This window comes from Janthinobacterium kumbetense (assembly GCF_023703445.1).
Classification (GTDB): domain Bacteria; phylum Pseudomonadota; class Gammaproteobacteria; order Burkholderiales; family Burkholderiaceae_D; genus Janthinobacterium; species Janthinobacterium kumbetense.
Map to the genome: position 1 here is coordinate 1 of NZ_JAMQGR010000014.1, position 57671 is coordinate 57671.

The window sequence follows — 57671 nt, forward strand, 5'->3', positions numbered from 1 at the left end:
ATTTTAAGTATTACAGCAATCCGAAGATCGCTGCTGCACTTACATCAAATGTCCACACTTATCGACTGTTAATTGTTAAAGAACTGTATTCGGTACTACTTTCGCGCTATCGACAAAGCGTTGTGTTTGTCAGCTGCTAAGAAGGAAGAGTATGAAGCGTTTCGGCTAATTCGTCAACCTTCTTTTTTCACCCTGCTTTACTCGGCATTTGCATGCGTCGTTCAGCGAGGGGCCGAATTATAGCCAAGCAACAGCGTGTCCGCAAGAGCCATTTATGGCAAGACGAACGATTTCACCAAGGTCAGCTCGCCGGCGGCCCGCATCGGCACCTGGAAGCTCTGCAGCTTTTCACGTGGCGTGCCTTCGTTGGTGATGACCGATATGCGGGCGACGGTCAGCATGGCAGTGTTCTCGCCGCTGCCGTAATAATTCACATAGACGTGATAGTTGCCCTTCACGGGCGCCGAACTGGAGAAAATCTCCGGGCCATAGCCGGTGGTCACGTCCACGTCCAGCGCGCCGCCATCTTTCAAGACGCGATTGCCGTACCAGGCATGGCCACCATTCGGCGTGACCACGTGCATATCGAGGTCGGTGCCGGCGCTGTCCCACGACAACACGATGCGCAAGCGCGCCTGGGTCTTGCCCTGGTAGCTGTCGACAAACTGGGTGCGCGCGCGGCTCCTGCCATCCGGCGAGCGCACTTCCACGCTGTTCGAGCCGCTGCCAAAACCATACGGACGGCCATAGCTGCCATCCTCTCCCACTTCCATCGGCATCGCCACGCCATTGACCACCAAAGTAGCGGGCTTGCCCTTGACGGCGCCTGCGATGCGTCCCCGTATCTGCGCCGTCTCAGCCTGGCCCGGCTGCAGGTTGACCGACGCGGCGGGGTAGTTGACCGCTTGCGTGTATTGCTCGCTGGCGCCGGCCGAATTGCGCCAGCCGCTCTTGGGGGCGTCGATGGTGACCTGGGCCTGCACGCAGATTGGCAATAGCATTAGCGAAATCGAGCAGCGGATATAAAAACTCACAGGGCCTCCAGGTTAAGGTCGACGAGCCGGCGGGCCAGCCGCTCGACATATTCTTCGTCCTGGCCGCGCGGATGACGGCGCAAGCCAAGGTGTAAATACTCATGGGCCAAGGTGATGCGGTCTTCGCGCGTGGCCAGCGGCCGCATGAAGATGCGGTTGCGCGACTGCTCCGAATACGGCGCGCCGCTCTGCAAGGCACAGACCAGCGGCGCTTGCGGCGGCGCCTCGTAGCCGGCCTCGCGCAGCAGCACGCGCTGCCAGCGCGGCACGGACCGCGCCAGCCAGTCCTCGTTCTGCGCCAGGCGCCGGCAACGCGCGCCGGTATTGCCAAAGGTACTCAGCGCGCCGCCAGGATACGCCGCCGCCAGCAATTCATCATAGTGCTTGCCTTGTCTGGCCTGCCGCACCGCCTCGCTCCACGCCATCGTGCCCTCGGATGACACGTTGCTGTGATAGCGCACCGTGACGCCATCGACGATCAACTGGTCGGTCCAGCGCGCAATCGCCAGCGCCGCCGGCGTGGCGGGGCTGGGACTGACGCGCTGGGTCGCGCTGCTGTCGGCGATCTGCTGACAGCCCGCCACCGTCACTGCATTCTGCTGCAGATACGTGCGCGCGGCGATTGCCAGCGCCTTGGCCGCTTCCGGCTCGCCGGCGTTCGCTTCGCGGTCGAGCACGCGCGCCACATATTCGTTGACGCCGAAGCGACCGCGCAATTGCGGGCGACCGCCCTTTTCCTGCAACAGCATCAGTTCACCCGTGCTGCGCAAGGCGAGGTTCTGGCCATTCTCGAATTGCACATGGTAGCGGCCATTCAGCGGGCCAGCTGCTGCCACACCACGCTCGCCGCGCACGGCGCGGATCGGATAGCGCTTGAAGTAATCGACGACCACGCAGCCGCCATCGTCGGCCGCGCCGACTTTCGGCAAGCTGGCGGCCAGCCTGGGCGCCCACTGTGCAAAGACATTGCTGCTGCCGCCCGCGCCGCCAAACCAGATCGGCGTGCCGTCGGCCAGCCAGCCGGCCGCGCCGCCGATACGCTCTTCTGCCTGACCCTTTTTCTGCTCGTGCCAGGAATACGTCTTTACGCGCAGCTGGCTGCCGAACCAGCGCGCCGTACCGGCGCCGCGTCCGTCCAGCACCACGCGCAGCAGCGCAGCCTCGGCATCCATGCGGCTGGCAGCCGGGATGCTGTCCAGCGCGCGCAGCAGGCTATCCAGGCGCACCATGCGCGCCGGCGCCATCTGCGCGGGATCCGCCAGCCAGGCAAAGTCGCCGGCCGGCGCGCTCCCCAGACGGCCGGTCCAGTATTTGCGCCACGGCGCTGCCGTGATCATCAAGCGCCTGGGCGAGAAAAATGGGCCGCAGGACTGCGCCAGCGCCGCATCGTGACCGATGCTCTGGCCCGCATCACAGCAATACACCTCTTCCGGATCGCGGCCACCGCAGCGGTAATCCGGCATCGCCACCTTGTTATCCGTCGCGTATATATATACGAACAGCTTCCACAGGCTGGCCAGCGGTATTTGCCGCGCGCCGTCAAACGGCGGCGAGAGGGGCTGCGCGGCGCCGCCCTGACGCAGCTGCCGCACTTCCGTCTTGCCATCGCGCCACCAGGCCACGTCCAGCGATGCAGACCACGCAGGTACGGCCAGCAGCAGGGTTGCCGTCAATGCAGGAAGTGCCACGCGCATCACTCGACCTTCAGCGCGCGCGTGGTCTTGCCGCCGCCTTCGAAGGCTTTCGGCTCCGGCTGATACATGCGGTAAAAGCGTGCTGGCGGCAGCACATAACTGCCCTTCTGCGCAAAGCGCAGCAAATGGCGCACGGTCACGTCGCCGGCCAAAGGCTCGATGGGCACGGCATAGCCGTCGCGGCGTTCGGTGTGGCGCGCGCGTTCCAGCGCAGCCGGCTTGTCACCCGCCATGACCATGCCCCATGTAGTCGATTCGACCATGGCGCCAGGTGGCAGCGCCACTTCCAGCAAACCAAAGCGGTGCTTCGCTCCCGGTGCGGCCTTCAAGGTGATTTCATCGAGATACAGCGCGTCCGTGCTCAGCGCCTCGCCCGGCTTGACCAGCTCCGTCGTGTAGCCGCCCTTGCCCGCCTTCATGCGCAGGATGCGGCGCTCGACGGCAACCGGCAAGGTTTGCGCTTCAACGGCGTGGCTGTCGTACTGCAGCACGGCCACCGTGCCTGCGGGCGCCGGTGCCGCGAGACGCAGTTTGTCGGGCTGGCCCTTGGCGTCGCTCCAGCGCCAGACCGGCTGGCCGCTGCGACTGTCGCGTTTTTGCCAGGCGCCGTCCAGCGTGACGGCCGGCCCCTTGCCGAACGATGCGCCGCCCAGCTTCTTTTGCACCCACATCAACGTCATCGCGCGGTCCAGGGTCGGCATCTCGGCGCGCACGCCAGCCAGCACCGCGTCGGCCTGCGATGGCGGTACTTCGCCGGCCAGCATCAGCAAGGCTTGCGCCACCGGCGCTTTCGATTCGCGCAAGACTTGCCAGGCGCTGGCCACTTGCAGTTGCAGCCCATGCGGCAAGGCGATGCCATTCTGACCGGCCACCAGCGCCGCCAGGCCCAGCGACATCGCTTGCGCTTCGCGGTCAAGGGCTCCGCCCAACAGCAGGCTGCCGCTGTCGCCCGCCTGGCGCGGCTTGCCGCCCAGGACGGCGATGGCGCTGTCGTCCACCAGGCCGGCTGCCAGCGTCTGCGTCGGCAAGCCCATCTCGCGAGCCATCCACAGCACCAGCGCGCGGTCGCCCATCGCATCCTTCAAGCCATGTTCGCCGTAGACGGCCAGCAGCTTGTTCCAGTGCTCGGGCGGCAGCTCGATGCGCAGCGCGCGCGCAGCGTACCAGTCCGCATAATAGGCGTAGGCCGTCATCAAGGCATTGCCGGCCGTGGCGTTGCCCCACCAGCCGAAGACGGCGTTGGGGCCGGCCATGGATACCAGGCGCAGGCGCTGCGCCGTCAGCAGCGTTTGCAGACGCTCACCCGCCGCGCCGGCGTCCGGCCCCAGGCTTTGCGTGGCCAGCGCCAGCGGAATCAAGCGGCTCGCCGTCTGCTCAACGCAGCCATACGGATAGTCGATCAGGTCGTCGGCAATGCGCGCGAACTGGCTGGCCGCTCCTTGCGCGAACGAGACGCGGATATTGCGCGCGTCCGCCGGCAGCTTGAGCGGAATATCAGCAGTGGCGCCATCAAGCGGCAGCACCAGGGTGCGCGGGCTGCTCCAGGCCGCGGGCAAGGTTTGCATGGCCGCCTCTAACGCGTCGACCAGTTTGCCATTCTGTTTCAGTTCCAGGCGCAACGGCCCGCTACCCGCCGCCAGGGGAAACTCGACGTAGTTGACGCCCGGTTTGGCGGACAGCTTTTCCGTCTTCGGCTGCGCCCCGCCGGAAAGAACGACATCGAGCGCCTGCTCCTTGCCCGTCTGGTTGAACACGGCCACCGAGGCACGCGGCGCATCGCCGGCGCGCATCCAGTCGGGCGCCGTCCACTTGGCATAGAAGTTCTTGTCCGACCGCAGATAGGCGGTGCGCTGGCCCACGTGCCCCTGCTCGTCCATCGCGCGGCCCGTGATACGCCAGCGGGTCAGCGCGTCAGGCATGGTAAAACTCACGCGCGCATTGCCATTCGCGTCGGTCTTCAGCGACGGCGCCCAGTAGGCCGTATCGATATTGTCGCGGCGCGGGCGTTCGAGCACCTTGACGCCGCGCTCGTTGTAATTGTGGCGCGCGGGCGCGCCGGCGGTGCGGCCTTGCGCCATGTCGTAGCTGATGAAAGACAGGCTGGCCGTGGTGCGCACGTTGTTGCGGCGCGGATGGTAGAAGAAGTCGCCGATGTCGGGCGCGATTTCCGGCTGCAGCACATAAATCATTTCATCGACCACGCTCAGCGCCACCATGGTGCTCAGCGGCTTGCCGTCGAGGGTGGCCTTGACGTCCAGAGTCACCTTCTCGCCGGGCTGGTAGACCTCCTTGTCGCTTTTGAACTGCAGCGCGATGCGCGGCTCGATCACTTGCAGGCCCGCATTCTCGAAGACGAAATCGCCATTGCGCGTGTACGCCACCGAAAATGTCATGTTCGGGCCATGCTCTTCTTTTACCGGAATGCGCACTCTCCACTGCCGCGGCGCTACGCGCTTCGCCTGGTACCAATCCGCGGCACCTGCCATCAAGCCATGGTGCTCCACCTTGTCGCGTTCGAGCGTCAACAGCGCCTGGTCGACCTTGTCCGAGAAAGTGATCAAGGCCTCGGCGGTGTCGCCCGGACGATAGCGGGCGCGGTCCAACACGATCTCGATGCTGCCCGGCGTCGTCTGCACGCCATCGCCGGCGACCCAGTGGCTGGCGGCGGCCAGCAGGTTGCCGCGTTCGTCGCGCAGCGCCAGCTGATACGAACCCGATGCAGGGAATGTCACGTCCCAGCCCTTGGCGTTTGGATCGAATGCGCCCTCGGTCTTGCTTTGTTTTTCCAGCTGCACCATCTCCCAGCGCACGGGCTTGGCCGCGCCCTGGCCATCGGCCAGCAAGTCGAAGTGCACGGACTGGCCCGGATCGGAAAACTGGCGCGCGGCCCTCAACTGGTAGCTGCTGCTCGAGCGTTCTATCATCAGCTCGCGCGTCGCCTTGACGCGGTAGGCCGCACCATCGGTCGCCAGCACGGTCAAGATGTAGCGCGAGGGATCGGCGGCAGGCGGCAAGGTGAAGTCCACATTGCCGCTGCCGTCGCTCGTCACTTCCTCGGTCTTCAGGGACACCGGGAACAGGCCGCTGTAACGCAGCTCGCCCTCGACCATGGTGTTTTGCTGGCCGCGCAGCGACAACGTCATCTTCGCGTTTTTCACCGGCTTGCCATCGGGGTAGCGCAGCGCGATGCTGCCCTTGACCGCTTCGCCCGTCTTGAATTCCGGCTTCGCTGGCTGAACGTTGATTTCAAAGTGCGGCTTGATGTATTCGGCCACGCGGAAGGCCGCGCCATATGCGCCATCCTTGTAATTGAAGCGCAGTTCATAGCCGCCGGCGGTGGCTTCCGTCGGCAGGCGGAAGCGCGTGTCGGCGCCCGTGTCGCCGGACAGCTGCAGCGTTTGCGTCAAGAGCGGCGTGCCGTTCGGATTGAGCACGGTCAAGCTTAGCGGCGCGCTGGCCGCCGCCTGCGAGTTGCGCGCCGACGTGAATTCGCGGCCCACAAACTTGACGTTGACCTCGTCGCCTGGCCGGTACAGGGGCCGGTCCGTCACCGCATAAATCTTGGTGTTATAGATTTCGCTGTCATAGTAAAAATTCTCGGACACGAACACACCGCCGGCGCGGTCCTGGCCCAGCACATATGTGTGTTCGGGGCTGCCGCGCTCGAGCGATGCGACACCGTCGGCGCCCGTGGTGGCCGACTGCAGCACGCCGGTGCCGTCGGTCCACGCCACGCTGGCGCCGGCCACGGCGGCGCTGTTGTCGCGCCGCGCCGTCCACACCAGCATCTGGCCGGACGATACCTTGGTGACGGCCACCGTGTCCGACACGAACACCAGGGTAGTGGCGCGGTGTTCGCCGATGATCGCTTCGATCAGATACAAGCCAGGCTGGCGTTTGCCCAGCGGGATCATCACGTTGCCGGCGCCGGCGACGATGAAATCGCTGCTCGATCCATCGAGCTTGACGCCTTTCGGCGGCGTGATGGCCTTGGCCTGCCAGATCGGATAGCGGAAGCTGTCTACCAGCTCCATGCCCTTGATCGGCTTGTATTGCGGATGGTTGGCGAACACAGTGCGCCGGCGGATCGCGTCATTCGTCGCCAGTTGCGGCTGTTCCTTGGTTACCGCGAGGCGCGCCTCGCCGGAAAACAGCTTGCGCCAGGCCAGGCGCGACTGCTTCCACCAGCTATCCCACAGAAAGCTCAAGGTGTTGGCCAGGCCCTCGCCCTGGTAATTGCCCTCCACTTGGATGCGGTGCAGATTGCGCTGCTTTTTCAGGAATTCCATCGGTTCGGGCACGCGGTAGACGACGATGTCGGCGCCCGAATACGCTTCCAGGTTCATGCGCCCCATGTCGCGCCCCGGCACTTCCAGGCGCACGCGCGCTTCATCACGACTGCCGTAACTGGCATCCGACAGCAGGAAGAAGGGTTCGCCCTTGAAGGTGGCGTAGTTGCTCGGTTCGCGTTCCTGCGCCGAGGCGCCGCCAATGAGGACCAACGCCAGCAGGCTGGCAAATAACAGCTTCATGACAAAAATCGGCCTCATGATAAAAACGCCAGCCGGAACACGCCGGCGAAATTCGGATTGTTGACCACAGGTTGCCACCGCGTGTCCTTCCAGCTCGTAAGTTCTTTGATATCGACGGTCCGCAGACCATTGTCGTCGGGGGTGACGGTGCCGGTGTGGTAGGCGATGCGCGCCCCCATCCAGACCATCAGGTGCTGTTCGTCGCCCTGGTCGAAAAACAGCAGGTCGCCGGGCAGCGCCTGGCTGATCTCGCGGGCGATGAAACGGCTGTTGTGCTGCACCAGCGCCAGCGCCGTGACAAAGTGGCCAACCTTGCCATCCGCCTGCACCCAGCGGTTGCGCAGGGCCGCCTGGGCCGCGCTCAATTCCAGTTCGGGCGGCAGGCGGCGGTCGCTGGCGATGCCATTCGCGCGCAGCCATTTCGCATCATGCACGGTGAGCGCCTCATTGACGGCAAAGCGCACGAGGCCCGCGCAATCGCGGTGCGTCCAGCGTGGCGACGGCCCCCGTTCGATCTGCACATTGACAATGCGCAACATCCAGGCCTGAAAGGCGCGGCTCTGGGTCTGCGACAGCTGCACTTGCGGTTCGGCGGCCGCGCGCAGGGCCCAGGCATGGGGGACGGCGACAGCGGCAGCCCCTCCCGCGAGCCAGCGCAAGGCCGCGCGGCGCGCGTGCCGCACCGTCATCGCGCAGTCTCCTGCCATTCCAGCGCTTCCCATGCGGTGCCGCTGGCTGGCTGCCGCTTGAGCACCATGCGCAGCGGCGGATATTGTTTCAAGGCGTTCAGACGCGGCACCAGGTGTTCGTTGGCGGCCGCGCGCAGGACCGGTTCGTTATTCGCCGGCAGGGTATCGAAGGCTTCCAGCTGGATCAGCCGGGCCAGCGATGCCGGGGCGATCAGGCCGATCGTGTGTGCGCCATCGGGCAGCAGGTCGCTGGCCGCCGGCGCTTGCTTGCGGCGCACGGCCAGCACCTGGTCCACCAGCTTGCCGTCGACCGAGAAGACAACCGTATTGCCGGCCACGGCCAGCGCCGGCGTGGACTGGCCCAGGGCCGTGGCGACGCTGCGCTCCCAGCGTACGAACTCACCCTTAGCATCCTTGCCTGTAGTCTTGCGCACGGGGTCCTTGCCGCCGATGGCCGCCTCGAACAGGCTGCCATAGACAGCGTCATCCCCGGCCTGCGCACTGCGCGTGGCGACAAACACCGGCGTATGCAGGCGCGAAGTGCCGTACCAGCAGGCCGCAGCCGGCCCTTGCAAGTGCCCGGCCAGCGGCACCACCGGCTCGGAGGTCTTGCTCCCCAGGCGCTTGAGCACGGGCTGCAGCGCGGTCCAGTCCACCGGCACGCTGAAGCAGGCGCTCGGGTTATGCGGCAGCACGGGCCACAGGGCGCTGCTGTCATAAGCACCGTTTTTCAGTTTATCGGCATTGAGCAGCACCTTCGATTGCCAGGCGCCCTGTTGAAAATCGAAGCGCAGCGCTTCGAGCGCGCCAAAGAAGGGCTGGTAGCCGAACGACAGGAAGTCCGCCTTGACGGCGATGCTGTGGCCCTCGGACGGGGCGCCATCGAGATGGAATTGCGCATGAAAGACGTTCTGTTTCGCCGGCTCCGGCGCCAGCAGGCTGGCCACGGTTTTCTCGGCCGTGCCATCGCCGCTCTTGCCGTCGGCGCCGCCGTACAGCATGCCGGGATGGGACAGGATGACCAGGCGCTGGCCGTGCGCGGCAAACAGCAAGGTGCGCTGATAGGCGTAATTGAGTGCATACACGGGCACCTGGCTGCCATCGACGCGCAAGCTGCCGGCCACGCGCATTTGCGTATCCTTCAAGGCGATCTTGCCCGCTTCCTCGAGCAGGCGCGTCAGCTGGCTGCGCGACACGGCGATGGCGAAATGCTTGAGCGAGCCGTCGGCGTCGCGCCACAAGGCCACTTCCGCGGGCTGGTCCAGCACCATGCGCAGCAGCTGGTCGCCCCAGCCCAGTTCATGTTCGTAGGCGATGCGGCGCAAGCTGCCCTTGAGCCCCAGCCGGTCTTCGCTCTGCTCGTAATAGAACAGGAAATCCTCGCGCAGCACGTCGCGCGCCAGCGGCACCGTCAGCAGGTCGCGCGGCAAGGCCGACAGGCTTTTCGTCCGGACCAGCGCGTCGGGCCGGGATAAATCCAGCTTCAGGCCGTTGACCGGCCCCATCGCGCCCCAGCCGAAGACGCGGTAGCCGACCAGCGCGGCCGCCACCAGCGCCACCCCGGCCAGCGCCCCGAGCAGGACTTTCTTATTGAGTACTTTTTTCGCCAGCACCGTATATCCCTTTTTACCCGCCGTAGCATTGACAAGTTAGTAATTATTGACAAATGGTAACATGGCATTTGTGGCCGCAGCGCACAGCTGACGCGACAGCGTAAAATAGCGGTTTCGCCGATTCAAACGCCTCCCATGACCATCCTGCTCTCCACCCTGAACGCCCGCTATACCCACGCCTCGCTGGGATTGCGCTATCTGCTGGCCAATATGGGGCCGCTGCAAGCGCAAACGCGGCTGCAGGAATTCGTCATCGGCACGAAAACCACGGAACTGGTCGAACGCATCCTGCTGAACAAGCCGCGCATCATCGGTTTTGGCGTGTATATATGGAACGTCGAGGAGACAACGAAACTGGTGGCCATGCTCAAGCGCGTGGCGCCTGAAGTCATCATCGTGCTGGGCGGGCCGGAAGTGTCGCATGAGGCGGGCGAGCAGGAAATCGTCAAGCTGGCCGACTACCTGATCACGGGCTGGGGCGACGTCACCTTCCCCAAGCTGTGCGGCGAGATCCTCAACGGGCCGAAGCCGCTGATGAAGATCCACGCGGGCGTGCAAGCCCCGCTGGCGGAACTGCAACTGCCCTACTCCTTGTATACAGACGACGATATCCGCCACCGCACGATTTACGTGGAAGCATCGCGCGGCTGCCCGTTCAAGTGCGAATTCTGCCTGTCGGCGCTGGACAAGACGGCCTGGCCCTTCGCCCTGGAAAATTTCCTGGCCGAGATGGAATCCCTGCATGCGCGCGGCGCCCGCCTGTTCAAGTTCGTCGACCGCACCTTCAACCTGAACATCAAGACCAGCTTGAAGATCATGCAGTTCTTTCTGGACAAGATCGAGGCGAACCCGGACGATCCCATCTATGCCCACTTCGAACTGGTGCCCGACCACTTGCCCGATGCCTTGAAAGAAGGCATCAGCAAGTTCCCGCCCGGCGCGCTGCAGTTCGAGATCGGCATCCAGAGCTTCAATCCGGACGTGCAATCGCTGGTCAGCCGCAAGCAGGACAATCAAAAGGCGGCCGACAACATCCGCTGGCTGTGCGAAGAATCGAACGCCCACTTGCACGTGGACTTGATCGCCGGCTTGCCGGGCGAGGATGAAGCGAGCTTTGCGGCCGGCTTCAACAAGCTGGTGGCCTTGAAACCGCATGAAATCCAGTTCGGCATATTAAAGCGGCTGCGCGGCACGCCCATCATCCGCCATACGGAAAACTATGGCATGGTGTTCGATCCGCACCCGCCCTACACCATCCTGGCGAATAAACAGCTCGATTTCATGAGCATGCAGCGCCTGGTGCGCTTCGCCCGCTACTGGGACCTGGTGGCCAACTCGGGCCGCTTTGCCAATACCGTGCAATGGATGCTCGGCGATGCGCCGTTTGAAAACTTCATGGACTTTTCGAACTGGCTGTACGCCCACACGGACGCCACCCACCGCATCGCGATGGAGCGCCTGGCCAAGCTGGTGGCGCAATGGCTGCAGACGCGCGGCATGAGCGCGGTAGAGGCCAATGCCCTCGTGGCTAGCGACTATGCGGGCGGCGCGCAGGCGGCCGCGCACTCCAAGCCAGCCGAAGTGAGTACTGGCAATGCCAAGGTGCGCCCGGACGTCGCCCTGCCGCAGCGGCAGGCGCGCCACCTGGCGTCCTGAGGGGCCGGCGATTGAACAGCGGTGGCGGTCTGCGCCATTCTCCCTTAAACTGGCGCGATGCCGACTGTACAATCGCCGAAACTGACCCTCTCCCAGACCAGCTCCCAACAGGGAGCCGTCGTCACTGCCAGCGGCACCTGGCAGGTGCACGCGCTGGCGCATGACAATGCCATCAAGGCCATCGAGGCCCAGCTCCAGCCCTTGCAGGGCGATACCAAGGTGCAATGGGACTTGTCGGCCATCGACAGCATGGACCATATCGGCGCCCAGCTGTTCTGGAATGCCTGGGGCAAGCGGCGCCCCGCGCAGCTGACCCTGGCGCCATCGCTGGAAGAGTTTTTCCGGCGCATCGAGGAAACGGGGCCGCTGGCAACGCCGCCCTCGCGCGCCAACCGTCTCACGCCCGTGATGAAGCTGGGCATGGCTATTTTGCTGTTTTTCGAACATTTGAAGGGTTTTATCGCCCTGGTAGGCCAGGTGACGCAGGATATCGGCCGCTTCGCGCGCCATCCGATGCGCGGGCCGTGGCGTGAAATTTCCGCCAATATCTTCCATGCGGGCTTCCAGGCGCTGGGCATCACGGCCCTGGTCGGCTTTCTGATCGGCGTCGTGCTGTCTTATCTTTCCGCACAGCAACTGCGCGCCTTTGGCGGCGACATTTACCTGGTCAACCTGCTTGGCATGAGCGTCATCCGCGAACTGGGGCCGCTGTTGGCGGCCATCCTCGTGGCCGGCCGCTCCGGCTCCTCCATCACGGCCCAGCTGGGCGTCATGCGCGTCACGGAAGAGCTCGACGCCATGCTGGTGATGGGCATTTCGCACGGTTTCCGCCTGATCATGCCGAAAGTGCTGGCCCTGGCCATTTCCATGCCCCTGCTCGTCATCTGGACGGATACGGCCGCGCTGATCGGCGGCATGGTGGCGGCCAAGGTGGAATTGAATCTGTCGGCGCGCTACTTCATCCAGAAACTGCCCGATGCCGTACCGCTGGCCAACTACATGATCGGCCTGGGCAAGGGCGTGATTTTCGGCATGCTGATCGCCCTCGTCTCGTGCCACTTCGGCCTGCGCATCAAGGCGAATACGGAAAGCCTGGGGCGCGGCACCACCACCGCCGTCGTCACGGCCATCACCGTGGTGATCCTGGCCGACGCCGTGTTCGCCATCGTCTTCAATGGAGTGGGCTACTGATGGCGGACGACACCGATATCGCTTGCGGCACCGGCAAGGAAGGCCAGTTCAACCTGCATGGCAGCGCGCCCGTGGTGGACATCACCAATCTGTGGACCAAGTTCGGCCGCACCGTCGTGCACCAGGACTTGAACCTGGAAATCGAACGGGGCGAGATCCTTTCCATCGTGGGCGGCTCCGGCACGGGCAAGACGGTGCTGCTGCGCCAGATGCTGGGCCTGGAACATCCGGCGCGCGGATGTGTCAAAGTCTTCGGTGAAGATATCAACAAGGCAAGTTCCGACCAGCTGCAGCAGTTGCGCAACCATTGGGGCATGCTGTTCCAGCAAGGCGCCCTGTATTCAGCCCTGACCGTGTTCGACAATGTGGCCCAGCCCATGCGCGAATTGCGCGTGCTGCCCGAAGCGCTGGTGCACGACGCGGTATTATTAAAAATGAACATGGTGGGTCTGGGGCCGGAACATGCGCTGAAAATGCCGTCGGACTTGTCGGGCGGCATGATCAAGCGCGTGGCCTTGGCGCGCGCCCTGGCGCTGGAACCGAAGCTGCTGTTCCTCGACGAACCGACGGCGGGCCTGGACCCTGACTTGTCGGAAAGTTTTGTCGCGCTGATCCAGTCGCTGCACCGCGAACTGGGCTTGACGGTGGTGATGGTCACGCATGACCTCGACACTTTGTTCGCCCTGTCCACGCGCATCGCCGTGCTGGCGGAAAAACACGTGATCGCCATCGGCCCCACGCGCGAGGTGATCGAAGTCGACCACCCGTTCATCAAGCAATTTTTCCTCGGCGACCGCGGCAAGCGCGCGCTGGCCGTCCTCGACGAGAAACAGGCGGCCGGCAAGGCGGCGCAGCCGGGCGGCGACGCCGGCACAGACAAGAAAGCGGAGAAGTAATGGAAAACAGATCACATGCCCTGATGACGGGATTTTTTACACTCACCCTGCTGGTGGCCGCCATTCTGTTCGGCGTCTGGTTCAACCGCGACCGTGTGGAGCGCGTCCCCTACCTGCTCGCCACCACCCTGTCCGTGCCGGGCCTGAACCCGCAGGCGACCGTGCGCTACCGGGGCCTGGAAGTGGGCAAGGTCGACGCCATCGATTTCGATACGCAAAAGGCGGGGCAAATCCTCGTACACATCAGCGTGGCGCCCGACACCCCCGTCACCAACACCACCTTTGCCACCCTGGGCTACCAGGGCGTGACGGGTATCGCCTACATCCAGCTCGACGACGAGCACGTGGGCTCGACACTGCTGGGCACCAGCAAGGACAAGCCCTCGCTGATCCCCCTGCGCGCGGGCTTGCTCGACCAGCTGGAAAAGCGCGGCAAGCGCATCCTCGACCAGGCCGAACAGATCACCAACAAGGTGAATAACCTGCTCAGCCCCGACAACCAGGCGGCCATGCTGGGCGCCTTCAATGAAGTGGGCAAGGCGGCCAAGGCCTTTGGCGCCATTCCGCAGCAGCTGGAACCGACCCTGACGCAATTGCCGCAGCTGACGGAACAAACGCGGCAAACCTTGACGGCCGTCAGTACGGCCAGCAAAAACGTGTCGGACTTGACGGCCACGTGGAAAAAGCTCGGCAACGACATCCAGGCGCCCGGCGGCGTGCTCGACAAGGTCAATGGCACGGTCGACCGGGTCGGCCATTCCGTGGAAACGGTGGCCAATGGCGTGTCCTTGGAAGTACTGCCGCAGGTAATCGAACTGAGCGGCGAGGCGCGTTCCTCGATGCGCGCCCTGAAAACCACCATGAGCACGCTCAATGAACAGCCGCAGAGCATCTTGTTCGGCGCCCCAGACATTCCGCCCGGCCCGGGCGAGCCCGGTTTTTCGGCACCGGGCAAATAAGGAGATTGCACGATGAACTTCCCCCGCTTTTCCCCTGTCAGCGTGCTGGCCCTGGCCACGGCATTGTTGTTCGGCGGCTGCGCCAGCCGCGGCCCCGTGCCCACATTCTATGACTTCGGCCCGGCCGCGCCGCCGGCAGCCGCGCAACCGGCCGCGCCAGCCGTGCCCGTGCTGGTGATCGCCGACGCCAACGGCCCGTCCTGGCTGGACAGCCAGCGCATGTATTACCGGCTGCTGTACGCCGACGCACAGCAATCGCGGCCGTACGCCTACAACCGCTGGAACACGCCGCCGCTGCAATTGCTGAGCCAGCGCCTGAAGACGCGCGTGGCGCAAAGCGGCGTGAAAGTGCTGTCGACCACGGACGCGGCCGCCGGCATGCCCCTGCTGCGCATCGATGTCGATGATTTTTCGCAAGCTTTTGACACGCAGACGCAGAGCAGCGGCCACGTGTCGCTGCGCGCCTCGCTGTTCCGCGGCCACCGCCTGATCGACCAGAAAACCTTCAGCCGCAGCGGCCCGGCAAGCAGCGCCGACGCGCAGGGCGGCGCGCAGGCGCTGGCGGCGGCCTCGGACGCCATCGCCGCCGACCTGCTGACCTGGCTGGGCACGCTGACCATCCCGAAAGAATGACGGCGCCAGCTTCCCCCGCCAGTCCGGCGGCACCGCTGCCGCCCGTCCGCTCCTCGCCCGTGTCGCGCGCGACCCTGCTCGCCTACGTCTTCCTGATCGTGTACGCCAGCTGGTTTCCGTTCACGGGCTGGCACAGCAATGGCTTGTCGCCGCTGACGTTCCTGGAAAACACGCGCATGCCCCGTTACTGGACGGGCTTTGACGTGGGCATCAACGTCGTCGGCTACATTCCGCTGGGCGCGCTGATCGTGTATTCGCTGTTTCCAAGGATCACTGGTTTCTTTGCCGTCATCGTCGCCAGCCTGTGCGGCATGTTGATTTCTGGCAGCATGGAAGCCGTGCAAACCTATCTGCCCAGCCGCGTCTCGTCGAACCTGGACTTTTACACGAACTCGGCCGGCTGCTGCATCGGTTCCCTCATCGGCGCCTTGACGGCGCGCAAGCTGCTCGACCATAGCCATTTGTACCGCCTGCGCCAGCGCTGGTTTGCCCAGCACGCGAGCCAGGGCCTGGTGCTGGTGGCCCTGTGGCCGCTGGCGCAAATCTATCCGCAAGGCTATCTGTTCGGCCTGGGCCAGCTGCTGCCCATCCTGTCGGACTGGCTGTCGCGCCTGGCGGGCATGGAGATCGACCTGGCCACCTACCTGCGGCCCGACGTGATCTTAACTGTCGAGCAATATTGGCTTTCAGAAACTATCATCACGGCCTGCGGCATGACGGGCGCCGTGCTCACCTTGCTGTGCCTGCTGCGCCGCGCCGCGCCCCGCGCCGTGCTGATGCTGACCCTCATCGCCGCCGCCCTGACCGTGCGCTCGATGGCCAGCGCGCTGCTGTTTTCGCCGGAGAACGCCTTCGTCTGGATCACGCCGGGCGCCCAGGGCGGCTTCCTGATCGGCCTGATCATGCTGGGCGGCCTGGCATTCGCGCCGCACGTGGCGCAACGCCGCATCGCGGCCGCCACCTTGCTGCTGAGCCTGGTAATGGTGAATACGACGCCGATCAACCCGTACTTCATGTCGACCTTGCAAGGTTGGGTGCAAGGCAAGTTCCTCAACTTCAATGGCGCGGCGCAATTCCTCGCCTTGCTGTGGCCATTCATGGCCCTGTGGTTCCTGTGCCTGCCCTCGCACCGCCTGAACCGGCAGGAAGACGTGCAGCGCCAGCGCCGCGAAGACCACCCATAAGCGTTATCATGGCGCATTGATGAATCAGCAGGAGAATAGTATGAGCGACGCACCGTATTTTGAACGCCACGTTTTTTTCTGCATGAATAAACGTGAAGACGGCCGCAACAGCTGCGGCGACCATGGCGCGGAAGCGGCGCAAAAGCATTGCAAGCGCCGCATCAAGGAACTCGACATGAATGGCGCGGGCAAGATCCGCATCAACCAGGCCGGCTGCATGGACCGCTGCGAAGAAGGCCCGCTGCTGGTGATCTACCCGGAAGCGACCTGGTACACCTATGTCGACACCAGCGATATCGATGAAATCATCGATACGCACCTGGTGGGCGGCAAAATTGTCGAACGCCTCAAGATTTAATGCCAATTTAAGAGATACCCACCAGTATGAGCATCATGAACAGAAACTCGGAAAAATTTACCCTCGCCGGCCATGCAGGCAGCATGGAAGGCTTGCTCGATTTCCCGGCAGACACTCCGCGCGGCATCGCCCTCGTTGCCCACCCGCATCCGCTGTACGGCGGCACGATGGACAACAAGGTCACGCAAACCCTGGCGCGCGCGTTTGTCGCCCTCGGTTACGTGGTGGCGCGCATCAACTTCCGCGGCGTCGGTGCTTCCGAAGGCGTGCACGACCATGGCGTGGGCGAGACGGACGACATGCAATTGCTGTATGAACACATGCGCAGCCTGTATCCGGGCTTGCCCGTGGCCTTGTCCGGTTTCTCGTTCGGCACCTTCGTGCAATCGAAACTGCAGGAGCGCCTGGCCGCCGCCGGCACGCCCGCCGAGCGCCTGGCGCTGATCGGCAGCGCGGCCGGCAAGTGGGCCATGGCCAATATTCCCGCCGACACCATCCTGATCCACGGCGAACTGGACGACACGATCCCCCTGTCCGCCGTCTTCGACTGGGCCCGTCCACAAGACATTCCCGTGATCGTGATCCCCGGCGCCGACCATTTTTTCCACCGCAAGCTCAATCACATCAAGAACCTCGTGATTGCCCTGTGGCATGGTGACAAACCCGCAATAGCAGCAGATGATCATTGAAGTGTGGGCTTACTAGCGCCTCCACGGCTATAATTGATCCGTTTTTTCCACGCGGCCATGCAGGTAGCAACAGCATGGCCCTCAGCCTTCATCTTTTTCTCGCAGACCAGCCCCATGAAAAAACTTTTAGCGGCACTGGCCTCCAGTGTATTTTTCTTTTCCGCCGCCTACGCCCAGAGCGTTCCAGCCCCGACCATCGCCGCCAAGTCCTGGCTGTTGCTTGACGCCACCAGTGGCCAGATCATTGCTTCGCAAGATCCGGACGCGCGCATCGAGCCGGCTTCGTTGACCAAGATCATGACGGCTTACCTGACGTTTGCCGCCATCCGCGAAAAGAAACTGGCGCTGGACCAAAAAGTGAATGTCTCCGTGCGTGCCTGGAAAGTCGATTCGAGCAGCTCGAAGATGTTCATCGACCCGGCCACCCCCGTGTCGATCGACGACTTGCTGCATGGCCTGATGATTCAATCGGGCAACGATGCCGCCGTGGCCCTGGCTGAAGCCGTTGCCGGCGATGAAGGCACCTTCGTCGTGTTGATGAACCGCGAAGCGCAACGCATGGGTCTGAAAAACACGCGTTTTGCCAATCCGCATGGCTTGCCTAGCCCCGATAACTATTCCACAGCGCAAGACCTGTCCGTGCTGGCCAAGCGCGTGATCGCCGACTACCCGGAATTCTACAAAATCGATTCCGTGAAAAGCTTTACGTACAACAAGATCACCCAGCCTAACCGCAACCGCCTGCTGTGGCTGGACCCAACCGTGGACGGCATGAAGACGGGCCACACGGAAGCGGCCGGCTATTGCATGATCGCCTCGGCCCGCCGTCCGGGCGGCACGGGCGAGCGCCGCCTGATCTCCGTGGTGCTGGGCACCACGTCGGACCAGGCCCGCACGCAGGAAAGCCAGAAGCTGCTGAACTGGGGCTTCCAGAACTTCGATACGGTCAAGCTGTACTCGAAGGGCCAGGCCGTGGCCACGCCGGAAGTGTGGAAGGGCTCGAAAGGCACCGTGAAAATCGGTTTCGCCCGCGATGTGCTCGTCACCGTACCAAAAGGCACGGCTGCCAAGATGAAACCTGTGCTGGAACGCAAGGACCCGCTGGTCGCGCCACTGGCTGAAAACGCGCCTGTCGGCAAACTGAAAATGATGGTCGACGACAAGGTCCTGCTGGAACTGCCGGTCGTTGCACTGGAAACCATCAACCAGGCCACGATCTTCGGCCGCGCCTGGGATTCGATGCGCCTGTGGTTGAAATAAGCAGTTAGCGTCCCCCATAAAAAATGCCCGCAGATGCTGCGGGCATTTTTTTCGTCTTGCGTTACGTCAATTACTTCGCCGGCGCATCCTTCAGGTGCGGCTGGCGCGCCACGGGCGGGAAGGTGCCGTGGCGGCCTGCCGCAAACGTCGCTTCCGTCTGCGATGGCTCCACCGGCACGGACACCTTGCGCACCTTGGCCACCTGCGCCGCCGTCACGGGCGTGCCGCGGTTGCCCCAGCTGGTCTGGATGAAGGTCACCACCTGGGCAGTCTGCTCATCGTTGAAAATGTCGGCATACGGCGCCATCGTCAGCGCCGACGGCGCCGTGCGCGTGGCCGGCACGGCGCCGCCCGACAGCACGATGTTGATGGCAGACGTGGGATCGTTCGTCTGCAGCACGGCGTTGCCGGCCAGCGCAGGGAAAGCCTTGTCGTAGCCCTTGCCGTCGGAACGGTGGCAGCCGGCGCAACGGTCCAGGTACAACTGCGCGCCCGTGGAATTGACGATGCCGCTGAACAACTGCTTGCCCAGCTTGTCGTCCGCCACGAAGGCGGGCGTGCTTGGCTTCGATGGCGGCAGGGATTTCAGGTATTTCGCCATCGCCGCCAGGTCGCCATCCGTCATGTGCTGCATGGAGTGGGCCACCACGTCATTCATGGCGCCGAACGAGGCCGTATGGCTGTTGCGGCCCGTTTTCAGGAATTCGGCGATCTCCGCCGCGCTCCAGCGCGCCAGGCCGCCGCCATGTTCATTGCGCAGCGAGGGCACGGACCAGCCGTCGATCACGCCGCCGCCCGCCAGGAACGTCGTGTTGCCCGCGTCCGTCAGCGATTTTTCCTGCATGCCCACGCCGCGTGCCGTGTGGCAGGCGCCGCAGTGGCCCAGGCCCTGCACCAGGTAGGCGCCGCGCAGCAATTGCGCATCGCCCGTGGCCGGCGTTTTATACGGCTGCGGCGTGGGAGCAAAAGCCCAGCGCCAGATGGTCAGCGGGAAGCGCATCGACAATGGCCACGGGATGTCGGCCGCCTTGTTCGGCGTCGGGTCCGCCTTCACGCCATGCATGAAGTAGGCGTACAGCGCCTGCATGTCCGCCTCGCTCAGGCGCGAGTACGACGGGTACGGCATGGCTGGATACACGGTATAGCCGTGCTTGGTCACGCCCGTGCGCATCAGCTTGTCGAAATCGGCAAAGCTCCAGTCGCCGATGCCGGCCTTCTTGTCCGGCGTGATGTTGGTGGAATACACCTTGCCGATCGGCGTTTCCATGCCCAGGCCGCCCGCGAACGGTTTACCCTTCGTGCCGGCCGTGTGGCAGGCGATGCAGTCGCCGGCGCGGGCCAGGTATTCGCCCTGGCGGATCAGCTGGGCGTTCGGGGTGGCGTTCGGGGTGGCGGCGGTGCTAACCGCGCTGGCGGACCAGGCGGTGCTGGGGGTACTGGAGGCGAGCGCCAGCAGCAGCGCGCCCACTGTATGGGTGAATGGTTTGTTCATCTTCTTGTTCTTTATCAAGCGACCAGGGGACGGGGATCTTTCAGGTATTGCTCGCGGATGGCCTTGGCCGACCAGTAGGTCAGCGCGCAAGCGAGGCCCGTCGGGTTGTAGCCGATGCCGACCGGGAACACGCTGGAACCGACGGCAAACACGTTGTGCACGTCCCAGCTCTGCAGGTAGCGGTTGACGACACTGGTCTTGCGGTCCGCACCCATGGCCGTGCCGCCCGCCCAGTGCGTGGTCTGGTAGTTGCGCAAGTCGAGGTGGTCGCCCACGTTCTTGACGGACACCTTGATCGATTCCGGATTCATGGCCTCGGCCACCTTCATCATCTTGTCCGTGACGAAACGACTCATCTTGATGTCGTTTTCCTTCCAGTCGAAGGTAAAGCGCAGCAATTGCTGGCCATACTTGTCCGTGTAGGTGGGGTCGAGGTCGACATAGCAGTCGCGATACGTCATGTTGGCGCCGTGGCAGTCGAACGAGACCGTGTTCAGGTAGCTCTTCTTGACGGCCTTTTTCCAGGCCGAACCCCAGGCGGGCGTGCCGTCCGGCGTGGCGATGCCGGAAATGGGCTTGGAGCCGGCCGGGTTGCACCAGGCGGGCGAACCGCCGACGAAGCCCAGCGGGCCATGGTCGAAATTGTCGCCATTCCAGTCATCGAGCGCGACGCCGGTGCCGCCGGCGCCGATGAACGGGTTCGTGTTCGTGTCTTCCTTGAAGAAAGTCTGGATGGTCGACATCATCTGGTAGGCGATATTGCGCCCCACCACGCCTTCATTGCTGACGGGGTCATACGGCTTGCCGATGCGCGACAGCAGGAACAGGTGCGCATTGTTGTAGGCAAAGGCACTGGCGATGACCAGGTCGGCCGGCTGCTCGACGGCTTTGCCGTCCGCATTGATGTAGGTCACGCCCGTCGCGCGTTTTTTGCTGCCGTCGAGGTTGATGCGCACGACGTTGCAGTTGGCGCGCAATTCAAAGTTCGCCACCATGCGCAGGGCCGGCATGATGTTGACGTTGGGCGAAGCCTTGGAATAGTTGTAGCAGGCGTAGCCGGAGCAGAAACCGCAGAAGTTGCACGGTCCCATCTGGCAGCCGTACGGGTTCGTGTACGGGCCGGACGCGTTCGACGAAGCGTTGACGAAGGGGTGGTAGCCGACGGCCTTGGCCGCGCGGCGGAACAGTTCGGCCGTGTACGGCACTTTTTGCGGCGCCAGCGCGTAATTGTCGGAGCGGTCGCCCTCGAACACATTGCCGTCGCCGACGACGATGCCGTTGACCTTATACGCCTGGCCCGAGGTGCCGAAGACTTTTTCCACAAAATCGAAGTGCGGCTCCAGCTCGGCGTAGGTCACGCCGAAATCCTGGATCGTCATGCCTTCGGGAATGAATTTCTTGCCGTAGCGGCGTTCGTAATGGCTGCGGATCTGCAGCTCTTCCGGCAAGACGCGCCAGTGCATGCCCGACCAGTGCAGACCTGCGCCGCCCACGCCCGTGCCGGGCTTGAAGGCGCCGATCTGGCGATACGGCACGGCCACGCCCGTGATGCTGTGGCGGAAGGTGAACGTGCTTTTCGACATGTCCTGGAACAGCTTGCTGCGCTGGATATACGTCAGCTCGTCGAGGGTCTTCGGATAGGCGCCGTCGGGATAGGTGTCGCGGTACTCGCCGCGTTCCAGCGCGACCACGTTCAGGCCCGCTTCCGTCAATTCCTTGGCCATGATGGCGCCGGTCCAGCCGAAGCCGACAATCACGGCATCGACAGGCTTCATTTTTACATCTGGTTTGATATCACTCATGATGGTTTTTCTTTTTCTTTGATCTGCTACAAAAAGTCTTATGCGATAGAAACAGGGGGCAGCGGGTATTTCTTCCCATACTGTTCCACCCAATCCATGTAATCGGCGCGCGCGCCGGGGAAACCGACCATCTTCCAGGCCAGCATGTCCTTATTGCCGCCGTGCACGGGATCGCAAAAGTAACCTTCGCGCGTGTTTTGCAGCAATTGGTTGAAGAAGACCTTGGCCGGCACTGCGCCGATGTCCAACGTCCCCTTTTGCAATTGCGTGATGACGGCGTCGCGCTCGGCTGCGTTCAGCTGCACGAAAGGCTTGCCCGACTGTTTATGGACGGCTGCGTTGACGCCGGCCAGGGCGCTCTTGTACAGCTCGCGCGGCGCCATGTGGAACTGGTAGCCGAACTGTTCAATCGACGGCACGAACGGCCCTTGCATGTACCATAGCGCGCCATACGCGTAGGGCGTGTTCATCTGCGCATCGATGAATTCATGCGCGCCCGATTCCAGCGCGCCCGGCCCTTCGCCGTCGGCGGGGATCAGGCGGTCGACCAGCGCCGTCAGGGTGGCCCATTCGGTGGCGTCGAAAAAGCGCGGTTTGTAGGCAGGCTGGTCCTTGGAGACGGCCATGGCCAGGCCGCCGCCGGCGCCGGCCAGCAAGGCCACGGCAGGCGCGGCGCCGACGGCCTTGCGCAGGAAGTTACGCCGATGGGGCGAAATCCCGATGATTTTCATAGGTTTTCCTCAGGCGGCACGAGCCGCCACAGTGATGGATGTGGAAGTCAGAAAGAAAATGCGGACACGCGCCGCGGAGAGTGCAGATTTCACGTAGAGATGACTGGAGTATCGCGGCGCGGCGTACCTGCCTGTCGGTTAATTGATCAGGATGATTGACAAGCAGTTGCTTTGCATTTACGGTGCGCATCGTACCATAATTAAAAGAAACATTCAGAGACAGGTTAGACGTGATCAAAAAAGAGGCAGTGGCGCGTGGCCGCCCGCGCAAGGCGGGCGTGGAAGATGCGGTATTGGAAGCGATCGTCATGCTGGTGCGCCTGCATGGGCTCGACGCGGTGACGATACAGATGGTGGCCGACGCTGCCGGCGTGGGGCGCCAGACGATCTACCGGCGCTGGCCGCGCCGCGAAGACATGCTGCTCGATGCGCTCGTCAAGCGCACGGCGGAAAAGCTGCAGCGCGCGCTCGACATGCCGGACGGCCAGGAAATCGAGGCGATCTGCGCGCGCATCTTCGACAACCTGAACGCCGACGGCCGCTTCACCTGCGATTTACTTGTGCTGATCCACAACGATGCGGCGGCGCAACTGCGCTTTCGCGAGCAGATCGTCGCGCCGTGGATCAGCCTGGTGGTGCAGCGCCTCGTCAACATCGGCGTGCGCGCCGACCTCGACCTGCGCCTGTTCGCCTTCATGCTGCAATCGGCGCTCGTGTACCAGATGCAGCTGGGCGGCCAGCTCGATGCGGCCTTGCAGGAGCGGTGTTGCCGCTTTATCCGCAGCATGCTCTAGATTAGCTGGCTATAATCGTGGCGAGTCCCCTTACGCCACCATCAGAAAGCCAGCCCATGAGCCATGTATTTCCCGCCAGCCTGCAAGCGCCGCGCAGCCGTTTGAGCAGCAACGGTCCCGAACTGTCGCGCATCGTCGCCGGCATGTGGCGCATCGGCGAGTGGAATATGTCTGCGCAGCAACGCCTGGCCTTCATCGAGCAATGCCTGGCGCTGGGCGTATCGAGCTTCGACCATGCCGACATCTATGGCGATTACAGCGCCGAAGGCCTGTTCGGCGAAGCGCTGGCCCTGCAGCCGGGCTTGCGCGACAAGATGGAGCTGGTCAGCAAATGCGGCATCAAGCTGCTGTCGCCGCACCGTCCCGGCCATGCCATCCAGCATTACGACACGAGCGCGGCGCACATCACCAGTTCCGTGGAACACACCTTGCGCCAGTTGCAGACGGACCGCCTGGACTTGCTGCTGATCCACCGCCCCGACCCGCTGATGGATTTCGACGAGATCGCCGGCGCCTTCACGCAATTGAAAGCGGCGGGCAAGGTCTTGCATTTTGGCGTGTCGAATTTCAGCCGCCACCAGTTCGAGTGCCTGCACCGGCGCTTCCCGCTGGTGACGAACCAGGTGGAATTTTCGCCGCTGCACGTGACGCCGCTGTTCGATGAAACCTTCGACGGCTTGCAGGACGTGGGCGTGGCGCCGATGATCTGGTCGCCGCTGGCGGGCGGACGACTGTTCCAGGGCGGCGATGCGAATGTGGAGAACTTGCGCAATGTCATCAAGCAGATCGCGGATGAACTGCAGCGTCCGTTTGCCAGCGTGGTGTTCGCCTGGATCATGCAACTGCCATGCCGCCCCCTGCCGCTGACGGGCACGGGCCGCATCGAAGCCGTCGGCGTGGCCGTGGAAGGCACGCAATTTGCGCTCAGCCGCAGCGACTGGTTCGCCATCCTGCGCGCCGCGCGCGGGCACGAGGTGGCTTAGTCTATCTCGTCCGGGTCGTTGAAGACTTGCGGCAACGCAATACCCCGCCAGCCCAGGTGCCACGCCAGGTTGAGCAGCAGGGTGGCGGCGATGTAGACGGCGAAGAACAGCGCGAAGAAGCTGGTCTTCAGCCACACCAGCAGGGCGACGGCGACGATCAGCACCAGCAGCGCGGCCAGGCTTTTCTTTTGCTTGGAGCTGGGGAAGCGCAAGGTCGACACCATCAGGCTGCCCACGCCCACCAGCAATAGCATCAGCAGATAGCTGTGCAGCATGGAATCGATGGGTGCCGGCCAGGCCACCACGACGGCCGCCACGCAGGCGGCCCCGGCCGTGATCGGCATGCCGACGAAATACAGGGGATCCGTCCGTCCCACGTTCACATTGAAGCGCGCCAGGCGCATGGCGCCGCACGCGACAAAGAAGAAGCTGGCCATGCCGCCAAAGCGCAGCAGCAGCGGATCGTGCACGCCCATCTGCACGAAGCCATAGCAGTACAGCAATACGGCCGGGGCGCAGCCGAAATTCATCACGTCGGCGATGGAATCGAGCTGCACGCCGAACTGCGAGCTGGTGTTCGTCAGGCGCGCCACGTAGCCGTCGAGCGCGTCGAACACGCCGGCCAGCACCAGCAGCGCCGCCGCCAGCCGGTAGGCATCTGCGTCGCCGACAGTCGCGTTATCGACGGAAATGACGATGCTGGCAAAACCGCAGGCTATCGAAAGCAAAGTCACCATGCTGGGCAAGGCGTATTTGGCGCGCTGCAGGCGCGACTTGGGCAATGTGTTCAAATTTGTGGGCAATCAAAGTAGCGGAAATGAGGCAACGCAGCGGCAAACGCTGCACTATGCTCATTCTACCCTGTGCAGCTGCGGCACCGTCTGCGCACGAGCACGCGACATATCTTGTCATTGATGCTCTACGGCACATAAAAATGCCTTAGAATCGTTTCACAGGGCAGCACGCCGGCCCCCACCGCTGCCCGCCTACCTATACAGGAGTCAACTTGATTGTCTCGTCACTGCGTTGGAAGTACTGGATACCCGCCCTGCTGAGTGCAGCCCTGCTGAGCGCCTGCGGCGGCGGCGATAACGGCGGCAAGACGTCGCTGAACACCTCGACCCAGGCCGGGCAGCTGACACAGGAGCCGGGCGCTCCCGTCCTCAGCAACAATATCGCCACCGATGGTTTCAACTGGATCAATTACCGGCGCAGCCAGATCGGCCTGGCGCCGTTGGTGCGCAATAGCCAGATCGACAACGCGGCACTCGGCCACTCCAATTATCTGAACAGCAATAATGTGGTGGTGCACAATCAAGTCAAAGGCAAGCCCGGCTTTACCGGCGAAACACTGTATGACCGTCTGAGCGCGTCCGGCTATGGCGTCACTTCCGTCTGGGGCGAAGTCATCGCGGGCATGGCGACCAATTCCGGTTTCTACATGGCGGAAAACCTGATCACGGCCGTGTATCACCGCTTCCTCATCTTTGAACCGGTCTTCAAGGAAGGCGGCGCCGGTGCGGCCGTCAACAACAGCGGCTACGCGTATTTCACCACCGACCTGGCGGGCAACAGCCGCTACGGTCCCGGCTTGCCGGCCGGACAGATCGTCAGCTACCCGTTCGACGGACAGACCAAGGTCGCCACCAGTTTCGCCAGCAATGAAGAGGAACCCGATCCCGTGCCCAACCAGGACGTGGTCGGCTACCCCATCAGCGTCCATGCGAATTTCGACGCCACCCTCAGCGTGACGGCGTTCACCGTGCGCCAGCGTGGCGCCGGCGCGGACCTGGCGGTACGCCTGCTCAGCAAGGAAACTGATGCCGTCAATACATCGCGCTCGGTGGCCGCCATCATCCCGCTGGCCCCCCTGCTGGCGGCCACCACCTATGACGTGAGTTTCATCGGCAAAGTCAATGGCGCGAGCGTCACGCGCAGCTGGTCATTCACGACGCGTTAGTCTGGCAGCGTCTGCCAAGCGGACGCAGTAGCGAGGGCAACTGGATGTAAAATGATAGATATTGCGTGAATGCAATTGACAAGTTTTGGGGCCCTCTGCACACCAGGCATGATGAAACCACACGCCACTTGCGATGATGATGCCGCCCTCGCGGCATCCGACATGGTCCGGATTCTCGATGTCGAGAACGGACTGGGCCGCATCATGGGCGACCGCATCCTGTACCTGAAAATCCTGCGCCGCTTCCTGCATGACCACGGCACCACGCCGTGCCAGATCCGCGCCGAATTCGACACGGGCAACTATGCCTCTGCGCGCCTGAAGGCGCATACCTTGAAGGGCGCCGCCGGCATGATCGGTGCGCACCACGTGCACGGCCTGGCGGAGACGCTGGAATCGGCACTGCGCGCGCAGGCGCCCGACCTGGCCCGGCAGATGCTGCAGCTGGAACTGGCGCAGGATCAATTGCTGGGCGCGGTCAGCAGCATGCTGGGCACGCCGGAGGCGACCCACACGGCGGCGCAGGACGTGGCGCCCGATCCGGCCGCACCTGCCATCCAGCTGCTGCTGGCGCGCCTGGCCAGCCACCTGCGCGAAGGCGACGGCGCGGCCATCGACATCCTGGAAAACTCGGCCAGCCTGCTGGCGGCCAGCCTGGGCGTGCACGTCTACCAGGAAGTGGCGGCTGCCGCGCATGAGTTCGACTACGACGGCGCGCTGGCGGCGCTGCTGCGGCGCCGCTAATTACCGAACTCAAGGGTGGTATTGCGCCTCTTCCGCGTAAGCCATGCCACAGCTCTTGCCGCAAAAGCGGCGCACGGCGTCGAGCGGCTTGTCGCAGTACCAGCACGCGCCTTTCGGCGGCAAGGTGGCGATCAATTCCGGCATGGCGGGCAATCGTCGCGCCACGACCTCATCCCCGCATTCCACGACATCCGGCTGTTTGCTGTCCATGGCGCTTCCTTTCCTAGCGGCACTTCAAGGCCGCTCAGCAAGATTACGTCAGCGCAGTTTGAAGCCCATGACATTTCTCAACGGCGGCCACGCTTGCCCCATCGGCGCCTTGAAATTTCCAAACGACAACGTTGTCACTTCACACTACAATCGGTGTTCCGTTCACTTGCGCGCCTGCCATGAAACACATCCCCCTGCTGCTCTCCTGCTTGCTGCTCAGCGCCTGCGCCACGCGCACGCCCACCGCCTACACCCTCAATTCGGGCGCCGAACGCACGCCGGAACAATTGGCGGTGGTGTTCGAACACGCCGACCTGACCTTGCGCATCGACCCGGCCAGCCGCAGCATCGCCGGCGACGCGCGCCTGACCTTCCTGGCGACGCAGCCGATCTCGCGCTTCGCGCTGGACCTGGACCGCAACCTGCCCGTCGATGCCATCGAAATCGACGGCAAGGCGCTGCGGCCGCAAGACTACGCCAACCCGGACGGGCGCCTGAGCATGACCTTGCCGGCCACTCTCGCGGCCGGCGCGCGCACCACCATCCGCGTCGTCTACCACGGCGTGCCGCACGTTGCCGTGAAGGCGCCGTGGGATGGCGGCATGGTGTGGTCGAGCACGGCCGATGGCGCGCCGTGGATCGCCAGCGCCGTGCAAGGCGAAGGCTGCGACCTGTTCTGGCCCTGCATCGACCACCCGATGGGCAAGGCCCAACTGATCGACCAGCACATCCAGGTGCCGGCGCCGCTGGTCGCGGCCGGCAACGGCATCGCGCTTGGCATGGATGAGGCCGATGGCTGGCGCACCTGGCACTGGCGCGCCAAGCACCCGAGCACGTATGGCATCGCCCTCAACGTGGCGCCCTACCGCAGCCTGCAGGGCGAGTACGCCAGCCGCTACGGCAACCGCATCCCCCTGCAATTCTGGTATCTGCCGGAAAGCGAAGCCAAGGCGGGCGCCCTGTTCGCGGAATTGCCGCCCATGCTAGATTTTTTTGAAAGCGTCATCGGCCCCTACCCGTTTGGCGATGAAAAGGTCGGCATCGCCGAAACGCCGCACAAAGGCATGGAACACCAGACCATCAATGCCTATGGCAACAAATTCGCCAAGACCAGCTATGGCTACGACGAGCTGCTGCAGCATGAATTTGCGCACGAATGGTTCGGCAACCAGCTCACCAACAGCAACTGGGACGACATGTGGCTGCACGAAGGTTTCGGCACCTACATGCAACCGCTGTACATGCAATATCTGCGGGGGGAGCAGGAATATTTTGCTGCGTTGCAGCAAATGCGCGCCGGCATCGTCAACAAGGCGCCCATGGTCTCGGGCAAGCCGAAAAGCGAGGAAGAGGTCTACGACCTGAAAAAGGGCGGACCGGGCGGCGACATTTATGTGAAAGGGGCGCTGGTGCTGCACACCTTGCGCGGCCTGATCGGCGACGACGCCTTCTTCCGCGCCGTGCGCCTGCTCGTCTACGGCACGGAACAGCCGCAGCCGGGCCAGTTCCAGCCCCGCTATGGCAGCACGCAGGAATTCATGGCCATCGTCAACAAAGTCACGGGCAGCAATTACGACTGGTTCTTCCAGACCTATCTGTACCAGGCCGCGCTGCCGGAGTTGTCCGCCGTGCGGGACGGCGACACCCTGCGCCTGCTGTGGAAGACGCCTGCCGACCTCGCCTTCCTGATGCCGGTGGAAGTGCGTATCGGCAAGGAAATCCATACCGTTTCCATGGCGCTGGGCTTTGGCGAACTGCCCCTGCCGGCTGGCGCCACGTACACGCTCGACCCGCGCTCGCGCGTGCTGCGGCGGGCCGAGCATATCGAAGCCTTCCAGACATTCAAGGAAGAGCAAGCCAAGCGCAAGAAGAGCTGAGCTGCCGCAAGCCAGGGCGGCCGTTATTTCCGGAAACTGCGCACCGCGTCATTGGCATTGTCGGCAATGACTTTTTCCAGCTTCGGCTGTCCCGCATACTTGGCGGACAGCCGTTTCCACTGCCGCTGCGCCTGGCCGCAAAAAGCGGCCACGGCTTGCGTGATCTCGCGCTGGCGCGCCTTGTCGTTATCATCCCACTCGCCGGCAAAGTGCTCGCACATTTGCGCATGATCAATGAACTGCACCACGTCGCGCGGCAGCTTTTCCTCTGCCTGAGTCAGCAAGGGCAGGCAGCACAGCGCGGCAGCGATCAACATTTTCATCGTGTGCCCTTACTTGCCGATGCAGAAGCGGCTGAAAATCACGCCCAGCAGATCGTCAGGCGAAAACTCGCCCGTGATGCTCGACAGCTGCACCTGCGCCAGGCGCAGTTCTTCCGCAAACAGGTCCAGCGACTGGTCGTCCTGCGCCGCGTGTTCTGCCGCGATGTCCAGGTGCTTGCCGGCCGATTTGAGCGCGATCAAATGGCGTTCGCGCGCCAGGTACAGCGATTCGCCCGTCTGCTGCCAGCCGGCGATGCGCAACAGTTCGGCACGCAGCAAGTCGATGCCGATGTGCTCGTGCGCGGACAGATACACGTGGGTGGCGTCGGGCAGGCTGTCGACGCTGGGCTTGTGGCCCGACAGGTCGATCTTGTTCCACACGCGCACCACCGGCACGCCCTCGGGGAAGGCGGCGACGATGGTTTCATCGGCCAAGGTGGGGCCATGATCTGCGTCAAGCAGGTGCAGGATGACGTCAGCCTTGCCGATCTCGCCCCAGGTGCGTTCGATGCCGATGCGCTCGACGGCGTCGATGGTGTCGCCCGCGCTGCGGATGCCGGCCGTGTCGATGATGTTGAGCGGAATGCCTTCGATCTGGATGGTTTCGCTGACCTTGTCGCGCGTGGTGCCGGCGATCGGCGTGACGATCGCCACGTCGGCGCCCGCCAGCGCGTTCAGCAGCGATGATTTGCCCACGTTCGGCTGGCCCGCCAGCACGACATTGAGACCTTCGCGCAGCAGCGCGCCCTGCGCCGCCTGCGCAAACACTTTATGCAAGGCTGCGATGACGGCCATCAACTGGCCGCGCGCATTCGATTTTTCCAGGAAGTCGATTTCTTCTTCCGGGAAATCCAGGGTCGCCTCGACCAGCATGCGCAAGCCCGTCACCTGTTCGACCAGCGCGTGGATGGTGTTCGAAAACGCGCCCGACAGCGATTGCGAAGCGGACTTGGCGGCCGCCTCCGTGGAGGCGTCGATCAGGTCGGCCACGGCTTCGGCTTGCGCCAGATCAAGCTTGTCATTCAAAAACGCGCGACGCGTGAATTCGCCCGGTTCGGCCAGGCGCAAGCCGCTGTCCTTACCCGCTTCCAGCACGCGCGCCAGCAGCAACTGCAGTACCACGGGGCCGCCGTGGCCCTGCAATTCCAGCACGTCTTCGCCCGTGTACGAATGCGGGCCCTTGAAGTGGATGGCGATGCCCTGGTCGATGATGGCGCCGTCGCTTTCCGTGAATGGCAAATAGGTGGCGTGGCGCGGTTTCAGTTGCTGCGCGCCGAACAGGGCGGCCATCAAAGGGGCGAGATTTTTGCCGGAGGCGCGTACCACGCCGATGCCGCCGCGCCCGGGAGCGGTGGCGATGGCGGCGATAGGGGAAGAGTCGAGTTTCATGGGGATATTGTAGATTATTCGGGGAAGGCTGCGGGAGCCGCGCTATGTTCAGCGACAAACCGGGTGCACATGAAGGGGGTCAGTGGAAAACCGGCAAAACCCACTTTTTTTTTGACATCGTACCCACTGGGTAGGATGTCAAAAAAAAGCCCGCGCGAGGCGGGCTTTCTGTTCGCTGGCCGGACTTACTTGACGGCAGGCGCGTATTTCTTGGTGATCACCCATTGCTGGCCGATCGACAGGACGTTGTTGACGACCCAGTAGAGTACCAAGCCCGACGGGAAGAAGAAGAACATCACCGAGAATGCCAGTGGCATGAACAGCATCATCTTCGCTTGCATCGGATCGGCCGGGGCCGGGTTCAGCTTGGTCGTGATGAACATCGAGATCGCGTACAGCACGGGCAGGATGCACCATGGGTCATGCTGGGCCAGGTCGGTGATCCAGCCGATCCATGGCGCGCCGCGGATTTCCACGGACGCGTTCAAGACCCAGTACAGGGCGATAAAGACGGGCATCTGGATCAGGATCGGCAGGCAGCCGCCCAGCGGATTGATCTTTTCCGTCTTGTACAGCTCCATCGTGGCCTGGTTCATCTTTTGCGGATCGCCCTTGAAGCGTTCGCGGATCGCTTGCATCTTCGGCGTGACCAGTTTCATCTTGGCCATGCTGCGGTAGCCGGCGGCCGACAGCGGGAAGAACAGCAGCTTGATCAGGATCGTGAAGGCGATGATGGTCCAGCCCCAGTTGCCCAGCACGCTGTGGATCTGTTCCATGACCCAGAACATCGGCTTGGCGATGATGGTCAGCCAGCCATAATCCTTGACCAGTTCCAGGCCAGGCGAGACGTTTTCCAGCAGGTGCGCGATTTGCGGACCCGAGTACAGCTTGCTGTCCATGCTGGCCGAGGCGCCTGGCGCCAGGGTAGGCAGGGGCAGCACGTTGCCGATGGCGTACAGGTTGGGGCCGACCTTCTTCGTGAAGATGTCGCGCTTGGCGTTCTCAGGCGGAACGAAAGCGGACACGAAGAAGTGTTGCGAAATCGCAAACCAGCCGCCATTCGCCGTCGCCGGATGCAGGCCCTTCATGGCGTTGTCGTTGCCCTTCTTCTCGTCTTCCAAGGCCGCTTTTTCGATTTTCTCGAACGTCAGCTTCTGGTACTTGTCTTGCGGCGTGTACAGGGTCGGGCCCGTGAAGCTGCTGTTGAAGAAGGAGTCGCCGACCGGCTTGTTGCCGTCATGCGTCAGTTGCAGATACAACTGCGGCGTGACAGGGGCCGCGCCCACGTTGGACACGTCATGGCGCACGTCGATGACGTAATCGCCGCGCTTGAAGGTAAACGTCTTGGTCAGCTTGACGCCGCCTTCGACCGCTTCCATCACCAGTTGAATTTGCTTGCCATCGGCCAAGGTACGCACGCCAGGCTGCACGGTGAAACCGCTCGCATGGGTAGGGAAGGGACCGCCGACCAGGCCCGATTGCGCCAGGTAGGTGTGGTTCGCGCCTTCGTCGAACAGCACTTCGTTTTGCTTGCCGTCGTCCGGCTGGCATACCTTGAACAGGCCGAAGCAGCCGCCAAACCAGCCCGGATTACCCGCGCCCTTGAATTTCAGCAATTCCAGACGCTTGACCTGGCCGCCCAGGGTGTCGATATCGACCTTGATGACGTCGGTGGTGATGGTAATCACTTCGCGCTTGAACGCGGCGGGATCGACAGCGTCACCCGGCAGGGCAGGCACGCCTGCCGCGGCTGGCAAGGCAGCCGTCTTGGCAGGGGTCGCAGGCGCCTTGGCGGTTTGTTCCGTGTTCGCGGAGAACATCGACGGCTTGCCGTTCGAGATCATCCATTCGTTCCAGAGAATTACCAGCGAGACGGAAAACACGATCCACAGGATGGTACGTTTATTGATATCCATTAGGGTATTTGTCAGGAGTGGTTGCAACCGCAAGCGGTCGTTGAAGATTGTTTGCAATCGGCCGGCGGCACCGGGTCGACGCCCCCTTCATTCCAGGGGTGGCAACGGCACAGGCGCTTGGCAGCCAGCAGGCTGCCCTTGGCAGTACCGTGCACGCGCAGCGCTTCCATCGCGTAATGCGAACAGCTCGGATAGAAACGGCAATTCTGTCCCAGCATGGGGCTGATCAGCAACTGATAAGCGCGCAGCAGGAACAGCAGCAGGGTTTTCATGGCGCGGATGGTGGTGGCGCAGCAACAGAACGGGCCTGGGCGGCGATTTGCGCCGCGAACAGGCGGCTCAATTCCTCGCGCAGCTCGGCTTTGAGCTGCGTCGTGGTGGCCGGGCCATCCTTGCTGTTGACGGCGCGCGACAAACGCACCACGCAGTCGACCGGCGGCATCGCGCTGTTGCGAAACAGCTCGCGCGTGACGCGCTTGATCGTGTTGCGGGTCGCCGCGCGCGGCGCGAAACGCTTGGCCACAACGACGCCCAGCCGCGCATGCGGCAATTGATTGTGTCGGGTGTACAGCACAAAATGCGCTGTTTTTTGCGAAGGGCGCAAACGAAAAACGGATGAAAATTCATCCGTTTTAACGATACGCCGAAAGCGCGCGAAGTCGTGTGAACCTTCGCGTTGATTGCCGACTGGAGTACAGCTAGCCACGCGATCAGCTGTCAACGACAAGCCTAGACGGCCAGACGTTTGCGGCCCTTTGCGCGACGTGCGTTGAGCACATCACGGCCACCACGGGTAGCCATACGAGCGCGGAAGCCGTGCGTACGCTTGCGGCGAACGACGGAAGGTTGGTAAGTACGTTTCATGTTGGTCTCGCTAAAAACAAAAAAAATGCAAAATCGGGTCTGACGTCCCGTCAGTTTTTGGTGCCAATGACAATCGCGCACTTATGCCAAGGCACAAGCTGGCCAATCTCATCGCCCGCTTAATCCACGCTTAGTCCATATTGTCGTTCCAAATGAATAAACACGGAATACGGGCGGGGAACCCTGAATTATTCAGCATATGCCCCCCTCTTGTCAAGGATTGCCGTGATCACCTGGAAATTTGCGCGCCGCCCCCCATCTGCCGGCAAGGCCCCGCCACAGGCCGCGCCAGCACTGCCTGTGACGGGATAACCGGGGGATAAGTCGCCTCTTATGCACACGGCGCCCCACCCCGCCACACAAAAATAACAGCCGTGCCTGTGGATAACTTTCGCAGTCGGGAGTAGAATAGCGCGTTACGTGTGGCGAGCCCTCGCGCGACGCCGGCCTTGCAACACGGTGAACGCAGGGCAGAATCGATACGCCCTCCCACACCTTTTCACATAGACATACATGGATAATTTCTGGCAGGCCTGTTCCGCGCAGTTGGAACTGGAGCTGACACCGCAACAATTCAGTGCGTGGATCAAACCGCTTATCCCTCTCGATTACGAAGAGGGCAAGCTGCGCATTGCTGCGCCCAATCGCTTCAAGCTCGATTGGGTCAAGACCCAGTTCGCCAGCCGCATCACTGCCCTGGCCATTCAGTACTTCGAAGCGCCGACGGAAGTGCAGTTCGTGCTCGACCCGCGCCTGGCCTTGCCGAAGAAACCCGTCACCGCCAGCACCCCGGCCAGCGATCCGAATGGCGGCGCGCCCAGCGCGCGCGCCGCGGAGCCGCAGCCGAGCGTGCCGGAACTGAGCATCGGCGCCGCGCCGCGCCGCGAGCAGAGCCGCATCAACACCGACCTGACCTTCGACAGCTTCGTGACGGGCAAGGCCAACCAGCTGGCGCGCGCCGCCGCCATCCAGGTGGCGAACAATCCGGGCGTGTCGTACAACCCGCTGTTCTTCTACGGCGGCGTCGGCCTGGGCAAGACCCACTTGATCCACGCCATCGGCAACCAGGTGATGGCCGACAATCCGGGCGCGAAGATCCGCTACATCCACGCAGAACAGTACGTTCGCGACGTAGTGACCGCTTACCAGCGCAAGGGTTTCGACGACTTCAAGCATTACTATCACTCGCTCGACATGCTGCTGATCGATGATATCCAGTTCTTTGGCGGCAAGAGCCGCACGCAGGAAGAGTTCTTCTATGCATTCGAGGCATTAATTGCCGCAAAGAAACAGATCATCATCACCTCGGATACGTATCCGAAGGAAATCACGGGCATGGACGACCGCCTGATCTCGCGCTTCGACTCGGGCCTGACGGTGGCCATCGAACCGCCGGAACTGGAAATGCGCGTGGCGATTCTGTTGAAAAAAGCCAAGCAGGAAGGCGTGACCTTCTCCGACGACGTGGCCTTCTTTGTCGCCAAGCACTTGCGTTCGAACGTGCGCGAGCTGGAAGGCGCGCTGCGCAAGATCCTCGCGTATTCGCGTTTCCATGGCAAAGATATCACCATCGATATCGTCAAGGAAGCGCTGAAGGACTTGCTGTCGGTGCAGAATCGCCAGATTTCCGTGGAAAACATCCAGAAAACGGTGGCCGACTTCTTCAATATCAAGGTTGCCGACATGTATTCGAAGCGCCGCCCCGCGAATATCGCCCGGCCGCGCCAGATCGCCATGTACCTGGCCAAGGAATTGACACAGAAGAGCCTGCCGGAAATCGGCGAGCTGTTCGGCGGCCGCGACCACACCACGGTGCTGCATGCCGTGCGCAAGATCGCGCTGGACCGCACCAAGAACCCGGAATGCAACCATGAATTGCATGTGCTGGAACAAACGTTAAAAGGCTAAGCGCCGCTTGGGCAAGGCTGGCTCAAAACGTGCTTTACCCTTATTATCTGGGAGAGCGCCGCAGCCGGCCTGCCGGGGCTCCCCTTGCAATGATTGTTAAATTACTACGTTAAACTTCATACCTATACATTGAGGATAAATATGCAATTGGTCAAAACCACCCGAGATACCCTTCTCCGGCCACTGCAGATCGTGAGCGGTATTGTCGAGCGTCGGCACACTATGCCGATTCTGGCCAATATCCTCATCCGCAAAGACGGTGAAAATGTCTCCTTCCTGTCGACCGACACCGAAGTGCAGATCACCACGCACGCGGAAATCGGTTCCGGCGCGGACGTCACCGGCACCACCGTGGCCGCGCGCAAGCTGCTGGACATCCTGCGCGCCCTGCCCGAATCGGGCGACGTCACGATGACCCTGCTGAACAAGCGCCTGACCGTGCAAACGGGCAAGTCGCGCTTCGCCCTGCAAACGCTGGCGGCGGAAGAGTTTCCAACCGTGCAACAAGCGGAAAGCTACAACGCGTCCGTCACCCTGCCCCAGAAAACCTTGAAGCACCTGTTCAACATGGTGCATTTCTCGATGGCGCAGCAAGACATCCGCTACTACCTGAACGGCTTGCTGCTGGTTCTGGATGGCAATAATGTCATCGCCGTGGCCACCGACGGCCACCGCCTGGCGTTTTGCCAGGTGGCTACCGAGCAGACGTTTGCGCGCCAGGAAGTGATTATTCCGCGCAAGACCATCATCGAACTGCAGCGCCTGCTGGAAGAGAACGATGAGCCGGTGCAGCTGGACATCGCCGCCAACCAGGTGAAACTGACCTTTGCCGACATCGAGCTGATCTCGAAGCTGGTGGAAGGCAAGTTCCCCGACTACACGCGCGTGATTCCTAAAGGCTACAAAAACGACTTCACCATCGGCCGCGATGAACTGCTGCGCTCGCTGCAACGTGCCGCCATCATGACCAGTGACAAGTTCAAGGGCGTGCGCTGCATCATCACCCCGGGCAGCATGAAGATCAGCTCGACCAATGCGGACCAGGAAGAAGCCGTCGAAGAGCTGGAAATCGATTACGGCGGCGACTCCGTCGACATCGGCTTCAACGTGACGTATCTGCTGGACGTGCTGAACAACCTGAAATGCGAATACGTCAACATCGCGCTGGGCGACTCGAACTCGTCCGCCCTGATCTCCATCCCTGACAACGCGGACTTCAAGTACGTTGTCATGCCGATGCGCATTTAAGCGTAACCCAATGCAAAACTGGGGTCTGATCCGACAGGGTCAGGCCCCGCAATCAGCAATCGTTATTTGAGAAAGCAGTCCATGTCCGAGAATCCACAAGACACCCCGATCCAGGCCAAAACGGAAGAATACGGCGCCGCCTCCATCCAGATCCTGGAAGGCCTGGAAGCCGTACGCAAACGCCCGGGCATGTACATTGGCGACACCTCGGACGGCACCGGCTTGCACCATCTGGTATTCGAAGTGCTGGACAACTCGATCGATGAATCGCTGGCCGGCCACTGCACGGAAATCCACGTCACCATCCACAGCGACAATTCGATCTCGATCACAGACAATGGCCGCGGCGTGCCGACCGGCCTGAAAATGGACGACAAGCACGATCCGAAGCGTTCGGCGGCGGAAATCGTCATGACCGAACTGCACGCGGGCGGCAAGTTCGACCAGAACTCGTACAAAGTATCGGGCGGTTTGCATGGCGTGGGTGTGTCCTGCGTCAATGGTCTGTCGAAATTGCTGAAACTGACCATCCGCCGCGACGGCAAAGTGCATCACATGGAATTCGTGCGCGGCGTGCCGCAAGACCGCCAGATCGTCATGGTGGGCGACATCGCCACCTCGCCGATCAAGGTCATCGGCGAAACGGACAAGCGCGGCACCGACGTGCATTTCTGGGCCGACGAAGAGATTTTCACGCACGTGGAATTCCACTACGAAATCCTGGCCAAGCGCATCCGTGAACTGTCCTTCCTGAACAATGGCGTCAACATCAAGTTGTCGGACCAGCGCACGGGCAAGGAAGAAGTCTTCGCCTTCGAAGGCGGCACGCGCGGCTTCGTCGAGTACATCAACAAGGCCAAGTCGGTCTTGCACCCGACCATTTTCCAGGCCACGGGCGAGCGCATGTCGGACCAGAACACGAATATCTCGGTCGACGTGTCGATGCAGTGGAACGATGCCTACAATGAACAGGTGCTGTGCTTCACGAATAACATCCCGCAACGCGACGGCGGCACCCACCTGACGGGCTTGCGCGCGGCGATGACGCGCGTGATCAACAAATACATCGATGAACACGAGTTCGCCAAAAAGGCGAAAGTGGAAATCAACGGCGACGACATGCGCGAAGGCTTGACCTGCGTCCTGTCCGTGAAAGTGCCGGAACCGAAATTCTCGTCGCAGACGAAAGACAAGCTAGTGTCGTCGGAAGTGCGCGGCCCGGTCGAAGAAATCGTCGCCAAGACCCTGGCTGATTACCTGCAAGAAAAACCGAACGACGCCAAGATCATTTGCGGCAAGATCGTCGAAGCGGCGCGCGCCCGTGAAGCGGCCCGCAAGGCCCGCGACTTGACGCGCCGCAAAGGCATCATGGACGGCCTGGGCCTGTCGGCCAAGCTGGCCGACTGCCAGGAAAAAGACCCCGCCCTGTGCGAACTGTACATCGTCGAGGGTGACTCGGCAGGTGGCTCGGCAAAACAAGGGCGCGACCGCAAGTTCCAGGCGATCCTGCCGCTGCGCGGTAAAGTCTTGAACGTGGAAAAAGCCCGTTTCGAGAAAATGCTGTCGTCCGAGCAGATCACCACCCTGATCGCCACGCTCGGCACCTCGATCGGACCGGACGAATTCAACGTCGAGAAACTGCGCTACCACCGCATCATCATCATGACCGATGCGGACGTCGACGGCGCCCACATCCGTACCCTGCTGCTGACCCTGTTCTACCGCCAGATGCCGCAACTGGTCGAGCGCGGCCACATCTACATCGCGCAACCGCCGCTGTACAAGGTGAAGGCGGGCCGCGACGAGCGCTATCTGAAAGATGACGCCGAGGAAGCGAGCTACATGATGACCGTGGCGCTGAACACGGCCGTGCTGGTGCCGCGCGAAGGCGCGGAAGGCATTTCCGGCGAAACGCTGACGGAACTGGTGCGCAAATTCAACCTGTCGAACACCATCATGACGCGTTTGACACGCGTCATCGACCGCGCCGCCCTGACGGCCATCATGACGGGCGTGCAGCTGGACCTGTCGACCCTGGACCTGGCGGAAACCTCCGCCCTGGCCCTGCAGACGGCCATCAACGACAACGCCGTGCGCGTGCATGTGCGTTCCGACGACTTGTCGGAAAAACACAAGCTGCACATCGAGCGCATGTACCACGGTAACGTCAAAGTGACGGCCATCGACGCCGACTTCGTGCAAGGTCCGGACTACGCCGTGCTGAGCAGCGGCGCCGCCACCTTCGAAGGCTTGATCGGCGAAGGCGCGTTCGTGCGCCGCGGCGAAGGCGAGCGCATCAAGGAAATCGCCGTGGTCGACTTCCACCAGGCCATGCAATGGCTGCGCGACGAAGCCGAACGCACCGTCTCGAAACAGCGCTACAAAGGTCTGGGCGAAATGAACCCGGATCAACTGTGGGAAACGACGATGGACCCGACCGTGCGCCGCTTGTTGAAAGTGCAGATCGAAGACGCCATTGCGGCAGATCAAATCTTCACGACCTTGATGGGCGACGACGTGGAACCACGCCGCGCCTTCATCGAAAACAACGCGCTGCGCGCAGGCAATATCGACGTGTAACTTTATCTAGTTATATAAACTCGACAAGTTTGAACTATAGTGAAATATCCACAATATTAATTACAAAAAAGCCAACCGTGGAGGTTGGCTTTTTTTCACCATAATATTCTGTGTCTTTACGCTCTGACTAACAGGATTACCACTCTTAAGACAGTCCTCATTTGCTGATATAATTTTCACCGCCTTCGTGAAACATTATCACAAAATTAACAACATCAAACGTGGCTTAAACTAAAAGTTACTCTGAAATTATTACCCTGTCATTAATAACTTTGGTAATTCAAAATCTCTTGCCAATCGATGGGGCGCAGGGCTATAGTATTGGTATATATTTTATTTCGAATTCGAAACATACCCAATACCAACATGAGTATCCCAAATTTTCTCTCTGTCAAGAATGTGGCTGAACAACTTGGCGTATCACAACAGTACGTTCGCTCGCTTCTCAGATCATGCCAACTTGAAGGCCAGCAAGTCGGTAAACAGTGGTTAGTGTCCCCAACTTCGCTGGAGTCTTACGTAAATAGTGAAGGTGTAGAGCCAAAAGATCATGTGGCGCGACGCACCGGCCCGCTTCCCAAGTTGAAAGCCCTCTCCTTTTTCTCTGGAGCGATGGGACTTGATCTCGGATTGGAGAAAACCGGAATTCACGTTCTCCTCACCTGCGAAGTTGATAAACATTGCCGTAAAACAATCGCCACCAATCGCCCCGATGTCGCGCTTCTTGGTGATGTCTGGCAGTATTCTGCACAAGATATTCGGCAGGCTGCAGGCCTATCCGATACAGATGATATTGACGTGATCGTGGGTGGCCCTCCTTGCCAAGCCTTTTCGACCGCGGGATCTCGCAGAGGATTCCAAGATGTTCGCGGCAACGTCTTTCTGAAATTTATTGACCTTCTCCTCGAACTGAAGCCGAAATATGCAGTCATTGAAAACGTTCGCGGCCTGCTCTCTGCTCCACTCGCACATCGCCCTCACGCCGAGCGCGGGGAGGAGTGGGCACCCGGTTTTGAGGAAAAACCGGGAGGAGCCCTACTTCACATCATTCAAACACTGAGGGCTGGCGGCTATGGTGTCTCCTTTAATCTCTACAACGCCGCAAATTTCGGCGTCCCGCAAAGCCGCGAACGTGTAGTCTTGATCTGCTCCCGCGATGGGAATAAGCTTCCGCATTTAAAGCCAACACATAGTCAGAATGAAACCTTTGGCCTTCCAAAATGGAAGACCTTCCGCGAAGCCGTTGAGGGCATCGAAACTCTTGGCTGCGATCATGTCAACTTTCCTGAAGATCGGCTCCGCTATTACCGGCTTCTTGGACCGGGACAGTATTGGAAACATTTGCCCGAGAATCTTCAAAAGGAAGCTCTAGGTAAAAGCTATTATTCCGGAGGTGGCAAGACCGGCTTCCTTCGCCGTATGGGCTGGGATAAACCTGCCTGTACTTTGGTTACCTCGCCCAATATGCCTGCCACAGATATTTGTCATCCAGTCGAGGATCGACCGCTCTCCATTCAAGAATACAAGCGTCTTCAAATGTTTCCAGACGACTGGCAACTTGGTGGCAAACTCGTCGATCAGTATCGACAGGTCGGCAATGCCGTCCCCGGCGGTTTGGGTGAAGCTGTAGGACGCGCAATTCTTGCTCACATGGCGGGTCATGATATCCAGCCACCTCCTGGCTTCCAATTCTCCCGCTACAGGGACACGGATGAAGTAAGTTGGGAGGCTGCAACGCGGAAGATCCTTGGGCTCGACCCTGTAGATATCAAGCCAACAAAGATCAAGCCGAAGGTCAAAAAGATTGTTGTTGAGGCACCGCAAATGCAACTCTTCGAGAAAGAACCCACGTAACGGATGCTCATAATTGCAAATTCTACTTTAATGCTTCGAGATATTCCTTTACAAATTTTTTGAAGCCAACTTCTGAGACAAGTGGACGTATTTCCTCATCCGGGAATGCTTCCCAATTGGCTCCCCGTCTTTTAGAAAAGGTACGAAACCATTTTTTGATGTCAGTTCCATTCCGAATCGCTGAGCTCGAAGAGTTCTCGGAGTTATCACGATTTTTAACTTGAAGAAGTGTCCAGACATCCTCAAGGCCGGTAGGCGGCTTGATCAGATCAACGGCTTTCACCGTCGAACCTGAACACCAAATCCAGCCTCGAGGTTCCATGATGCTTGCCAAATAACGTTCTAACAAGTCGCCAACGAGATTTTCTGCGCCCATCGAAAGAAGATGGTCGTTCTTGGCTTGTACCAGATTTTCTTCGGGAACATTAAAATAGGTATGTAGGATAAAGCTAACCATTTCGTCAGGAACAGTAGCCGGAGGTGCCGGGGCCGTTGGGACGCGACTGGCCGAAAAATTAGAAGCCTGCGCCCGGATGTAGGCTTCAGTACCAATATCTGGAGGATTTTTCCCGCGCATTTTTGACGCTGCGCCTGGATTTATCATCAGTAGTTTGATTAGGTTTACGTATTTGTCCGCCAGAGGTGGGTTGATCGCCGCCATCGCAGCTCTTGCAAACGCCTCTGAATTTGCACTAAATGCCATTTTTTTCCTTTTTCTAAAGAGAAAGACTGTAACTGCTTCTTAGGGTTAACGACTATCAAAAAAGTCACGAAATATAGCATTCCGCACTTTTAACTTGGAATGTGTACATTTAACAACCTTCACAATTGATCCCGCTGTACTGGTTTACGGGTACCAACCCTGATCGTATTAGTAGCCCAATGAGTGTCATAATTTAGCTCAAGCACAATCTGATATCTTTCTGTCCCCTATCGATGCGGATACAATCCTCAGTAGCTCCCAAAGAGATCTGCAGATATCTTTACTTCCCCACCACTACCCCCAAGAAACCAGTACACTAGTTCCTGAGCGCAACTAATTTTGTGCGCGCGCCATGCCGCCTGCCGTTGCCGGGAGGCGTCCCTGCCGCAAGGCGTGTTGTCTGCCTGGACAAATGCAATGTTCACTTCGCGCAGCCTGTCTCCTGCCTTCTATTACCTGTTCTTTTCAGGAGAACGGGAGCAGCAGCAGCGCTTTTTCAAGGAACTGCATTTCATTTCGATAGCCATCCTGACGTTTGGCCTGGCGTGCTGGCTGGTCACGTTCAGCCTGACCTTGCCGCGCGCTTCGCTCGATCATGCGCAGGCGGCGCTGGGCTTGACGGGCATGCTGGTCGGGCTGCTGCTGACCGTATATGCGAAGTCCTTGCAAGCCATCATCGCCAGCGGCACCATCAGCGTGCTGTTCATCGCTTTCAGCTTTCGCGTGCTGATGCTGGGCACGGAAGATCCCGCTTTCTGGGTCTTGCCGCTGGGCGTGATGATCACCCTGACGACGGCGCCCATCTTCAGCGGCATCGCGTATTACCTGGGCGTATCGCTGTGCGTGTGGGCCATCCTGGGGCTGGGGCAATTTCCCGTGCATGCGGGCCAGGCCGACCAGCATTGGCCCGTGCTGGCCGTCACCATCAGCGTGATCATCGGCCTGGCGCTGAATATCTATTTTCTCGTCTTGCGCATCAACAACTATCGCGCCCAGCGCGAACTGGCGACCATGGCCTACAAGGATGGCTTGACCGGGCTCAACAACCGACGCATGTTTACGCAAAGCGCCCGTACCTTGCAGCGCACGGCGCATACGCCCGCGTATTTTTTAATGATCGACATCGACGACTTCAAGCAGATCAACGACGTGTACGGCCATGACGTGGGCGACGAGGTGCTGAAAAAGATCGCCGAGGTGATCGGTGAACTGTCGGGCGAGCACCTGTGCGGCCGCCTGGGCGGCGAGGAGTTTGCCGTCATTTACCTGGGTGAAAAGAATGCCGCCTGCGCCTTTGCCGCGCAGCTGGTCGACAGCGTCGAGGCAGCCTTCGTGCCGGAACGCAAGGTGTCCGTCAGCATCGGCATGGCGGAACTGATCAAGGAAGCCGACTTGTCGCACAGCTACCGGCGTGCCGATGAATCCTTGTACCAGGCCAAGAAAAGCGGCAAGAACCGCTACGTGCTCAACGCCGCCTGAGCGCCACCGTCCGGCACCGCATCGAGCAGCGCCAGCAAGGCTTGCGGCGAAATCTTCCAGGGATCGCGCCGCTCGGGGTCCACCTCATACCAGCTATCCTGGCCACCGATCTTGAGGATGGTCAAGGGAATGTCCTTGCTCTCAAAGAACACCAGCATGCGGCGGATCAAACGGCTCACCTTGGCGTGCTCGTCCGTATACAAGGAGCCCGTATAGAAACAGCCCTTCTCGCCCATGCGCAACATCCTGGCCGAGCCGAGGCGCGAGCGGCCCAGGTACTTGTGCAGGAACTCGGTCACAGCCGCATCGTCGACGGGAATACTGCAGGAAATAGTGATCTGGGCCATGACAACGGGGGACAGTGATTCAATAGCCAAGCTTAGCAGAAAGAGATTCATTCCTGAAATGCTAAGATCGCGGCCCGCGCATGCCGGCAAGCCCTCCGGCATGGCGTCTCGACAAGGATAGTCATTGAATACCCCCGGAAAAATCACTGTTCGCATGCTGTCGCTGTGCGCCGCCCTATGCCTGCCGCTTGCCAGCATGGCGCAAGCCATTCCTGCCGAGGATGCGGCCTTCGTGGCCGCCACCGTGCCCGTGCCCTCGCCGCCGCTGCGCCTGAGCGCGCATCCTGAAATCCGCGCCGATGTCTTGAAACTGCTGGGCTACGCGCGCGGCAGCTATACGCAGGGCAACACCCTGATCGCGCGTCAGGTGCTCGACAGCATGCAGTCGCTCGACGACATCACGCGCACCATGTTGCCCGACGGACGCTCCGTGCTGGCCTCCATCGATGCCAGCACGCACGGTGCATGGCGCGCCGCCATGCTGTTCGATCCGCAACGCAAGCTGCTGGCCCTGGGCCTCGTCAACGGCCATTGCCGGGCCGCCATCGGCGACGCCGCTCCAGCCTGCCTGCCGTCCACGCACGCCGTGCTGACGGTGTTCCTGCCGCCGGGCGCAGAGGACGAGATGGCCGCGCCGCTGCTCGTGTGGGCGCGGCAACTGCCGGCCATGCTGGCACAGGCCGCGCCGGAACGGCGGCAAAGCATTGCTGCGGTGGAATACATCACGACCCGCCCCGGCCAGCCCGGCTGGGAAGCGCGCGACGTGCCGCCCGGCTTTCCCGCCAGCTTGCTGCACCTGCTGCTGCCGAATGCGGAACTCAACGGCAGTTCCAGCGGCGGCAAGCGCATCGCGCCGGCGGGCCTGGCCGGTTTGCCCATGCGCACGCCCACGGAAGCGGCCGAGGCGGGAGACGAGCCCCTGCCCGATGCCGACATCACCCTGCGCAGCTATGCCGATTTCCACTGGGTGCTCAACACCTACGCCACGCTGGCCAAGGGTGCGCAAGTAAAAGGCCATGACGACAAGGTCGTGTTCACGGGCAGCGATGCGAGCGGCCGCTATACGGTGACCTTGCGCGAACCCGACAAGGACGATGGCGTCTTCATCACCGTCGCCAGCTGGCGGGATAAATAGGCCTGAGGGGAGTCCAGACAGGGGAAAGCATTGCCATTACGCACAAGAACATGGCATTTTGGCATTTTGCGGTATGATTTCCGGCCGTGCGGCGCGGCCCGATCCCTGCCTTGCCCACCCTGCCCTTCAAGCCAGTCACGCTTGCGTCGCATCCTGCCCTAAGGAATTCATATGTTCGGTTTTAACTTGCGCGTTGCCAAGATGGTGTGGACGGCTTTCCTCATCGCCTTCCTGCTCTTTCTTACCTACAAGGTCTCGTCGACCCTGATCGTCGTGGTCTTTGCCATTTTCTTCAGCTACCTCGTGTATCCGCTGATCGGCCTGCTGGAACGCCATGGCCCGAAGCGCTTGCCGCGCACGGCTGCCATCGGCATCGTCTTCCTCGTGGTGATCTTGCTGGTGGCAATACTGGGCTCCATCTTCGGCGCCCGCATCGAGGAAGAAGCCAGCAAACTCAGCGCGCAATTGCCGACCCTGCTCAAGGGCAATAATTTTGCCGAGCGGATTCCTTTGCCGGAATTCATGGAACCGTTGCGCGCGCGCCTGCTGTCGTTCATGCAGACGCAGCTGAGCAGCGGTACGGGACAAGCCATGCCGCTGGCGAAGGAACTGGGCTTGACCGTCATGCATGCGGCCAGCAACCTGATCTATCTGGTGCTGGTGCCCGTGCTGAGCTTTTTGCTGATCAAGGAAGGCCCGGACATGCGCGACGGCTTGCTGTCCCTGCTGAACCGTCCCAACAAGAAGTTGTGGGGTGCCATCATCGACGACCTCGACATCTTGCTGTCACGCTATGTGCGCGCCCTGCTGCTGTTGTCGATCGCCACGTTTGTGTCCTACAGCATCGCCTTTTCCCTGATGGGCGTGCCGTACAGCCTGCTGCTGGCCGGCGCGGCCGCCTTGCTGGAATTCATTCCGTTTGCCGGCCCGCTGGCGGCCGCCGTCATCGCCGTGGTCGTGGCCGGTTTCAGCGGTTTCGAGCACGTGTTCTGGCTGATCGGCTTTATCGCCGCCTACCGCTTGTTCCAGGATTACGTGGTCAACCCATACTTGATGAGCGAAGGCGTGGAAGTGAGCCCGCTGATGGTGATCGTCGGCTTGCTGGCCGGCGACCAGCTGGGGGGCGTGGTGGGCATCTTCCTGTCCGTGCCCGTGATGGCGGCCATCAAGATCGTCTTCGTGCGCGCCCGGGCGGCGCTGCAAGCGCGCCATGATGCACTGGAGAAAGCGGAACAGGCGGCAGAGGAAGCGCGCGCCCAGGCCCTGGCCGAGGCGGCGCGCTTGCAGGAACAGGGCAGCAAGGTGGCCCTGGAGCAACAATAATCTAGAATCAACAACGCCTAAAAACCGTAGCGAGCGGCAGCAAGTTGTGGCTGAGAAGCGCAACTGTGCTAGAGCACAGTGAGCATCGCAAGCCGCAAATTGCGACGCGCAGTAGGTTTTTAGGTGTTGTTAAAACTCTTCCCACTCGCCGCTGTTATCCGCGGCAGGCTTGGCCGGACGTGGTTTGGCGGCAGCGGCCGGTGCGGCAGCGGCACCGGCCGGCGCCAGGCGCAGCGCCGGGCGTTTCAAGGCCGTGCTGGCGGCGGCCACGACAGGCTTGCGCAAGGCAGGCTTGGCCGCTGCCGGACCGCTATGGTTGGCGTCGAGCTTGAAAATGCTGACCATTTCGGCCAGCGCCGCCGCCTGTTCCTGCATCGATTCCGAGGCCGCCGCCGCTTCTTCCACCAGCGCCGCATTCTGTTGCGTCACGGTATCCATTTCCGCCACGGCTTGATTGATCTGGCCAATGCCCAGTTCCTGCTCGCGGCCGGCGGCGCTGATTTCGCCCATGATGTCCGTCACGCGGCGGATGCTGGAAACGATTTCATCCATCGTCGTGCCCGTCTGGCTGACGAGCGCGCTGCCCGCGCCCACGTTCTGCACCGACGCTTCGATGAGCACTTTAATATCCTTGGCGGCGCTGGCCGAGCGGTGCGCCAGGTTGCGCACTTCCGTGGCGACGACGGCAAAGCCACGGCCTTGCTCGCCGGCACGGGCCGCTTCCACGGCCGCGTTCAGGGCCAGGATATTCGTCTGGAAGGCGATGCCATCGATCACGCCGATGATGTCGGCGATCTTTTTCGACGATTCGCTGATGGTGCCCATGGTATCGACCACTTGCGCCACCAGTGCTCCACCCTTGACGGCCACGTCCGATGCGGAGACGGCCAGCTGGTTCGCCTGGCGCGCATTGTCGGAATTCTGCTTGACGGTCGAGGTCAGCTCTTCCAGCGAGGATGCCGTTTCTTCCAGGCTCGACGCTTGCTGCTCCGTGCGGCTCGACAGATCCAGGTTGCCCGAGGCGATTTCATTGCTGGCCGTGGCGATGGCGCCGCTGCCGTCGCGCACGCCGCGCACGGTGCTCGACAGGCGTTCCTGCATTTTCTGCAAGCCCGTCAGCAAGGCGCCCATCTCGTCGTGGCGCGTGATGACGATGTCGTTGGCCAGGTTACCGTCGGAAATGGCGCCGAAATGGCGCAGGGCCTGGTCCAGCGGGCCGAAGATGGCACGCAGCAGCAGGATGCTGGAAATGATGGTCAGCAAGGCGCCGACGATCATGCCGCCGATGGCCATGGTCACCTGCGTGTGGTAGCTGGACTGGCTTTCCGCATACATCGCGGCGGCCGACGTGGCCTGGTATTGCGTCAATGTTTCGGCGGCCTGGTCCAGGGTGCGGTACAGCGGCGTCAGCCCCTTCATCATCAAGCCGTCCGCTTGCTCGATGTTGCCTTCACGCAAAGCCTTGCTCATGACCAGCACGCCATTGTTGATATAGTCGCTGCGCTTCTTGTCCATATCGTCGGACAGGCGCTTTTCGTCCGCGCTTTGCGGCAAGCCCAGGTACACCTTCCAGGACTTGTTGGACGCTTCCAGGAATTGTTCCGCGCGGGCCAGGGTATCCTTGGCATCCGGCGCATCCGGGTGCACCATCACGCGATCCATCGTGAAACGGGCGCGGCCCAGGGCAATTTGCGATTCCCCGATCGCTTGCGTCGATGCCAGCTGATTGCTGTAGACCTCGTTGAGGCTGTTGTTGGCCGATTTCAGGCTGATGATACTCATGACGCCCAGTACGGCGATCAGCAAGCCCAGCACACTCATGGTGGCGATCAGGCGCATTTTTATTGTTATGTTCGACAACATGCAGTTTCCTTGGTAAGGGCGCAACCATGCCTGCGCATGCCGGACGAGATAGCGGCAAACGCCAGATGGGCGGGTCACGTGAATTGTTCAGGACAGGTCGATACGGCGTGTGCGGCAGCAGGGGGGAAGGCGGCCCGCGCATATCGTCAGGAGTGCAATACAGGGCAACGAGGTTGAGGTTTCCCGTACTTTTAATTTCCTGACTGCAAGATACAGGGAAAGATTACCAGTAGCAACATCCAGCATGGATTTTCACGATTTGTAACAAGTGGATGATGTTTTTTGCGCAGAACTGGCATTCCGCTGTCGTGCGCGGTCGCGGCGGAATGCCATTTATGTTAAGTAACCCCCAATAAATTATTGTGATTTCTGACCTTCATAACCGGCGCTCTGCGGCGTTACCTACTGCTAGCAGTGCTCGCACTGCGTCGCAGCAGGCGCCTTGCATAGCATCCGGTTCTGTTCGTCATAAATTCACAATAATTTCCTGAGGATTACTTAGTCAACAAGTTAATACATGGTTTCTTCGATCAGCTGGCCATCGTCGCGGAAATACTGGAAGCGGCCCGTTTTCTTGCCCATGTCGTAGGCGCCGATCTGCTTCGGTTTTCCGTTCTGGAAATTCTCGATGTTGACGCCATGCAACACGCCCTGCTGCCAGTTGCGGTGAAATTGCGGCAATTCGCCATCGGGATAAAACAGGGTTTCTGCGCCATCGCGCTCGCCGTCGACAAACGCCCCCTGGTAGCGCCGCTTGCCATCCGGATAAAAACTCTCCATCGGCCCCTCCAGCTTGCCCAGGCGGTAATGTTCGACCAGTTCCAGCTGGCCATTGGCCCCGTATTGTTCCAGCTTGCCTTCCGGTTTGCCATCGAGCATGGTCAGCACTTGCCAGCCGCCGTCCGGCGTCGCCTTCTTCCACGGCCCCTGCTTGACGTCGTCGACATAACGGCCGCCACCGCCAGGTTCCACCCACTGGCCCTGCTTCTTGCCGTTCACATAATTGCCCTGCCATTGCACCACACCATCGATGCGGCGCTCGCTGGGGCCGTCCAGGCGATCTTTCACGAAATGGTCGTAACCGGTGAAGCTGTGCATGTCCGCTTCGCGCCATTCGGCCACGCCAGGACTCACTTCCCAACGGCCCGTGCGCTGGCCCTTGAGCATCTGTCCCGTCGTCGTTTCATCGCCGCTTTCATACGTCCATGGTCCTTCCGCTTTGTCGTCGACAAAGGCGCCAGACGAGCGGATGGTGTTCGGCTCTTCGTAGTGCCATACGCCGGTACGCTTGCCGTGCGCATACTGGCCGCGGGCAAACACGCTGCCGACGCAGCAATTCACGTCATATTCGATAAACAAGCCATCCTGGCTGGCGGCAAAATGCTGCGGCTGCGTTTCCCAGGTGATCCACTTGGCGTGATAACTGGGCGCACGCCCCCCTTGCCAGCCCTTGCCCAGCAAATAGGTGACCGTGAGGAAATGACCATCCTTTTCCTGGAAAGTCTTTTTATAGGCAAACGCGGGCTTATCGGCCGGCTTGCCTGGCAATAACTCGCCATCGATATTGAAATAGCCGACCAGCGTGCCATGGCCATGCTCGATGGCGTCGAACTCGGCCACGCCCGTGGGCGCGTAATCGATGCTGTAGTCGATCAGCTGCAAACGGCCCAGCGCGGCGCGCACCCGCGCTTCATCCATGACCTTGGCGCCGCGCACGAGGGCGTCCAGGGTGGGCTGCAGGGCGGCGACCTTGAACATCTTGCCGCCGCTGGATTCGTAGCGGTAGGCATGCAAACCATACGCCGTGCCACTGCCAGCGCTGCGGCTAAGCACGAACGTCGTTTCGCCTTCGCTGTCGAGGTCGACCTGGAACACGGCCGCGATGCTGGCCTTGCCATACTTGTCCAGATTCATGCGCTTGTCGCTGATGCCACTGCACTGGCAATAGTAGCCGTTGACTTCGCCGTTTTCCCGCAGGAAAGCCAGCACCACGCCGCCGTCGCGGCGCTCGACAACCTTGGCGGTGGCCATGGGGACGCCTTCATAGAAACGCGCCCCCTGCGCCGGCGCCGCATTTCCCAGCGCCAGCAGCGCCGCCATCGTGCTCATCCAAAATGTTTGCCGCATGTCAACTCCACTGCCGAAAAAACGCCATTATGCATGGCCGTTCAGGCAAGACCGGACACGCGAGGACGCTGGCGCCACAGGGGCCGCTGCACCGTCTGCGCCAGCAGCACGCCCAGCAGCGAAATCCCGCCGCCGACCAGGTGGTACACATGCATGCTTTCGTGCAACCAGACGATGGCCAGCAAGGCCGTCAGCAAAGGCAGCAGGTTGACGTAAATGCTGCAGCGGTTCGGCCCCAGCAGTTTTACGCCTTCGATCCACAGGTAGGACAGCACGATGGACGAACCGATGCCCGCATAGCCGATCAGGGGCAAGGTGGTGGCGTCCAGCCTGGCGCTGCCGGGCGGCAACAGCAGGAACAGCGGCAGCATGCAGGCCAGCGCCGCCAGCGCCTGGCAATAAATGGCTTGCCAGGCGGGAATCGATAAACGCCAGCGGCGCAGCAGCACGCCGTACAAAGCGAAGACCAAGCAAGCCAGCAGCATCAGTGCATCGCCCGCATGCACGCCCTGCTGCAGCAAGGCCAGCACGTCGCCGCGCCCCACCAGGTACAGCAAGCCGCCAAACGACAGCACGCCGCCGGCCGCCATGCCCAGCGTCAGGCGTTCGCCCAGCAGCAGCACGCTGAGCAGGGCCGTCATCAAGGGCGCCAGCGCCGTGACGATGGCCATATTCGTCGCCGTCGTCGATTCGGCGGCGCGGTAGGACAGGCTCTGGAACAGGGCCATCGACATCACGCCGCACAGGGCCAGTTGCCACCACTGGCGGCGCAGGGCGGCGCGGTTGCGCCACAGGGGGCGGGCGATAAACGGCGTCATCACCAGCAAGACCAGCACCAGGCGGTAAAAAGTGATGGCCGTGGGGGCGATGCTGGACGCGGCCAGCTTCGAGACGACGACGTTGCCGGCCCACAGCAGCATGGCCAGGAACGGGTACAGATAGGCGCGCACGGGCATGTGTTACTCCGGGAATAGTTGCGGGGGAACCATCATGCCGCAGGCGCGCGGCGCCTTCTCGCGCTAAGATGTCTCTATCTATCGCAAAACTGACCCTCTTTCATGGATTGTTCCTCCGCCGCCTTTCAGGAATTGCTGCCCGTCACGGCGCGCGCCATGGCGCTGGCCGTCGACTATGCGCATGGCCACGTGATTTCCGTGCACCGCCACACGCATGCGCAATTGCTGTACGCCATCGAAGGGGTGATGACCATCGAAGCGCAGGGCGGGCGCTGGGTGGTGCCGCCCACGCGCGGCGTGTGGCTGCAGCCCGGCATCGCGCACCAGGTGCGCATGAGCGGCGCCGTGAAAATGCGCACCGTCTTCATCGATTGCGCCAGCTCGCCATTGCTGCCGCGCCATAGTTGCGTGCTCGACATCAGCCCCCTGCTGCGGCAACTGATCGTGGCGGCCGTCGACATCGCGCCCGATTTCACGGAAGGCAGCCGCGACTGGCATCTGCTGCAATTGCTGTTGCACGAGCTCGACAGCCTGCCCGTGCTGCCCCTGTACCTGCCGCTGCCCATCGATGCGCGCCTGCGCGGCATTTGCGCGCGGCTGATGGAGCAACCGGGCGAACAGCAGACGGTGGCGTACTGGGCGCAGGAATTGGCGATCACCGAGCGCAGCCTGCACCGCTTGTTCCAGAAACAGACGGGCATGCGCTTTGGCCAGTGGCGCCAGCAGGCGCGCTTGCTGCGGGCGCTGGAACAATTGGCGCACGGCAGCAAGGTCATCGACGTGGCCATGGACAATGGCTACACGAGCCAAAGTGCGTTCACCGCCATGTTCAGGAAGCACTTCGGCACCACGCCCACCGCGTTTTACCAGGCAAAAGTCATCGCTGCGTAAAAAAAATGCTGCTATGCATCAATAATCATGGGCGATAGCCGCCGCTCTTGTTATCATCGCAAGCCTTATCGCACCGCGCCCATCCTGGCAGCGGTGTTGACCTCAATCACACCACCATGACACAGAATTTCTTCCAGACTTTTATCCTGCTCTTGCTCGTCACCGATCCGTTCGGCAACGTTTCCCTGTTCGTCAATGCCCTCAAGCGTGTGCCGGTCGAGCGGCGCTGGAAAGTCGTGGTGCGCGAGTGCATGATCGCCTTCGGCATCTTGCTGCTGTTTATGTTCTTCGGCCGCCATTTCCTGAATGCCTTGCAATTGTCGGAAGTGGCTCTGCGCATCGGCGGTGGCGTGATCCTGTTCCTGATCGCCATGCGCATGGTGTTTCCGCAGCCCAACGCCGGCAATAGCGACCACGAGATGGGCGGCGAACCGTTCATCGTGCCGCTGGCCATCCCCGCGCTGGCCGGCCCGTCGGCCCTGGCGACCGTCTTGCTGTTTTCCTCGCATGAAATGAACGACGTCATCGCCCACGTGGCGGGCTTGACGGCCGTGGCCGCCGTCTGGCTGGCCGTCTTCCTGTGCGCGGAACGCTTGCAACGGGCGCTCGGTCCAAGGGTCATGACGGCGTTCGAGCGCCTGATGGGCTTGATCCTGACGGCGATGGCCATTGAAATGTTGCTCGCCGGCATACGGGCGTTCCTGAAATCCGTTTAACATAGTCATTCATCCACTGAAGGAGTCCAGCATGAGCCGTTGCGCCCACCTTTGTCTGATGGCCGATTACAACCAGTGGATGAATGCCAAGGTCTACGCGGCGGCGGCCAGCCTGCCGCCCGAAGAGATCAGCCGCGAACGGGGCGCCTTCTTCGGCTCCCTGCTGGCCACCCTGAACCACGTGATGGTGGGCGACACCCTGTGGCTGCAGCGCTATGCGAAGCACCCGGCCGGTTTCCCCCTGCTCGACCCCATCCGCGCCATCACGCCGCCCGCGTCGCTCACGCACCCGCTGTTCGCAGCCGAAGATTTTGCCGCCATGCACGCGCACCGGCAATGGCTGGACCGGCTCATCGTCGACTGGGCCGCCTCCATCCGGGAAGAAGACCTGGACCACTTGCTCGATTATCGCAACAGCAAGGGGCCGAACCGGCGCGAATTTTTCAGCCTGCTCATGCATTTCTTCAATCACCAGACCCATCACCGGGGCCAGGCCAGCACCCTGCTGTCGCAGGCGGGCGTGGACATCGGCGACACGGATCTACTGTTTCGCATCCCCAACCATATTCAAGACTGACGATGGGCGGTAGCGCCACGCCTTGAGCAAGATCAAGCCCAGCGCCAGCGCACCGAACAGCCCGCCGCAAGCCATCGCCCCCTGCATACCGTAGCGGGCGATGGCCACGCCGCCCGCCAGCGCGCCCATCGTCACGCCCAGGTTGATGGCGGCGATATACACGCCGATGGCAAACGCGGGCGCCTCGCGCGCTTCGCTGCTGAGCCACACTTGCGTGACGATCAGTCCGCTCGTGTGCGCCGCGCCCCAGAACAGCAGCAAGACGGCCAGCAGCGCCCAGCCGAGACCAGCTCCCGCATGGCGGTACAGCAGCCAGTACGCCAGCCCCAGCAGCAGTGGCTGCAGCACGACCGTGCGCAGCACATGCGTGCCCAGCTGGCGCCCCGCGAACAGATTGCCCGCCACGCCGCCCACGCCAAACACCACCAGCGCCAGCCCCGTCTGGCGCGCCGACAAGCCCGCCACCTGCTGCAGGTAAGCGGCCGCATACGCATACACGGCAAACATGGCGGCAAACACCAGCACGGCGGCGGCAATGGTGAACCACAGGGCGGGTTTGCGCAGCACGGCCAGCTGGCGGCCATACGCCATCGGCGCCTCGCGCGGCGTGTCCGGCAAGAACAAGAACAGCCCCAGCGCGGCCAGCGCGTTGACGAAGGCGCAGGCAAGGAACGATGCCTCATAGCCATACTGCGCGGCGATCCAGGTGGTGAGCGGGATGCCCAGCACCATGCCCATGCTGGTGCCCGTGAACGCATGCGCGCCGGCCCGCGCCGCATCGCGTGGCGGATACAGGGCGGCAGCCGCCACCATGGCCAGCGAGAAATACACGGGATGGAACAGGGCCGGCACGATGCGCAGCGCCAGCAACAGTTCGAAGCGGGGCGCATAGGCCGAGGCCACGCTGGCCAGCGCGAACACGAGCAGGGAAACGATCAGGACGTTCTTGCGGCGCCAGCGCGTGGCCAGCAGCACGAGGAAGGGACCGCCCACGGCGATCACCAGGGCGAACAGGCTCACCAGCGAGCCCGCCTGCGCGGCCGTCACGGCATAGCGCCGCATGATCATCGGCAAGATACCGACCACGCCAAACTCGATGCAATACACGCCGAACAAGCCCAACGCGAGGAAGACGATGGGATGCGGGCGGGTCATTGCCCCTGCTCCACGCCATACACTGCCTGGCACAGCTCCGTCACGAACGGCCCCGCCATGCCCTCCAATGCCGTATTCGTGAACGCCACCACGGACAATTCTTGCGCAGGGTCAACAAACCACGAATGGCCATACGTGCCGCCCATGCGCCAGCTGCCAGCCGACTCGGGCGTGGCGGCCAGTTGCGGGTCCGTCAGCACGGTAAAACCCAGGCCGAAGCCGCGGCCGGGCCAGAACGGCAAGTCGAAATCCCCCGTCTGGCTTTCGCCCAGCTGGCGCACCAAGTCGGGTGGCAACAGCGGCGCGCCGCCCAGCCGCAAGGTTTCCAGCAAACGCATGAAGTCGGGGGCGGAACCGACCATGCCGGCGCCGCCGGACGGGTAGGCGTGCGCATCGCGGGCGCGCGCCGGCGACAAGGTAAAACCTGCCATGCCATCGAGAAACGGCAGATGGTCTTCCCCCGCGTCCAGCAAACGGCGCGGCCGGGATTCTCCCGCTGCGCGGTCCGCATAGGCGACGGCCAGGCGCGCCGGATCCATCGCCAGGAAACCCGTGTCGCGCATGGCCAGCGGCGCCGTCACCAGATATTCCACGGCGTGCGCCAGCGGCAAGCCCGTCACCGCTTCGATCACGGCGCCCAGCACGTCGGTGGCGATCGAATACCCCCAGCGCTCGCCCGGCGCATACGCGAGCGGCACGGTGGCCAGGCGGCGCAGGTTGCCCTCCAGGGAAATACGGGACGCATCCATGCCGTCCGACACCCCGGCCTGCGCATACTCGCCGCCCGGCGGCTGGAAGAAACCGTAGTCGAGGCCAGCCATGTGCGTGAGCAAGTGCCGCACGGTCATCGCCGCCACGGCGCCGTCCGGCTGGCACGGCGCAAAATACGGCAGCCAGCGCGCCACCAGGTCGTCCAGCCCCAGGCGCTGCTGCCCCACCAGCGCCAGCGCGGCCGTCGAGACGATGGGTTTGCTGACGGACGCCAGGCGGAAGATGGCGTCCTCAACCATGGGCGTGCCCGCCTCGCGGTCCAGGTGGCCGGCCGCGCGGCGATACACGTCCTGGCCACGGTGGCGCACGAGCACCACGGCGCCCGCCAGGCGCTGCTGCTGCAAAACAAGGTTCAACAAGGCATCGATGCGGCCGGACATGGCCGCGGGAGAGAAGTTGTACATCATGGCTGAGCCTTTCAAATGATCAGGCTGCCAAGGTAAGCCAGGCGCGATCAAAGAAAAACAGGCTATAGTTTCTGTCTGTGCGGACGTTGGCATCCGCAATCAACGGTGATGAAACGGACACGACATGGATAACCTGGCGGGATTCACGGCCTTCGTGCAGGCGGCCGAAACGCGCAGTTTCGTGGCGGCGGGCCGGGTGCTGGGCATTTCCGCCTCGGCCGTAGGGAAAAGCATCGCGCGGCTGGAACAGCGCCTGGACGTGCGCCTGTTTCACCGCAGCACGCGCAGCATCGCGCTGACGAGCGAAGGCACGGTGTTTCTCGAACGCTGCCGGCGCATCCTGGGCGAGATCGAGGCGGCCGAGCTGGAGTTGTCGAACAGCAAGAGCGCGCCGCAAGGCCGGCTGCGCGTCAGCCTGCCGCAAGTGGGCAGCCTGCTCAATCCCGTGCTGGCGGCCTTTGCGCGCGTCTATCCGCTGGTGGAACTCGACCTCGATTTCAGCGACCGCCGGGTCGACGTCATCGAGGAAGGCTACGACGCCGTCGTGCGCGCGGGCGAAAGCGCCGACAGCCGTTTGATGAGCCGCCAGCTGGGCCAGTTCCAGCTGCAGCTGGTGGCCGCGCCCGCCTATCTGGCGCAGCACGGCACGCCGGAGCTGCCCGCCGACCTGGCGCAGCACACTTGTTTGCTGTACAAGTTTCCCAGCAGCGGCAAGGTCGAGGCCTGGCCTTTGGCCGAATGGCCCGCCTTGCACGCGGCGGGCTTGCCGGCGCTACTGAACTGCAACAATGTCGAAACCCTGCTGCACTTTGCCGAAAGCGGCCTGGGCATCGCCGCCCTGCCCGACTTTGCCGTGCGCGCGGCGCTCGCTAGCGGCCGCTTGCAGCCGGTGCTGGACGCGCACCGCCGGCACGACGGGACCTTTCGCATCCTGTGGCCCAGCAGCCGCCACCTGACGCCGAAACTGCGCGCCTTCATCGACTTCCTGGCCACGCACGTGTTTCCGGAAAGCTAAGTCCGCGTCCGGCGCCGCGCTCGTTGTTTCCACACGACAACTTATTTAATTTGCTACCAATTTTTAAACTTTTCGGGGACTTGATACAAGTTTTTGTATTGCAGTGCGGAATTTTGAGGAACAATTACAGGCTGGTCGCCCTTACGTATAAACCCGTAGCCCTGGCCTGTCGACGTTTTCCTTCACTTCCGCAACACGAAAGCAATCATGTCACTCACACAATTCAAAATCGGCACCCGGCTCGGGATCGGGTTTGCTGTCGTCCTCGGCCTGCTGGTGGCCGTCTTGCTCGTCGGCCTGTATTCCATGGGGCAACTGAGCGCGCGCACGCACGACATCGTGGCCGACAAGAACGTCAAGATGGCGGCCGCCAATACCATGAGCGACAATGTGCGCAACATTACCTTGGCGATCACGAGCATTGTGGTGGCGCCGACGGAAGCGCTGGTACAGGCGGAACTGGCGAAGATCGGCGAAGCGCGCAAGAAATACGGCGCCGCCAAGGAAACCTTGCAAAAGAAGATTTCGACGGACAAGGAAACGGCGCTGATGGCCGAACTGGACGCGGCCCTGAAATCGGGTGCGCCGCTGAATAACAAGGTCATCGAGCTGCGCAATGCGGGCCAGACGGAAGAAGCGATCGCCTTTTTGACGCAGCAGGCGGCACCGAGCCTGAAGATCGTGCTGGGCGCGCTCGACAGCCTGGTCGCGTATGAAGCGCAGCAGGCGGCGCAGGCGGCGACGGACGCCGAAACGCTGAGCACGAGCGCGCGCGCTTCCATGATAGCCCTGGGCAGCGTGGCCGTGCTGCTGGGCGCCTTCGTTGCCTGGATCATCACGCGCTCGATCACCCAGCCCATCAATGCGGCCGTCAGCGTGGCAGAAACCGTGGCCTCGGGCGACCTGTCGTCGCACATCGTCGTCAATTCCAGCGATGAAACGGGCCGCCTGCTGGGCGCCCTGAAAGCCATGAACACGAGCTTGCTGGGCGTGGTGGCGCAAGTGCGCCACGGCACGGAGGCGATTTCCACGGCGTCGAGCGAAATTGCCGCCGGCAACCTCGACCTGTCGTCACGCACGGAAGAGCAAGCCAGTTCGCTGGAAGAAACGGCGTCGGCCATGGAAGAGCTGACCTCGACCGTG

49 protein-coding genes (1 of these 49 running past the window's edge) are annotated in these 57671 nt (G+C 62.0%); 26 read left to right on the plus strand and 23 right to left on the minus strand.

The genetic code is table 11. The features are described from left to right. Window positions 1-272 precede the first annotated feature (272 nt). From NCG91_RS24965 to NCG91_RS24985, 5 genes are read right to left on the minus strand one after another with little or no spacing between them, the layout of a single operon-like run. A complete protein-coding gene (locus NCG91_RS24965) occupies window positions 273-1001 on the minus strand; it encodes a YfaP family protein (RefSeq protein ID WP_077409320.1) in 729 nt (242 codons plus the stop codon). Between the two features lie 29 nt (window positions 1002-1030). Next, the gene (locus NCG91_RS24970) at window positions 1031-2722 is read right to left on the minus strand and encodes a DUF2300 domain-containing protein (protein ID WP_251351643.1); all 1692 of its coding nucleotides are present in this window, start codon (window positions 2720-2722) and stop codon (window positions 1031-1033) included. 5 nt (window positions 2723-2727) lie between these two features. After that, complete coding sequence (locus NCG91_RS24975) at window positions 2728-7260, minus strand: alpha-2-macroglobulin family protein (RefSeq protein WP_251351644.1); 4533 nt, start codon at window positions 7258-7260, stop codon at window positions 2728-2730. Between the two features lie 14 nt (window positions 7261-7274). Beyond that, entirely contained in the window at window positions 7275-7949 is a 675-nt protein-coding gene (locus NCG91_RS24980; protein WP_077408872.1) for a DUF1175 family protein, read from the minus strand. Next, window positions 7946-9562 (minus strand): DUF2138 family protein, encoded by a 1617-nt coding sequence (locus tag NCG91_RS24985; protein WP_251351645.1) that lies wholly within the window; start codon window positions 9560-9562, stop codon window positions 7946-7948. The genes NCG91_RS24980 and NCG91_RS24985 overlap by 4 nt, the downstream gene beginning before the upstream one ends. Before the next feature lie 135 nt (window positions 9563-9697). Here NCG91_RS24985 and NCG91_RS24990 point away from each other — a divergent pair, with 135 nt between their 5' ends. From NCG91_RS24990 to NCG91_RS25030, 9 genes are all read left to right on the plus strand, one after another. Further along, window positions 9698-11218, plus strand: coding sequence for a B12-binding domain-containing radical SAM protein (locus NCG91_RS24990; RefSeq protein WP_251351646.1), 1521 nt, complete (start codon window positions 9698-9700; stop codon window positions 11216-11218). A 57-nt stretch (window positions 11219-11275) separates the two neighbouring features. Beyond that, entirely contained in the window at window positions 11276-12409 is a 1134-nt protein-coding gene (locus tag NCG91_RS24995; RefSeq protein ID WP_251351647.1) for an MlaE family ABC transporter permease, read from the plus strand. Further along, the gene (locus NCG91_RS25000; RefSeq protein ID WP_251351648.1) at window positions 12409-13305 is read left to right on the plus strand and encodes an ABC transporter ATP-binding protein; all 897 of its coding nucleotides are present in this window, start codon (window positions 12409-12411) and stop codon (window positions 13303-13305) included. The genes NCG91_RS24995 and NCG91_RS25000 overlap by 1 nt, the downstream gene beginning before the upstream one ends. Beyond that, window positions 13305-14264 carry an MlaD family protein gene (locus NCG91_RS25005; protein WP_077408877.1) on the plus strand — a complete coding sequence of 320 codons (960 nt, stop codon included), beginning with the start codon at window positions 13305-13307 and terminating at the stop codon, window positions 14262-14264. The genes NCG91_RS25000 and NCG91_RS25005 overlap by 1 nt, the downstream gene beginning before the upstream one ends. A 12-nt stretch (window positions 14265-14276) precedes the next feature. Further along, on the plus strand, window positions 14277-14897 hold the full coding sequence (locus NCG91_RS25010) for an ABC-type transport auxiliary lipoprotein family protein (RefSeq protein WP_077408878.1): 621 nt from the start codon (window positions 14277-14279) through the stop codon (window positions 14895-14897). After that, the gene (locus tag NCG91_RS25015; protein ID WP_251351649.1) at window positions 14894-16081 is read left to right on the plus strand and encodes a VanZ family protein; all 1188 of its coding nucleotides are present in this window, start codon (window positions 14894-14896) and stop codon (window positions 16079-16081) included. The genes NCG91_RS25010 and NCG91_RS25015 overlap by 4 nt, the downstream gene beginning before the upstream one ends. A 40-nt stretch (window positions 16082-16121) precedes the next feature. Next, entirely contained in the window at window positions 16122-16439 is a 318-nt protein-coding gene (locus tag NCG91_RS25020; protein ID WP_034781335.1) for a (2Fe-2S) ferredoxin domain-containing protein, read from the plus strand. 35 nt (window positions 16440-16474) lie between these two features. Beyond that, a complete protein-coding gene (locus NCG91_RS25025; protein WP_251351650.1) occupies window positions 16475-17128 on the plus strand; it encodes an alpha/beta hydrolase in 654 nt (217 codons plus the stop codon). 114 nt (window positions 17129-17242) lie between these two features. After that, entirely contained in the window at window positions 17243-18388 is a 1146-nt protein-coding gene (locus NCG91_RS25030; protein ID WP_251351651.1) for a D-alanyl-D-alanine carboxypeptidase family protein, read from the plus strand. A gap of 70 nt (window positions 18389-18458) precedes the next feature. On the opposite strand, the gene NCG91_RS25035 is transcribed toward NCG91_RS25030, so the two are convergent. Genes NCG91_RS25035 through NCG91_RS25045 form a run of 3 tightly spaced genes read right to left on the minus strand, consistent with a single transcriptional unit; the run spans window position 18459 to window position 22413 of the window. After that, window positions 18459-19880 (minus strand): cytochrome c, encoded by a 1422-nt coding sequence (locus tag NCG91_RS25035; RefSeq protein WP_251351652.1) that lies wholly within the window; start codon window positions 19878-19880, stop codon window positions 18459-18461. A 14-nt stretch (window positions 19881-19894) separates the two neighbouring features. After that, a complete protein-coding gene (locus tag NCG91_RS25040; RefSeq protein WP_251351653.1) occupies window positions 19895-21682 on the minus strand; it encodes a GMC family oxidoreductase in 1788 nt (595 codons plus the stop codon). A gap of 38 nt (window positions 21683-21720) precedes the next feature. Continuing rightward, window positions 21721-22413, minus strand: a complete 693-nt coding sequence (locus NCG91_RS25045; RefSeq protein ID WP_251351654.1) for a gluconate 2-dehydrogenase subunit 3 family protein — start codon at window positions 22411-22413, stop codon at window positions 21721-21723. Window positions 22414-22643: 230 nt separating this feature from the next. Here NCG91_RS25045 and NCG91_RS25050 point away from each other — a divergent pair, with 230 nt between their 5' ends. Together NCG91_RS25050 and NCG91_RS25055 are read left to right on the plus strand one after the other, a co-directional pair. Then, the gene (locus NCG91_RS25050) at window positions 22644-23207 is read left to right on the plus strand and encodes a TetR/AcrR family transcriptional regulator (protein ID WP_251351655.1); all 564 of its coding nucleotides are present in this window, start codon (window positions 22644-22646) and stop codon (window positions 23205-23207) included. A gap of 56 nt (window positions 23208-23263) precedes the next feature. After that, entirely contained in the window at window positions 23264-24190 is a 927-nt protein-coding gene (locus NCG91_RS25055) for an aldo/keto reductase (RefSeq protein WP_251351656.1), read from the plus strand. Here the strand turns inward: NCG91_RS25055 and pssA are convergent. Continuing rightward, window positions 24187-24927 (minus strand): CDP-diacylglycerol--serine O-phosphatidyltransferase, encoded by a 741-nt coding sequence (gene pssA, locus NCG91_RS25060; protein WP_251351703.1) that lies wholly within the window; start codon window positions 24925-24927, stop codon window positions 24187-24189. The genes NCG91_RS25055 and pssA overlap by 4 nt on opposite strands. 269 nt (window positions 24928-25196) lie before the next feature. Here pssA and NCG91_RS25065 point away from each other — a divergent pair, with 269 nt between their 5' ends. After that, window positions 25197-26150, plus strand: coding sequence for a CAP domain-containing protein (locus NCG91_RS25065; protein WP_285817228.1), 954 nt, complete (start codon window positions 25197-25199; stop codon window positions 26148-26150). Window positions 26151-26258: 108 nt separating this feature from the next. Next, complete coding sequence (locus NCG91_RS25070; protein WP_099666169.1) at window positions 26259-26894, plus strand: Hpt domain-containing protein; 636 nt, start codon at window positions 26259-26261, stop codon at window positions 26892-26894. A gap of 9 nt (window positions 26895-26903) precedes the next feature. Here NCG91_RS25070 and NCG91_RS25075 read toward each other — a convergent pair whose 3' ends face one another. Next, window positions 26904-27104 carry a hypothetical protein gene (locus NCG91_RS25075; protein WP_077408887.1) on the minus strand — a complete coding sequence of 67 codons (201 nt, stop codon included), beginning with the start codon at window positions 27102-27104 and terminating at the stop codon, window positions 26904-26906. Window positions 27105-27283: 179 nt separating this feature from the next. Here NCG91_RS25075 and NCG91_RS25080 point away from each other — a divergent pair, with 179 nt between their 5' ends. Then, window positions 27284-28981: a M1 family metallopeptidase gene (locus tag NCG91_RS25080; RefSeq protein WP_251351657.1), complete on the plus strand. Its 1698-nt coding sequence runs from the start codon at window positions 27284-27286 to the stop codon at window positions 28979-28981. 23 nt (window positions 28982-29004) lie between these two features. Here the strand turns inward: NCG91_RS25080 and NCG91_RS25085 are convergent, their stop codons facing one another. The 6 genes from NCG91_RS25085 to rpmH form a co-directional block, all read right to left on the minus strand. Next, window positions 29005-29304 (minus strand): hypothetical protein, encoded by a 300-nt coding sequence (locus NCG91_RS25085; RefSeq protein ID WP_251351658.1) that lies wholly within the window; start codon window positions 29302-29304, stop codon window positions 29005-29007. A gap of 9 nt (window positions 29305-29313) precedes the next feature. Next, window positions 29314-30693 carry a tRNA uridine-5-carboxymethylaminomethyl(34) synthesis GTPase MnmE gene (gene mnmE, locus NCG91_RS25090; protein ID WP_251351659.1) on the minus strand — a complete coding sequence of 460 codons (1380 nt, stop codon included), beginning with the start codon at window positions 30691-30693 and terminating at the stop codon, window positions 29314-29316. A gap of 185 nt (window positions 30694-30878) precedes the next feature. After that, on the minus strand, window positions 30879-32609 hold the full coding sequence (gene yidC / locus NCG91_RS25095; protein WP_077408891.1) for a membrane protein insertase YidC: 1731 nt from the start codon (window positions 32607-32609) through the stop codon (window positions 30879-30881). Between the two features lie 11 nt (window positions 32610-32620). Further along, window positions 32621-32881 (minus strand): membrane protein insertion efficiency factor YidD, encoded by a 261-nt coding sequence (gene yidD, locus NCG91_RS25100; RefSeq protein ID WP_010401993.1) that lies wholly within the window; start codon window positions 32879-32881, stop codon window positions 32621-32623. Next, a complete protein-coding gene (rnpA, locus tag NCG91_RS25105) occupies window positions 32878-33315 on the minus strand; it encodes a ribonuclease P protein component (RefSeq protein WP_150131170.1) in 438 nt (145 codons plus the stop codon). Before rnpA ends, yidD begins: the two co-directional genes overlap by 4 nt. 23 nt (window positions 33316-33338) lie before the next feature. Beyond that, window positions 33339-33473: a 50S ribosomal protein L34 gene (gene rpmH, locus NCG91_RS25110; protein WP_010401996.1), complete on the minus strand. Its 135-nt coding sequence runs from the start codon at window positions 33471-33473 to the stop codon at window positions 33339-33341. A gap of 513 nt (window positions 33474-33986) precedes the next feature. Between rpmH and dnaA the strand changes: the two genes are divergently transcribed. The 4 genes from dnaA (at window position 33987) to NCG91_RS25130 (ending at window position 41063) form a co-directional block, all read left to right on the plus strand. Continuing rightward, window positions 33987-35381, plus strand: coding sequence for a chromosomal replication initiator protein DnaA (dnaA, locus tag NCG91_RS25115; protein ID WP_034781304.1), 1395 nt, complete (start codon window positions 33987-33989; stop codon window positions 35379-35381). A 141-nt stretch (window positions 35382-35522) separates the two neighbouring features. After that, window positions 35523-36629: a DNA polymerase III subunit beta gene (gene dnaN / locus NCG91_RS25120; protein ID WP_034754341.1), complete on the plus strand. Its 1107-nt coding sequence runs from the start codon at window positions 35523-35525 to the stop codon at window positions 36627-36629. Window positions 36630-36710: 81 nt separating this feature from the next. Then, window positions 36711-39209 (plus strand): DNA topoisomerase (ATP-hydrolyzing) subunit B, encoded by a 2499-nt coding sequence (gyrB, locus tag NCG91_RS25125; RefSeq protein ID WP_251351660.1) that lies wholly within the window; start codon window positions 36711-36713, stop codon window positions 39207-39209. Between the two features lie 366 nt (window positions 39210-39575). Then, window positions 39576-41063 carry a DNA cytosine methyltransferase gene (locus tag NCG91_RS25130; protein WP_251351661.1) on the plus strand — a complete coding sequence of 496 codons (1488 nt, stop codon included), beginning with the start codon at window positions 39576-39578 and terminating at the stop codon, window positions 41061-41063. A 22-nt stretch (window positions 41064-41085) separates the two neighbouring features. Here the strand turns inward: NCG91_RS25130 and NCG91_RS25135 are convergent, their stop codons facing one another. Further along, on the minus strand, window positions 41086-41766 hold the full coding sequence (locus tag NCG91_RS25135; protein ID WP_251351662.1) for a SinI family restriction endonuclease: 681 nt from the start codon (window positions 41764-41766) through the stop codon (window positions 41086-41088). Between the two features lie 417 nt (window positions 41767-42183). Between NCG91_RS25135 and NCG91_RS25140 the strand changes: the two genes are divergently transcribed. Then, window positions 42184-43245, plus strand: a complete 1062-nt coding sequence (locus tag NCG91_RS25140) for a GGDEF domain-containing protein (protein ID WP_099666155.1) — start codon at window positions 42184-42186, stop codon at window positions 43243-43245. On the opposite strand, the gene NCG91_RS25145 is transcribed toward NCG91_RS25140, so the two are convergent. Then, window positions 43224-43592, minus strand: a complete 369-nt coding sequence (locus NCG91_RS25145) for a hypothetical protein (protein WP_251351663.1) — start codon at window positions 43590-43592, stop codon at window positions 43224-43226. The genes NCG91_RS25140 and NCG91_RS25145 overlap by 22 nt on opposite strands. 124 nt (window positions 43593-43716) lie before the next feature. On the opposite strand from NCG91_RS25145, the gene NCG91_RS25150 reads away from it, so the two are divergent. Continuing rightward, window positions 43717-44727: a hypothetical protein gene (locus tag NCG91_RS25150; RefSeq protein ID WP_251351664.1), complete on the plus strand. Its 1011-nt coding sequence runs from the start codon at window positions 43717-43719 to the stop codon at window positions 44725-44727. Between the two features lie 171 nt (window positions 44728-44898). Continuing rightward, a complete protein-coding gene (locus NCG91_RS25155) occupies window positions 44899-46050 on the plus strand; it encodes an AI-2E family transporter (protein ID WP_099666152.1) in 1152 nt (383 codons plus the stop codon). Window positions 46051-46179: 129 nt separating this feature from the next. Here NCG91_RS25155 and NCG91_RS25160 read toward each other — a convergent pair whose 3' ends face one another. The 3 genes from NCG91_RS25160 to NCG91_RS25170 all read right to left on the minus strand — a co-directional run bounded on the left by NCG91_RS25160 (window position 46180) and on the right by NCG91_RS25170 (window position 50996). Beyond that, complete coding sequence (locus NCG91_RS25160) at window positions 46180-47913, minus strand: methyl-accepting chemotaxis protein (protein WP_251351665.1); 1734 nt, start codon at window positions 47911-47913, stop codon at window positions 46180-46182. Window positions 47914-48423: 510 nt separating this feature from the next. After that, window positions 48424-50040 (minus strand): toxin-antitoxin system YwqK family antitoxin, encoded by a 1617-nt coding sequence (locus tag NCG91_RS25165; RefSeq protein WP_251351666.1) that lies wholly within the window; start codon window positions 50038-50040, stop codon window positions 48424-48426. Window positions 50041-50081: 41 nt separating this feature from the next. Continuing rightward, a complete protein-coding gene (locus NCG91_RS25170; RefSeq protein ID WP_251351667.1) occupies window positions 50082-50996 on the minus strand; it encodes a DMT family transporter in 915 nt (304 codons plus the stop codon). Between the two features lie 102 nt (window positions 50997-51098). Here NCG91_RS25170 and NCG91_RS25175 point away from each other — a divergent pair, with 102 nt between their 5' ends. The 3 genes from NCG91_RS25175 (at window position 51099) to NCG91_RS25185 (ending at window position 53180) form a co-directional block, all read left to right on the plus strand. Then, on the plus strand, window positions 51099-51887 hold the full coding sequence (locus NCG91_RS25175; RefSeq protein ID WP_251351668.1) for an AraC family transcriptional regulator: 789 nt from the start codon (window positions 51099-51101) through the stop codon (window positions 51885-51887). A gap of 116 nt (window positions 51888-52003) precedes the next feature. Then, window positions 52004-52603, plus strand: coding sequence for a MarC family protein (locus NCG91_RS25180; protein ID WP_077398149.1), 600 nt, complete (start codon window positions 52004-52006; stop codon window positions 52601-52603). Between the two features lie 31 nt (window positions 52604-52634). Beyond that, window positions 52635-53180, plus strand: coding sequence for a DinB family protein (locus tag NCG91_RS25185; protein ID WP_251351669.1), 546 nt, complete (start codon window positions 52635-52637; stop codon window positions 53178-53180). On the opposite strand, the gene NCG91_RS25190 is transcribed toward NCG91_RS25185, so the two are convergent. Together NCG91_RS25190 and NCG91_RS25195 are read right to left on the minus strand one after the other, a co-directional pair. Beyond that, complete coding sequence (locus tag NCG91_RS25190; protein ID WP_251351670.1) at window positions 53145-54335, minus strand: MFS transporter; 1191 nt, start codon at window positions 54333-54335, stop codon at window positions 53145-53147. The two genes, NCG91_RS25185 and NCG91_RS25190, sit on opposite strands and share 36 nt — an antisense overlap. Next, a complete protein-coding gene (locus tag NCG91_RS25195; protein WP_251351671.1) occupies window positions 54332-55513 on the minus strand; it encodes a serine hydrolase domain-containing protein in 1182 nt (393 codons plus the stop codon). Before NCG91_RS25195 ends, NCG91_RS25190 begins: the two co-directional genes overlap by 4 nt. Window positions 55514-55637: 124 nt before the next feature. On the opposite strand from NCG91_RS25195, the gene NCG91_RS25200 reads away from it, so the two are divergent. Both NCG91_RS25200 and NCG91_RS25205 read left to right on the plus strand, forming a co-directional pair. Next, entirely contained in the window at window positions 55638-56528 is an 891-nt protein-coding gene (locus NCG91_RS25200; RefSeq protein WP_251351672.1) for a LysR family transcriptional regulator, read from the plus strand. Between the two features lie 207 nt (window positions 56529-56735). After that, a protein-coding gene (locus NCG91_RS25205) for a methyl-accepting chemotaxis protein (protein WP_251351673.1) crosses the window boundary here: on the plus strand, window positions 56736-57671 show its 5' portion. The gene runs 771 nt beyond the window's last position; the window shows 936 of its 1707 coding nt (coding positions 1-936); its start codon is at window positions 56736-56738; its stop codon lies beyond the right edge, outside the window.

Bases quoted from the DNA above. Each gene is read 5' to 3' on its own strand.
- NCG91_RS25040 (WP_251351653.1), bottom strand. From the start codon at position 21,682: ATGAGTGATATCAAACCAGATGTAAAAATGAAGCCTGTCGATGCCGTG.
- NCG91_RS25010 (WP_077408878.1), top strand. From the start codon at position 14,277: ATGAACTTCCCCCGCTTTTCCCCTGTCAGCGTGCTGGCCCTGGCCACG.
- rpmH (WP_010401996.1), bottom strand. From the start codon at position 33,473: ATGAAACGTACTTACCAACCTTCCGTCGTTCGCCGCAAGCGTACGCAC.
- NCG91_RS25085 (WP_251351658.1), bottom strand. From the start codon at position 29,304: ATGAAAATGTTGATCGCTGCCGCGCTGTGCTGCCTGCCCTTGCTGACT.
- NCG91_RS25180 (WP_077398149.1), top strand. From the start codon at position 52,004: ATGACACAGAATTTCTTCCAGACTTTTATCCTGCTCTTGCTCGTCACC.
- NCG91_RS25140 (WP_099666155.1), top strand. From the start codon at position 42,184: ATGTTCACTTCGCGCAGCCTGTCTCCTGCCTTCTATTACCTGTTCTTT.
- NCG91_RS25080 (WP_251351657.1), top strand. From the start codon at position 27,284: ATGAAACACATCCCCCTGCTGCTCTCCTGCTTGCTGCTCAGCGCCTGC.
- NCG91_RS25145 (WP_251351663.1), bottom strand. From the start codon at position 43,592: ATGGCCCAGATCACTATTTCCTGCAGTATTCCCGTCGACGATGCGGCT.
- yidD (WP_010401993.1), bottom strand. From the start codon at position 32,881: ATGAAAACCCTGCTGCTGTTCCTGCTGCGCGCTTATCAGTTGCTGATC.
- NCG91_RS25000 (WP_251351648.1), top strand. From the start codon at position 12,409: ATGGCGGACGACACCGATATCGCTTGCGGCACCGGCAAGGAAGGCCAG.
- NCG91_RS25025 (WP_251351650.1), top strand. From the start codon at position 16,475: ATGAACAGAAACTCGGAAAAATTTACCCTCGCCGGCCATGCAGGCAGC.
- NCG91_RS24975 (WP_251351644.1), bottom strand. From the start codon at position 7,260: ATGAAGCTGTTATTTGCCAGCCTGCTGGCGTTGGTCCTCATTGGCGGC.
- NCG91_RS25035 (WP_251351652.1), bottom strand. From the start codon at position 19,880: ATGAACAAACCATTCACCCATACAGTGGGCGCGCTGCTGCTGGCGCTC.
- gyrB (WP_251351660.1), top strand. From the start codon at position 36,711: ATGTCCGAGAATCCACAAGACACCCCGATCCAGGCCAAAACGGAAGAA.
- NCG91_RS25170 (WP_251351667.1), bottom strand. From the start codon at position 50,996: ATGCCCGTGCGCGCCTATCTGTACCCGTTCCTGGCCATGCTGCTGTGG.
- NCG91_RS25070 (WP_099666169.1), top strand. From the start codon at position 26,259: ATGATGAAACCACACGCCACTTGCGATGATGATGCCGCCCTCGCGGCA.
- NCG91_RS25195 (WP_251351671.1), bottom strand. From the start codon at position 55,513: ATGATGTACAACTTCTCTCCCGCGGCCATGTCCGGCCGCATCGATGCC.
- NCG91_RS25045 (WP_251351654.1), bottom strand. From the start codon at position 22,413: ATGAAAATCATCGGGATTTCGCCCCATCGGCGTAACTTCCTGCGCAAG.
- NCG91_RS25160 (WP_251351665.1), bottom strand. From the start codon at position 47,913: ATGTTGTCGAACATAACAATAAAAATGCGCCTGATCGCCACCATGAGT.
- dnaN (WP_034754341.1), top strand. From the start codon at position 35,523: ATGCAATTGGTCAAAACCACCCGAGATACCCTTCTCCGGCCACTGCAG.
- NCG91_RS25030 (WP_251351651.1), top strand. From the start codon at position 17,243: ATGAAAAAACTTTTAGCGGCACTGGCCTCCAGTGTATTTTTCTTTTCC.
- NCG91_RS24990 (WP_251351646.1), top strand. From the start codon at position 9,698: ATGACCATCCTGCTCTCCACCCTGAACGCCCGCTATACCCACGCCTCG.
- pssA (WP_251351703.1), bottom strand. From the start codon at position 24,927: ATGGTGACTTTGCTTTCGATAGCCTGCGGTTTTGCCAGCATCGTCATT.
- NCG91_RS25130 (WP_251351661.1), top strand. From the start codon at position 39,576: ATGAGTATCCCAAATTTTCTCTCTGTCAAGAATGTGGCTGAACAACTT.
- NCG91_RS25005 (WP_077408877.1), top strand. From the start codon at position 13,305: ATGGAAAACAGATCACATGCCCTGATGACGGGATTTTTTACACTCACC.
- NCG91_RS25015 (WP_251351649.1), top strand. From the start codon at position 14,894: ATGACGGCGCCAGCTTCCCCCGCCAGTCCGGCGGCACCGCTGCCGCCC.
- mnmE (WP_251351659.1), bottom strand. From the start codon at position 30,693: ATGAAACTCGACTCTTCCCCTATCGCCGCCATCGCCACCGCTCCCGGG.
- NCG91_RS25075 (WP_077408887.1), bottom strand. From the start codon at position 27,104: ATGGACAGCAAACAGCCGGATGTCGTGGAATGCGGGGATGAGGTCGTG.
- NCG91_RS25200 (WP_251351672.1), top strand. From the start codon at position 55,638: ATGGATAACCTGGCGGGATTCACGGCCTTCGTGCAGGCGGCCGAAACG.
- NCG91_RS25185 (WP_251351669.1), top strand. From the start codon at position 52,635: ATGAGCCGTTGCGCCCACCTTTGTCTGATGGCCGATTACAACCAGTGG.
- NCG91_RS25175 (WP_251351668.1), top strand. From the start codon at position 51,099: ATGGATTGTTCCTCCGCCGCCTTTCAGGAATTGCTGCCCGTCACGGCG.
- NCG91_RS25135 (WP_251351662.1), bottom strand. From the start codon at position 41,766: ATGGCATTTAGTGCAAATTCAGAGGCGTTTGCAAGAGCTGCGATGGCG.
- NCG91_RS25155 (WP_099666152.1), top strand. From the start codon at position 44,899: ATGTTCGGTTTTAACTTGCGCGTTGCCAAGATGGTGTGGACGGCTTTC.
- NCG91_RS24995 (WP_251351647.1), top strand. From the start codon at position 11,276: ATGCCGACTGTACAATCGCCGAAACTGACCCTCTCCCAGACCAGCTCC.
- NCG91_RS25020 (WP_034781335.1), top strand. From the start codon at position 16,122: ATGAGCGACGCACCGTATTTTGAACGCCACGTTTTTTTCTGCATGAAT.
- NCG91_RS25165 (WP_251351666.1), bottom strand. From the start codon at position 50,040: ATGCGGCAAACATTTTGGATGAGCACGATGGCGGCGCTGCTGGCGCTG.
- NCG91_RS25055 (WP_251351656.1), top strand. From the start codon at position 23,264: ATGAGCCATGTATTTCCCGCCAGCCTGCAAGCGCCGCGCAGCCGTTTG.
- yidC (WP_077408891.1), bottom strand. From the start codon at position 32,609: ATGGATATCAATAAACGTACCATCCTGTGGATCGTGTTTTCCGTCTCG.
- NCG91_RS24965 (WP_077409320.1), bottom strand. From the start codon at position 1,001: ATGCTATTGCCAATCTGCGTGCAGGCCCAGGTCACCATCGACGCCCCC.
- NCG91_RS25190 (WP_251351670.1), bottom strand. From the start codon at position 54,335: ATGACCCGCCCGCATCCCATCGTCTTCCTCGCGTTGGGCTTGTTCGGC.
- dnaA (WP_034781304.1), top strand. From the start codon at position 33,987: ATGGATAATTTCTGGCAGGCCTGTTCCGCGCAGTTGGAACTGGAGCTG.
- NCG91_RS24980 (WP_077408872.1), bottom strand. From the start codon at position 7,949: ATGACGGTGCGGCACGCGCGCCGCGCGGCCTTGCGCTGGCTCGCGGGA.